Annotated in this window: 53 protein-coding genes (1 of these 53 cut by a window edge); 15 read left to right on the top strand and 38 right to left on the bottom strand. The window is 64.3% G+C overall.

The window, feature by feature from the left end:
- The 7 genes from AC5RTB_RS00570 to AC5RTB_RS00540 all read right to left on the bottom strand — a co-directional run.
- Positions 1–877 carry the 5' portion of an arabinan endo-1,5-alpha-L-arabinosidase gene (locus tag AC5RTB_RS00570; RefSeq protein WP_494059121.1) on the bottom strand. The gene continues 128 nt to the left of window position 1, outside the view, so the window shows 877 of its 1,005 coding nt (coding positions 1–877); its start codon is at positions 875–877; the stop codon falls past the left edge of the window.
- Positions 877–2,379, bottom strand: coding sequence for an arabinosylfuranosidase ArfA (gene arfA, locus AC5RTB_RS00565; RefSeq protein ID WP_494059739.1), 1,503 nt, complete (start codon positions 2,377–2,379; stop codon positions 877–879). Before arfA ends, AC5RTB_RS00570 begins: the two co-directional genes overlap by 1 nt.
- A gap of 127 nt (positions 2,380–2,506) precedes the next feature.
- Positions 2,507–3,196, bottom strand: coding sequence for a DUF624 domain-containing protein (locus tag AC5RTB_RS00560; RefSeq protein WP_494059120.1), 690 nt, complete (start codon positions 3,194–3,196; stop codon positions 2,507–2,509).
- A 1-nt stretch (position 3,197) separates the two neighbouring features.
- Positions 3,198–4,514, bottom strand: coding sequence for an arabinan endo-1,5-alpha-L-arabinosidase (locus AC5RTB_RS00555; protein WP_494059119.1), 1,317 nt, complete (start codon positions 4,512–4,514; stop codon positions 3,198–3,200).
- Between the two features lie 3 nt (positions 4,515–4,517).
- On the bottom strand, positions 4,518–5,471 hold the full coding sequence (locus tag AC5RTB_RS00550) for a carbohydrate ABC transporter permease (RefSeq protein WP_494059118.1): 954 nt from the start codon (positions 5,469–5,471) through the stop codon (positions 4,518–4,520).
- 11 nt (positions 5,472–5,482) lie between these two features.
- On the bottom strand, positions 5,483–6,382 hold the full coding sequence (locus AC5RTB_RS00545) for a carbohydrate ABC transporter permease (protein WP_494059117.1): 900 nt from the start codon (positions 6,380–6,382) through the stop codon (positions 5,483–5,485).
- A 131-nt stretch (positions 6,383–6,513) separates the two neighbouring features.
- Complete coding sequence (locus AC5RTB_RS00540; protein WP_494059116.1) at positions 6,514–7,854, bottom strand: ABC transporter substrate-binding protein; 1,341 nt, start codon at positions 7,852–7,854, stop codon at positions 6,514–6,516.
- Between the two features lie 436 nt (positions 7,855–8,290).
- Between AC5RTB_RS00540 and AC5RTB_RS00535 the strand changes: the two genes are divergently transcribed.
- Positions 8,291–9,772: a family 43 glycosylhydrolase gene (locus tag AC5RTB_RS00535; protein WP_494059115.1), complete on the top strand. Its 1,482-nt coding sequence runs from the start codon at positions 8,291–8,293 to the stop codon at positions 9,770–9,772.
- Positions 9,773–9,874: 102 nt separating this feature from the next.
- Positions 9,875–10,882, top strand: a complete 1,008-nt coding sequence (locus AC5RTB_RS00530) for a LacI family DNA-binding transcriptional regulator (RefSeq protein WP_494059114.1) — start codon at positions 9,875–9,877, stop codon at positions 10,880–10,882.
- Positions 10,883–10,899: 17 nt separating this feature from the next.
- Here the strand turns inward: AC5RTB_RS00530 and AC5RTB_RS00525 are convergent, their stop codons facing one another.
- The 4 genes from AC5RTB_RS00525 to AC5RTB_RS00510 all read right to left on the bottom strand — a co-directional run bounded on the left by AC5RTB_RS00525 (position 10,900) and on the right by AC5RTB_RS00510 (position 15,131).
- Positions 10,900–11,907, bottom strand: a complete 1,008-nt coding sequence (locus AC5RTB_RS00525; RefSeq protein ID WP_494059113.1) for a nitronate monooxygenase — start codon at positions 11,905–11,907, stop codon at positions 10,900–10,902.
- Positions 11,908–11,942: 35 nt separating this feature from the next.
- Positions 11,943–13,625, bottom strand: a complete 1,683-nt coding sequence (locus AC5RTB_RS00520; RefSeq protein ID WP_494059112.1) for a thiamine pyrophosphate-binding protein — start codon at positions 13,623–13,625, stop codon at positions 11,943–11,945.
- Complete coding sequence (gene speB, locus AC5RTB_RS00515) at positions 13,625–14,608, bottom strand: agmatinase (protein ID WP_494059111.1); 984 nt, start codon at positions 14,606–14,608, stop codon at positions 13,625–13,627. Before speB ends, AC5RTB_RS00520 begins: the two co-directional genes overlap by 1 nt.
- Before the next feature lie 115 nt (positions 14,609–14,723).
- Entirely contained in the window at positions 14,724–15,131 is a 408-nt protein-coding gene (locus AC5RTB_RS00510; RefSeq protein WP_494059110.1) for a VOC family protein, read from the bottom strand.
- A 162-nt stretch (positions 15,132–15,293) separates the two neighbouring features.
- Here AC5RTB_RS00510 and AC5RTB_RS00505 point away from each other — a divergent pair, with 162 nt between their 5' ends.
- Together AC5RTB_RS00505 and AC5RTB_RS00500 are read left to right on the top strand one after the other, a co-directional pair.
- Entirely contained in the window at positions 15,294–16,250 is a 957-nt protein-coding gene (locus AC5RTB_RS00505) for a carbohydrate ABC transporter permease (protein WP_494059109.1), read from the top strand.
- Between the two features lie 2 nt (positions 16,251–16,252).
- Complete coding sequence (locus tag AC5RTB_RS00500) at positions 16,253–17,194, top strand: carbohydrate ABC transporter permease (protein ID WP_494059108.1); 942 nt, start codon at positions 16,253–16,255, stop codon at positions 17,192–17,194.
- 87 nt (positions 17,195–17,281) lie between these two features.
- Here the strand turns inward: AC5RTB_RS00500 and AC5RTB_RS00495 are convergent, their stop codons facing one another.
- A complete protein-coding gene (locus tag AC5RTB_RS00495) occupies positions 17,282–18,664 on the bottom strand; it encodes a type 2 periplasmic-binding domain-containing protein (protein WP_494059107.1) in 1,383 nt (460 codons plus the stop codon).
- 212 nt (positions 18,665–18,876) lie between these two features.
- A complete protein-coding gene (locus AC5RTB_RS00490; protein ID WP_494059106.1) occupies positions 18,877–19,455 on the bottom strand; it encodes a helix-turn-helix domain-containing protein in 579 nt (192 codons plus the stop codon).
- Positions 19,456–19,594: 139 nt separating this feature from the next.
- On the opposite strand from AC5RTB_RS00490, the gene AC5RTB_RS00485 reads away from it, so the two are divergent.
- Positions 19,595–21,127, top strand: coding sequence for a sodium:solute symporter family protein (locus AC5RTB_RS00485; protein ID WP_494059105.1), 1,533 nt, complete (start codon positions 19,595–19,597; stop codon positions 21,125–21,127).
- 63 nt (positions 21,128–21,190) lie between these two features.
- Here the strand turns inward: AC5RTB_RS00485 and AC5RTB_RS00480 are convergent, their stop codons facing one another.
- Genes AC5RTB_RS00480 through AC5RTB_RS00470 form a run of 3 tightly spaced genes read right to left on the bottom strand, consistent with a single transcriptional unit; the run spans position 21,191 to position 23,163 of the window.
- Positions 21,191–22,375, bottom strand: coding sequence for an AI-2E family transporter (locus tag AC5RTB_RS00480; RefSeq protein ID WP_494059104.1), 1,185 nt, complete (start codon positions 22,373–22,375; stop codon positions 21,191–21,193).
- 58 nt (positions 22,376–22,433) lie between these two features.
- Complete coding sequence (locus AC5RTB_RS00475) at positions 22,434–22,760, bottom strand: DUF202 domain-containing protein (protein WP_494059103.1); 327 nt, start codon at positions 22,758–22,760, stop codon at positions 22,434–22,436.
- Position 22,761: 1 nt separating this feature from the next.
- A complete protein-coding gene (locus tag AC5RTB_RS00470) occupies positions 22,762–23,163 on the bottom strand; it encodes a YidH family protein (protein ID WP_494059102.1) in 402 nt (133 codons plus the stop codon).
- Positions 23,164–23,391: 228 nt separating this feature from the next.
- On the opposite strand from AC5RTB_RS00470, the gene AC5RTB_RS00465 reads away from it, so the two are divergent.
- Complete coding sequence (locus AC5RTB_RS00465) at positions 23,392–24,486, top strand: VIT1/CCC1 transporter family protein (protein ID WP_494059101.1); 1,095 nt, start codon at positions 23,392–23,394, stop codon at positions 24,484–24,486.
- 7 nt (positions 24,487–24,493) lie between these two features.
- Here the strand turns inward: AC5RTB_RS00465 and rfaE2 are convergent, their stop codons facing one another.
- The 7 genes from rfaE2 to AC5RTB_RS00430 all read right to left on the bottom strand — a co-directional run bounded on the left by rfaE2 (position 24,494) and on the right by AC5RTB_RS00430 (position 30,377).
- Positions 24,494–26,020 carry a D-glycero-beta-D-manno-heptose 1-phosphate adenylyltransferase gene (gene rfaE2 / locus AC5RTB_RS00460; RefSeq protein WP_494059100.1) on the bottom strand — a complete coding sequence of 509 codons (1,527 nt, stop codon included), beginning with the start codon at positions 26,018–26,020 and terminating at the stop codon, positions 24,494–24,496.
- Entirely contained in the window at positions 26,017–27,429 is a 1,413-nt protein-coding gene (locus tag AC5RTB_RS00455; protein WP_494059099.1) for an aldehyde dehydrogenase family protein, read from the bottom strand. Before AC5RTB_RS00455 ends, rfaE2 begins: the two co-directional genes overlap by 4 nt.
- A 104-nt stretch (positions 27,430–27,533) precedes the next feature.
- Positions 27,534–28,469 carry a Rieske (2Fe-2S) protein gene (locus AC5RTB_RS00450; protein ID WP_494059098.1) on the bottom strand — a complete coding sequence of 312 codons (936 nt, stop codon included), beginning with the start codon at positions 28,467–28,469 and terminating at the stop codon, positions 27,534–27,536.
- Positions 28,470–28,568: 99 nt separating this feature from the next.
- Complete coding sequence (locus tag AC5RTB_RS00445) at positions 28,569–29,504, bottom strand: NAD(P)/FAD-dependent oxidoreductase (protein WP_494059097.1); 936 nt, start codon at positions 29,502–29,504, stop codon at positions 28,569–28,571.
- 39 nt (positions 29,505–29,543) lie between these two features.
- Positions 29,544–29,768 (bottom strand): hypothetical protein, encoded by a 225-nt coding sequence (locus AC5RTB_RS00440; RefSeq protein ID WP_494059096.1) that lies wholly within the window; start codon positions 29,766–29,768, stop codon positions 29,544–29,546.
- 18 nt (positions 29,769–29,786) lie between these two features.
- Positions 29,787–30,131 carry a DUF8129 domain-containing protein gene (locus AC5RTB_RS00435; protein ID WP_494059095.1) on the bottom strand — a complete coding sequence of 115 codons (345 nt, stop codon included), beginning with the start codon at positions 30,129–30,131 and terminating at the stop codon, positions 29,787–29,789.
- A gap of 6 nt (positions 30,132–30,137) precedes the next feature.
- Positions 30,138–30,377: a hypothetical protein gene (locus AC5RTB_RS00430; protein ID WP_494059094.1), complete on the bottom strand. Its 240-nt coding sequence runs from the start codon at positions 30,375–30,377 to the stop codon at positions 30,138–30,140.
- 162 nt (positions 30,378–30,539) lie between these two features.
- Here AC5RTB_RS00430 and AC5RTB_RS00425 point away from each other — a divergent pair, with 162 nt between their 5' ends.
- The gene (locus tag AC5RTB_RS00425) at positions 30,540–30,737 is read left to right on the top strand and encodes a YegP family protein (RefSeq protein WP_494059093.1); all 198 of its coding nucleotides are present in this window, start codon (positions 30,540–30,542) and stop codon (positions 30,735–30,737) included.
- Positions 30,738–30,759: 22 nt separating this feature from the next.
- Positions 30,760–31,938 (top strand): glycosyltransferase family 9 protein, encoded by a 1,179-nt coding sequence (locus AC5RTB_RS00420; protein WP_494059092.1) that lies wholly within the window; start codon positions 30,760–30,762, stop codon positions 31,936–31,938.
- Here AC5RTB_RS00420 and AC5RTB_RS00415 read toward each other — a convergent pair.
- Genes AC5RTB_RS00415 through AC5RTB_RS00385 form a run of 7 tightly spaced genes read right to left on the bottom strand, consistent with a single transcriptional unit; the run spans position 31,904 to position 38,623 of the window.
- Positions 31,904–32,617, bottom strand: a complete 714-nt coding sequence (locus tag AC5RTB_RS00415) for an SDR family oxidoreductase (protein ID WP_494059091.1) — start codon at positions 32,615–32,617, stop codon at positions 31,904–31,906. The two genes, AC5RTB_RS00420 and AC5RTB_RS00415, sit on opposite strands and share 35 nt — an antisense overlap.
- A gap of 26 nt (positions 32,618–32,643) precedes the next feature.
- On the bottom strand, positions 32,644–34,044 hold the full coding sequence (locus AC5RTB_RS00410) for a PfkB family carbohydrate kinase (RefSeq protein ID WP_494059090.1): 1,401 nt from the start codon (positions 34,042–34,044) through the stop codon (positions 32,644–32,646).
- The gene (locus AC5RTB_RS00405; protein ID WP_494059089.1) at positions 34,041–34,733 is read right to left on the bottom strand and encodes a D-sedoheptulose-7-phosphate isomerase; all 693 of its coding nucleotides are present in this window, start codon (positions 34,731–34,733) and stop codon (positions 34,041–34,043) included. The genes AC5RTB_RS00410 and AC5RTB_RS00405 overlap by 4 nt, the downstream gene beginning before the upstream one ends.
- On the bottom strand, positions 34,730–36,046 hold the full coding sequence (locus tag AC5RTB_RS00400) for a glycosyltransferase (protein ID WP_494059088.1): 1,317 nt from the start codon (positions 36,044–36,046) through the stop codon (positions 34,730–34,732). The genes AC5RTB_RS00405 and AC5RTB_RS00400 overlap by 4 nt, the downstream gene beginning before the upstream one ends.
- Positions 36,043–37,044: a glycosyltransferase gene (locus AC5RTB_RS00395; RefSeq protein WP_494059087.1), complete on the bottom strand. Its 1,002-nt coding sequence runs from the start codon at positions 37,042–37,044 to the stop codon at positions 36,043–36,045. The genes AC5RTB_RS00400 and AC5RTB_RS00395 overlap by 4 nt, the downstream gene beginning before the upstream one ends.
- Positions 37,041–38,102: a glycosyltransferase family 9 protein gene (locus tag AC5RTB_RS00390; protein ID WP_494059086.1), complete on the bottom strand. Its 1,062-nt coding sequence runs from the start codon at positions 38,100–38,102 to the stop codon at positions 37,041–37,043. The genes AC5RTB_RS00395 and AC5RTB_RS00390 overlap by 4 nt, the downstream gene beginning before the upstream one ends.
- Positions 38,099–38,623 (bottom strand): D-glycero-alpha-D-manno-heptose-1,7-bisphosphate 7-phosphatase, encoded by a 525-nt coding sequence (locus AC5RTB_RS00385; RefSeq protein ID WP_494059085.1) that lies wholly within the window; start codon positions 38,621–38,623, stop codon positions 38,099–38,101. The genes AC5RTB_RS00390 and AC5RTB_RS00385 overlap by 4 nt, the downstream gene beginning before the upstream one ends.
- Before the next feature lie 120 nt (positions 38,624–38,743).
- Between AC5RTB_RS00385 and AC5RTB_RS00380 the strand changes: the two genes are divergently transcribed.
- Positions 38,744–39,709: a glycosyltransferase family 9 protein gene (locus tag AC5RTB_RS00380; RefSeq protein ID WP_494059084.1), complete on the top strand. Its 966-nt coding sequence runs from the start codon at positions 38,744–38,746 to the stop codon at positions 39,707–39,709.
- 5 nt (positions 39,710–39,714) lie between these two features.
- Here AC5RTB_RS00380 and AC5RTB_RS00375 read toward each other — a convergent pair whose 3' ends face one another.
- From AC5RTB_RS00375 to AC5RTB_RS00360, 4 genes are all read right to left on the bottom strand, one after another.
- Positions 39,715–40,536: a sigma-70 family RNA polymerase sigma factor gene (locus tag AC5RTB_RS00375; protein WP_494059083.1), complete on the bottom strand. Its 822-nt coding sequence runs from the start codon at positions 40,534–40,536 to the stop codon at positions 39,715–39,717.
- Positions 40,537–40,683: 147 nt separating this feature from the next.
- Positions 40,684–41,130, bottom strand: a complete 447-nt coding sequence (locus AC5RTB_RS00370; protein ID WP_494059082.1) for an SRPBCC family protein — start codon at positions 41,128–41,130, stop codon at positions 40,684–40,686.
- Between the two features lie 26 nt (positions 41,131–41,156).
- Entirely contained in the window at positions 41,157–42,722 is a 1,566-nt protein-coding gene (locus AC5RTB_RS00365) for an MDR family MFS transporter (RefSeq protein WP_494059081.1), read from the bottom strand.
- The gene (locus tag AC5RTB_RS00360; RefSeq protein WP_494059080.1) at positions 42,719–43,342 is read right to left on the bottom strand and encodes a TetR/AcrR family transcriptional regulator; all 624 of its coding nucleotides are present in this window, start codon (positions 43,340–43,342) and stop codon (positions 42,719–42,721) included. Before AC5RTB_RS00360 ends, AC5RTB_RS00365 begins: the two co-directional genes overlap by 4 nt.
- 156 nt (positions 43,343–43,498) lie before the next feature.
- On the opposite strand from AC5RTB_RS00360, the gene AC5RTB_RS00355 reads away from it, so the two are divergent.
- The 6 genes from AC5RTB_RS00355 to AC5RTB_RS00330 all read left to right on the top strand — a co-directional run bounded on the left by AC5RTB_RS00355 (position 43,499) and on the right by AC5RTB_RS00330 (position 49,941).
- Positions 43,499–44,851, top strand: coding sequence for an MFS transporter (locus AC5RTB_RS00355; protein WP_494059079.1), 1,353 nt, complete (start codon positions 43,499–43,501; stop codon positions 44,849–44,851).
- Between the two features lie 43 nt (positions 44,852–44,894).
- Positions 44,895–46,148, top strand: coding sequence for a M24 family metallopeptidase (locus tag AC5RTB_RS00350; RefSeq protein WP_494059078.1), 1,254 nt, complete (start codon positions 44,895–44,897; stop codon positions 46,146–46,148).
- An 86-nt stretch (positions 46,149–46,234) separates the two neighbouring features.
- Positions 46,235–47,023 carry a creatininase gene (locus AC5RTB_RS00345; RefSeq protein ID WP_494059077.1) on the top strand — a complete coding sequence of 263 codons (789 nt, stop codon included), beginning with the start codon at positions 46,235–46,237 and terminating at the stop codon, positions 47,021–47,023.
- Positions 47,020–48,735, top strand: a complete 1,716-nt coding sequence (locus AC5RTB_RS00340) for a BCCT family transporter (protein ID WP_494059076.1) — start codon at positions 47,020–47,022, stop codon at positions 48,733–48,735. The genes AC5RTB_RS00345 and AC5RTB_RS00340 overlap by 4 nt, the downstream gene beginning before the upstream one ends.
- A 98-nt stretch (positions 48,736–48,833) precedes the next feature.
- Positions 48,834–49,622, top strand: coding sequence for an IclR family transcriptional regulator (locus AC5RTB_RS00335; protein WP_494059075.1), 789 nt, complete (start codon positions 48,834–48,836; stop codon positions 49,620–49,622).
- A gap of 130 nt (positions 49,623–49,752) precedes the next feature.
- Positions 49,753–49,941 carry a DUF1918 domain-containing protein gene (locus AC5RTB_RS00330; protein ID WP_494059074.1) on the top strand — a complete coding sequence of 63 codons (189 nt, stop codon included), beginning with the start codon at positions 49,753–49,755 and terminating at the stop codon, positions 49,939–49,941.
- 140 nt (positions 49,942–50,081) lie between these two features.
- Here the strand turns inward: AC5RTB_RS00330 and sucD are convergent, their stop codons facing one another.
- The 4 genes from sucD to AC5RTB_RS00310 all read right to left on the bottom strand — a co-directional run bounded on the left by sucD (position 50,082) and on the right by AC5RTB_RS00310 (position 56,534).
- Positions 50,082–50,984: a succinate--CoA ligase subunit alpha gene (gene sucD, locus AC5RTB_RS00325; RefSeq protein WP_494059073.1), complete on the bottom strand. Its 903-nt coding sequence runs from the start codon at positions 50,982–50,984 to the stop codon at positions 50,082–50,084.
- A gap of 31 nt (positions 50,985–51,015) precedes the next feature.
- Complete coding sequence (sucC, locus tag AC5RTB_RS00320; RefSeq protein WP_494059072.1) at positions 51,016–52,185, bottom strand: ADP-forming succinate--CoA ligase subunit beta; 1,170 nt, start codon at positions 52,183–52,185, stop codon at positions 51,016–51,018.
- 184 nt (positions 52,186–52,369) lie between these two features.
- Positions 52,370–54,814, bottom strand: a complete 2,445-nt coding sequence (gene pcrA, locus AC5RTB_RS00315; RefSeq protein WP_494059071.1) for a DNA helicase PcrA — start codon at positions 54,812–54,814, stop codon at positions 52,370–52,372.
- A 175-nt stretch (positions 54,815–54,989) separates the two neighbouring features.
- Positions 54,990–56,534, bottom strand: a complete 1,545-nt coding sequence (locus tag AC5RTB_RS00310) for an alanine/glycine:cation symporter family protein (RefSeq protein WP_494059070.1) — start codon at positions 56,532–56,534, stop codon at positions 54,990–54,992.
- Positions 56,535–56,570: the final 36 nt, after the last annotated feature.

Genomic DNA, 56,570 nt, shown 5'->3' with positions numbered 1-56,570 from the left:
CCGGGCCCACGCGCGGTCCGTTGCTTGCCAGCAGCGGAGTGCCGCCGTCGTCAAGCATGGGCACGCCGTCGCGGTCCACGTAGGGGCCTTCGATGTCGGTGGACCGTCCCACCGCCATGTTGTAAGTGCTCTCGAGGCCCTTGCAGCAGAAGTCCTTCGAGACGAAGAGGTAGTAATAGCCGTCCTGCGCAACGAGGTAGGGTGCTTCGATTGCGTTGGGCGGACTCTGCCGGTCGGCAATGGTCACCGGCTCGGCCTCCGGATCAGCGAGGAGTCCCGACGGCCACTCGAGTTCAACCATCTGGAGCCCTCCCCAGAAGGAGCCGAAGCTCATCCAGGGTGTGCCATCCTCGTCCTCGACAATGCCGGGGTCAATCGCGTTGAAGTTCTTCCCCTCCGAGGAAATAACCTCCCCCTGATCCGCCCACTCGTAGGCGGGATCATCGGGATCAAGGGTGGTGTTGGTCGCCAGCGCGATCACCGAGGTGTTGCTTCCGAACGTGGACGCAGAGTAGTAGAGGTACCAGGTGCCGTCATGCTCGTAGAGTTCCGGAGCCCACAGATTGTCGACGCCGGGAACTGCCTCCGTGAGCCATTCCGGCTTTTCCTGCCACACTTCTCCGGCGTACTCCCAGTGCTCGCCGTCCTCGGAGCGGCGGACCTGGATATTGCCGTCCGCGGTCTGTCCGTCGCCGGTCGAGTAGACAAACCAGTCACCATCTCCGTCACCGGCTCCTGACCCGGCAACGAGCGCCGGGTCGTGAGTGAAGTAGTCCCCGGTCAGCTCCTGCTCCCCCGCAGGCGGTGCGGCGCAGCCCGCCATCCCGAGCACCAGGGTGATCAGGATGGCGGGCCATGCCGCTGCGCGAACCTTCACTATGCGAGTGCGATCGCTGACCAGGAAACCGGGGGCAGCGACACGGTGAGAACGCCGCCGTCGAGCACAGCGCCCTGGAGCTGCTTCAGGCCAACCCTGTTCTGGTCCTCAAGGGTGTTCTTGGCGTAGACGTCCTCGTCGTGCAGGGTGAGTGCCTCGGTGATGACTTCGGCGCCGAGATCCTTCACATCGATCGAAACGTCGATGGTGTCGGTCTGGCTGCGGTTGACGAGGAAAAGTGCCGAGTTTCCGGCGTCGACCGTGGCCACGGCGTCGACCAGCGGTGCGTCGCCGTAGACCTTCGTCGAGTAGGTGCCGGCGTCGATCTGCGGACGCAGCACCTCGCCCTTCGCCAACCGCGATGTGACGGAGAAGGGGAAGAACGTGGTCTGGCGCCAGGTGTCACCGCCGGGCTCGGTCATGATCGGAGCAATCACGTTGACCAGCTGCGCGAGCGACGCCGAGGCTACCCGGTCGTGGTTCTTCAGCAGCGTGATCAGCAGGTTCCCGAAGACCACCGCATCCGCAACGGAGTACGTGTCCTCGAGCTGGCGAGGGGCAACGCGCCATTCGTCGTTGACCTCGTCCGATGCCTGGTGCTCGTCGAGGTACCAGATGTTCCACTCGTCGAAGGAGAGCTTGATTGTCTTGTTGCTCTTCAGCTTGTGCTTCACGTGGTCCGCGGTGGCTACCACGGTCTCGATGAAGTACTGCATGTCCAGCGAGGACGCGAGGTAGGAACCGAGGTCCCCGTTGCGCTCCTGATAGTAGGCGTGGCAGGAGATGTAGTCCACGTAGTCGTAGCTCTGCTCGAGGACTACCCGCTCCCATTCGCCGAAGGTCGGCATGGAGGAACCGGAGGAACCGCAGACCACCAGTTCGAGGTCCTTGTCCGCCGTCTTCATGGCGGAGGCGGTCCGGGCGGCGATCTTGCCGTAGTCCTCGGCGGACATGTGACCGATCTGCCAGGGACCGTCCATCTCGTTGCCGAGGCACCACATGCGGATGTTGTACGGTTCCTTGGCGCCGTTGGCGATGCGCTGGTCGCTCAGGGCGGTACCGGAGGGGTGGTTGGCGTATTCGAGCAGGTCGAGCGCCGCTTCGATGCCGCGGGTGCCCAGGTTGACGGCCATCATCAGCTCGGAGTCGGTGAGCTTGCACCAGCGGGCGAACTCCTCCAGTCCCACCTGGTTGGTTTCGAGGGAGTGCCATGCCAAATCGCGGCGGACGGGGCGCTGGTCACGGGGGCCGACGCCGTCTTCCCAGCGGTAGCCGGAGACGAAGTTGCCGCCCGGGTAGCGAATCGTTGTGGAGCCCAGTTCGCGGACGAGTTCGACGACGTCCATACGGAAGCCGTCCTCGTTGGCGGTCGGGTGGCCGGGTTCGTAGATGCCGTCATACACGCAGCGGCCGAGGTGCTCAACGAAGGAGCCGAAGATCCGCCGGCTGATCGGCGCAACAACTGCTGACCGGTCGATGCGGATGGTGGTCGGCGCCTGCACGGGAAGGTCGCTGCCTCCGGCGGGTGTCGTGGCCGCCGTCGAGTCGGGCGTAGTGGTGGTGGTCACGGGTGATTCCTTATCTATGCAGTGGTCTGGGATGTAGGTAGAGCGGTGGCAGGACGGAAAGCTAGATGGCTGGAGTCAGCTGGTGTGACCTCCCCGGGTGGCTTCGGCGCCCGGAGGCGCCGCCGTCGTTCTGGGCAAGAATGTCCAGCCGGTGGCCGATGACGAGGCCGGAAACCAGCAGCGGCAGTGAGGCGCCGACCAGGGGCAGCAGCGCGCCGACGCCGCTGAGCAGAATCGCGACACCGGCGATCGACACCAGCCAGGCCAGCGTCATACCCGGCGATGCCAGCGGAAGCACCAGCGCGTAGCGCCACGTTCGCCGCACCGAATCGCGGTGGCGGGAGCAAACAACGACGGCGGCACCCGCCGACACTGCCACAGCTCCGGAGAGGACGACGGCGAGTGCGCTGAGCGCGACCTGCAGGCCTGCTGTCGCTTCGGGGAGGGTTGCCGCGTTCAGCAGGGCCAGCAGCCCGGCGATCATGAACAGGCTGCCCACCTTGTTGGCGTGGACGAACTGGGCGCGGTAGGCGGTCACGAAGTCGCTGATCAGCTTGTCGCCCGGGTCTCCCGCGCGGAGCCGTGCGAGGAGGACGGTGGTAGCGACGGCACTCGGGAAGATCCCGAAGACCACCAGCCCGGCCAGGGTGCCTGCGAGGAAGAGGAGGTTCAGGAGCACGAGCTGCATGACGAACCGCAGCCAGTCCATCAGGCGGCCTGCCCATCCCGGTGTGTCGGTGCTGCTGCTCATATCAGGCTCCCTGGGTTCCGACATAGACAACGCCGGCCTGGTCGATTCCACTGAAGGACAGGGCCGCCCGGTTCCGGGAGAAGTCCCAGGAGCCGAAGACCACAGCGTCCAACACGGTCCCGCCGACAGTGAGGCGCACCTGGCGGGGTTCGCCGTCGGAGATGGCGCCACGGAGGTCCTTCACGCTCATGGCCTGGGCTTCCACCAGTTCGGTCGATTCCGGGTCGAAGCGCACGACGCGCCACGTGCCGCTGATCTCCGTCGGCTCCGCGAGGGTTTCCCGCTCCGGCCCGGCGTAGGGCTGCGGCGAGACGACCGGCCAGCCGTTCACCGTGGTGAAGACCCGCCGTAACTGCACCATGTGCTGGGTGGGATCCTCGGCAAAGCGGACGTGGTGCACCATGAACTGCTGCTCGCCCCTTCGCTCATCGGCGGGCACGGTGAGGACCGAGTTGTGGCCGGGCGCGAGCCAGGCGGTGTCGCCGTCGAACCGGTAGCTTCCCAGGATCTTGGTGCCCACGCTATGCGGGGCGGCATCGACATCAGTCATTTCGGCGCCGTTCGCATCGCGGTAGGGCCCGGTAATCTCGTCGGCCACGGCAACGCGCACGTTGTAGGTGTCGAACAGGGAATCGTAGGAGACGAAGAGGACGTAGCGGTCGTCCTCCTGGCGGTACTGGACGAAGGCTCCCTCAATGGCCCGATCGACGTCGGTATGCCGGCGGGCAATGCAGGTGCCCAGGTCGCCCTGCGTCAGTGCCAGCCCGGTTTCCGCGTTGAGACGCAGAGTGTGGATACCGGAGAAGAAGGAACCGTAAGTCAGCCAGGGCGCACCGTGCCGGTCGAAGGTGACGGCGGCGTCGATCGCGTTCTGCGTGTCCCGTCCCGACAACGTGCGGACCACGAGGCCGCGGTCTTCCCAGGGCCCCGCAGGGCTTCCTGCGACAGCGAGGCCAATGGCCGAGGTGCTGGAGCCGAAGGTGGACGCCGAGTAGTACATGTGCCACCGGGCCTCCCCCGCCGGCGCCGGCCAGCGTACAACCTCCGGCGCCCAGAGTCCCTTCGCGCCGCTCCACTCGAATGCCGCAGCTGGCACACCGTTCAGGGCGGTGCCGCGGTACGTCCACTCGACCAGGTCCGCGGAGGAGCGCACATGCACTCCTGCCGGGATGTCGTGGAAGTTGGCAATGGCGTCGGTGGAGAACATGTAGTAAGTGCCGTCGTCGTCCCTCACCACTGTGGGGTCATGGGCGTGGCGGGGGCCCCAGGTCTCCGGTCCGGTAGTGGGAGCGGGCTTCAGGTTTTCCAGAAGCGACATCGGTCAGCCCTTCGAACCGGTGAGTGCGATGGATTCGATGATCTGCCGCTGGAACACGATGAACACGATCAGCACGGGAAGCAGCGCAATGAAGGATGCGGCCATGATGAGCGGGTAGTCGGTCTGGACGGCGTACTGGGCATTGAAGTTCGCGATGACCAGCTGCAGGGTCTGCACCTGGGGTGAGTTCAGGTAGATGATGGGCGCCAGGTAGTCGTTCCACACGGCCATGAACCAGAGGATGAACTGCGCGGCGATCGCGGGCTTGATGACCGGAAAGATCAGGCGGAAGAAGATCTGGAGGTAGGAGGCTCCGTCGATCCTTGCCGCTTCGATGATCGAATCCGGCACCGAAGAAAGGTACTGGCGCAGGAAGAAGATCATGATGATGTTGCCGAAGACGAAGGGCACGATCAACGGAAGCAGGGTGTCCACCCAGCCAATGGATGCGAACATCGTGAACTGCGGAATCATCAGGGTGGGGAACGGCACCATGAGCGCTGCAAGCAGACTCAGGAAGACCACATTCTTGAACGGCATGCGCATCTTCGCGAAGGCGAAGGCCGCCAGGGCGGAGAACAGCGTTCCGACGATGGTGACGGTGCACGCCACGATGAGGCTGTTCTGGATACCGCTGAGCAGCGGTCCGGCAGACCAGATCCGGAGGTAGTTCTCCCAGACGAAGGGGTCGGGGATCCATTGCGGCGGCAGTGCGAAGACGGCTTCACGGGTTTTCAGCGACGTCGAGAACGTCCAGAGCAGAGGAGCAACCATCACGACGGCGCCAAGCGAGAGCACGACCGTCACGATGATGTTGATCAGTCGTTGCCGACGCTCTGAAGGAGAGAGATCGCGGGTCTTGGGCGACGCCGGCCGGTTGCGGGCGGACTTGCCGTCCGGGATGCCCTGCTCGGGCTTGAGCGGCGGTGCGGTGGGAAGGACGCGTTGGGAGGACATGGTGACCTGCCTCAGTCAATCGAGAACTGGTTGCGGCGGTTGAGCCGGAACTGGATGAAGGTAATGAGGAACACCATGAGGCCGAGCACGACCGACATGGCTGATGCGTAACCCATCTGCAGGTTGTCGAAGGCCTTTTGCCAGATGTACCAAACGATGGTGGCGGAGGAGAACTCCGGACCACCGGTCGGGGTCATGATGTTGATTTCGACGAAGACCTGGGATCCGGCGATGACACTGGTGACCACCAGGAAGAAGGTGACCGGGCGGACCATGGGAACGGTGATGTGGCGGAACTGCTTCCAGGCGTTGGCGCCGTCCAGGGCCGCTGCTTCATAGAGGTGGCGGGGCACGGATTGCAGCGCGGCCAGATAGAGCAGCATCGAGAAGCCGAGGCCCTTCCAGATGGCCATGATGATCAGGGCGGGCTTCACCGTGGAGGTGTCCTGCAGCCAGTTCGGTCCATCGATGCCGACGAGCGCGAGGATCTGGTTGATCAGGCCGAAGTCACCGTTGAAGGCCCACTGCCACAGGATGGCTACTGCAGCGATGGAGGAGATCACGGGGACGTAGTACACGGTGCGGAAGAACGTGGTGCCATGCATTTTCCGGTTCATGGCCAGCGCCAGGGCCAGTGAGATCACCAGCCCGATCGGGATGCCGATCATCAGGAAGAACGTGTTGTACATGGCTTTCAGGAAGTAGGGGTCCTGAAACATGACGATGTAGTTCTTGAGGCCGCTGAACACCGGGGCCGTAAGCCCGTTCCAGTCGGTGAAGGAAGCGTAGATGGAAAACAGCATCGGGTAGAGGGTGAACAGCAGAAACCCGATGACAGGCAGGGCAACGAACGCCAGCGCAGTCAGGTGTTCCTGCCGGTGGAGCCGGGATCGGCGCGTGGTGGTGGACATCTGAAATCCTCGTTGATTCAAGCACGTGTGGGATTGCCCGGCAGGAGCCTGGCTGGAAGGGGTGCCGCGGCCGGTCTTCGCGCGGCCGCGGCACCCGGTCTGGTCAGCGGTTGGTCCGGTGTGGCCGGAAGCTAGCCGCCGATGCCTGCCTGCTGGTTGGCCTTGTCAAGGAACTGCTGCATTTTGGGCTGCGCTTCCTTCACGTACTCGGCTGCGGTCTTCTTGCCATCCAGGACGGGCTGGATGTTAGTGAAGAATTCGTCGTACCACTCGGCGTTGTAGGTGAGTTCGCTCGGAAGCGGGCGTCCGTACTCACGGACAACCTCGAGGAACTCCTCCTTGTTGGCGGGCTTGGTGCTGTCGTCGCTCGCCCACTCCTCGGCCATGTCCTCAAGGTTCGGGATCTGGACACCGGCGTCGGTGAGGGTCTGCTGCGCTTCCTCATTGGCCGAGAGGTAGGTGGCGAGTTTCGCCGCTTCCTCAGGGTGCTTGCTGGCGTTGGATACCGCGATGCCCAGGGTGCCGGTGTAGGTGGCGGGCTCGCCCGTCGCACCGACCGGGTACGGAATCAGGTCGTACTCAAAGGGAAGTTCCTCATAGGTGGAGAGGTCCCACGGGCCCACCGGGAAGAAACCGATCTCGCCCTTCATCCACCGCTGGTAGGTGTCCAGTGTCTGCGATTCACCGGCAGACGGCGTCACCTCGTGGACGTTCTGCAGGTCTGCGAACCACTGGAGTGCTTCAGTGAATTCCGGGGTGTCGATGGTTACCTTGGTACGGTCCTCGTTCAGCCAGTCGCCGCCGTTGGACCAGACGAACGCCGGGAGGTTCCAGACCACGTTGAGGCCGGTGCCCCACTGGTCCAGCTTGCCGTCGCCGTTGTTGTCCTTGGTGAGCTGCTTGGCTACGTCGACGAACTCCTCCATGGTGTACGGATTGTCCGGATCGGGAAGCGGGATGCCTGCTTCCTCGAACATGGTCTTGTTGTAGCCGAACGAGAACGGTCCAACGTCCTTGGGCAGCGCGTAGATGGCGCCCTCGCCGCTGAGTTCCCCGCTGAAGCGGTAGCTGTCCACACCGTAATCCCAGATGTTGTCGAGGTCGATGTTCTCGGACCCCTCGACATGCTCGGTGATGTCCTTGACGATGCCATTCTGCACGTAGGACTGGACCTCACCCGGGCTGATGTAAAAAACGTCAGGGATCTGCCGGCCGGAGATGGCCGCCTTGAGCTTGGTGCTGTACTGGTCGGCGGTGGTCAGGATCATTTTGACCTCGACGCCGTTGTCCTTCTCGAACTGGGCGACTGCCTGCTCATAGGCCTTCTTGTCATCAGGCCCACCGCGGTACATGAACGTGAGGGTTTTCTCGCCGTCTTCTCCGCCGCCCGCGGCAGCGGCGCATCCGCTGAGCAAGAAGCTTGCGACCGCTGCTGCTGCGATGGTCTTGCTGATGGTACGTGACTTCATCATCACGTGGTCCTTCCGGTTAGGGGTATGGGGGATACCAGTCCAAACTGGTAGCAACGCCGTAGTTACAACGTTGATTACAACGTTGAAAACGAGAATGACACAGATCACATCAGTCCGTCAATAGCGTGTCGAAAGTACGCCGATGCGTCCTCGTTCGGCCTGAAGCCCCGAGCCTGCGTATACGGCGGGTGGCGGTACTCGCCCTGGCTGCAGACCTCGAGCGATAGCGCTTTTTTCCGGGCGATTCCGCTTACGCCAGATGACGCCGTTCAACCGGTGATGCCTGGCAAAAACGCTATCCGGACGCGAGCCTCTCGCCCCTCTTCCGGGCCCGCGGCAGATACACCGGAAGTCAACCCTTGACGCGCACCGAACCACGTGTCATATTTTCAACGTTGTAATTCTGCAGCGCATCCTGACCGAAAGGACCGTGATAATGACGTCACGATCACCACAAAGCCAGCTCCGCCAGCGCATTACCAAAGCAACAGCAGCCCTCGGAGTGAGTGTCGGGCTGATCCTGACCGGGACAGCCACCGCACCGGCGGTCCTGGCCGACACCACCAAGAACGCCCCCCAGACCTGGACCGGGCAGGGCACCCCGTTCACCGAGGACCTGCCCGGCGGGAAATCCGTGGTGGGAGAGACCTCCCCCATCCATGACCCGGCCCTCATCATTGACGACGACGGCACCTGGTATGTGTACTCCACCGGCCGAATCAACCGGGAGAACGGCGGAACCATCCAGATTTGGTCCTCCCATGACGAAGGCACCACCTGGGAGTACACCGGCACGGTCTGGGACCAGATCCCCGGCTGGATCGACGAGCACTTCGCCGGCGGCGTCCTCCCTGACAATCTCTGGGCGCCCGAGATCTACGAGAACGACGGCACGTACTACCTGTACTACTCCGCGTCCCAGTTCGGCACGAGCAACTCGCTCACCGCACTCGCCACGAACACCACGCTCGATCCGGAAGATCCTGATTACGAATGGGTGGACCAGGGGCTCGTGGTCTCCTCTCCGGCAACCGGACTGGACCCCAACAACCCGGGCAAAACCTTCAACGCGATCGACGCGGGCATCGTCGAGGACGAGGACGGCAAGCCCTACATGGCCATCGGCTCCTTCTGGTACGGCATCTTCCTGGTTCCGATCGAGTGGCCCAGCGGAAAGCCCGTGGAGAACTGGCAGGCCCAGACCGTGAACATTGCTGACCGGTTCATGTGGGGCAACCCCATCGAGGCCCCGTACATCACCAAGAGTGGTGACTACTACTACCTCTTCGTGTCCTTCGACTCCTGCTGCCGCGGCGGAGATTCGACGTACAAGATCGCCGTGGGCCGGTCAGAATCGGTCACAGGTCCGTACCTCGACAAGGAAGGCCGGGACATGTTCGGCGGCGGTGGCACGGTAGTGCTGGACGCCCACGGCGCCATTACCGGCCCGGGCGGCCAGTCAGTCTTCGGCGACTACCTCGCCTTCCACTATTACGACGGCGCCAACGAGGAAATCCCGTACTTCCCCACCCTGGGCCTCCAGAAGATCAACTGGGTGGACGGCTGGCCCGAGTTCAACCAGACCGTTGACCTGCCCAAGGTCACGCAGGCTCCCCAGCCGGACGCCGCCGTCGTCGGCGGTAAGGTGACATTCCGCGCGGAGGCAACGGGCACGCCGGCGCCGGTGGCGCAGTGGGAGACTTCCTCGGACGACGGCGCCACCTGGCAGCGCGTCACTGAACAGCCGGCCACTATCAACGCCGGTGACGGCCTGCGGCGATCACAGCTGACGCTGAAGAAACTCACCGCGGAGCAGGATGGTTTGCTGGTGCGGGCAGTGTTCTCCAACGCCCACGGAACCGCAACAACCGAACCCGTGGCGGTCGAAGTGCGGACGCCGGGCCGGAGCGGCCGCTAGCCCGAACACGCTGTCTGCGACTGAAGCACGGCAACGCGGTATTCTGCCGGTGGGACACCTTATCGCGTGTCCCACCGGTTCCGACACGAAAAGGACACTTAAATGGCGGCGACCCTGCATGATGTGGCCCAGGTGGCCGGGGTGTCGTTCAAAACGGTGTCCAACGTCATCAACCACCACCCCAACGTTCGGCCCTCAACGCGCGAACGCGTGGAGAAGGCCATCGCCGAGTTGGGGTACCGCCCCAACCTCACTGCCCGGAGCCTGCGTTCCGGACATACCGGCGCCATCACCCTCGCTGTGCCCCAACTGCGCCTGCCGTATTTCGCCGAACTGGCCGACGCTGTGATCAGAGCTGCGGAGGCGCGCGGACTCGTGGTGCTCATCGAACAGACCAGCGGCGAGCGCGACCGCGAGCTCGAGGTGCTCAAGAGCCCGCGCCTGCGCATGTCGGACGGACTCATCTTCAGCCCGCTCGGCCTCGGTGAAGAGGACGCCTCGCTGGTCACGGCGGAGGTGCCCATCGTGCTCCTCGGCGAGCGGATCTTCTCCGGCAACTGCGACCACGTGACCATGCAGAACATCGAGGGCGCCCGCGCCGCAACGGAACACCTGCTGGATACCGGACGGCGGCGCATCGCCGTTGTCGGTGCCCATGAGGGGGAAGTCATTGGTTCCGCGGGGCTCCGCCTCAAGGGTTACCGCGAAGCCCTGGAAGCTCGCGGAATCGAGTACGACGACAACCTGGTCGCCTATGTCGGCACCTGGCATCGTGCCAACGGCGCCGAAGCGATGCACGACCTGCTGAACCGCGGCGTGGACTTCGACGCCGTCTTCGGCTTCAACGACACACTCGCCCAGGGCGCCATGCGCGTCCTGCAGGAAGCCGGGCGGCGCATCCCCGGCGACGTGGCGGTGATCGGCTTCGATGACCTCGACGAAACCCGGTACTCCATCCCCACATTGAGCAGCGTCAATCCCGGACGCGAAGAGATTGCGGAGACGGCGATCAAGGTGCTCATGGAGCGCATCAAGAACCCGTCCGGCCCCGCCCCGCGCGAAATCCTGACGAAATTCGAAGTAATGGCCCGGGAGTCGACGGCAGCCTGATCGCTGGTTGTACCGACTTACGCCAGTGCTTCGATGATGGCGGCCGTGGGCCCTGTACGCGCCGAGGCGAATCCGGTCCCGGCCCAAAGGTGCGCAACGTCGACATCCCTTTGGGCGACGGCGGCCTTCCGCAGCGGCGCCGTCGTATGGTGCAGGTGCGGGTATCCCGCCGGCGCATCCCGGTGCTCGAGGATGAAGCGGTTGGTGAGCCCACGCGCATACCGTCCCGTATAGGCCCGGGTGAGCGAAGTCGCCGTAAACGAACCCCCGCTCAGCGCCGCCCGGTGCACCGGATTGGTGCCCGCTTCGTCCGCGAGAAGGAGGGCGGTGCCCACCTGAACGGCGCCGGCGCCCGCCTTCCGCAGCCGCACGACGTCGTCGGGACCGGATACTCCCCCGCCCGCTGCGAGCGGCACCGTCGTTGTCGAACGAATGGCGGCCAACGTGTTTTCCAGCGGCTCGTCAGTTGGCGTCTCCTGCTGGTCAAAGGTCCCACGATGCCCGCCGGCGTCCGGCCCCTGGACGGCGAGCGCGCGTGCCCCAGCGGCTGCGGCGAACTCCGCCTCAGCGGGGGTGGTCACGGTAACGATCGGCAGGATCCCGGCAGCGGCCATCCTCGCGAGGACCGGGGCGTCCGGACACCCGAAGGTGAAGGAGACCGCCGCGGGCTTCGCATCCAGAACAATTTCAAGCTTGGCATCCCAGCCGTCGTCGTCGGCTCGGGGTTTGCCCACTTCCACTCCGAGCGAAGCCGCCTCAGCGCGCAGGGAATCAAGGTAGGCCTCAAGCAGTGCCGGTTCGGGCTGGAACGTATCCGGCACAAACAGGTTCACTCCCACGGGCCCGCTGGTCAGCGCGGCCGTACTTCGCAGCTGCGCCTCAAGGTCCTCCGGCGTCCGGTACCCGGCGGCGAGGAAACCGAGCCCTCCCGCGTTGCTCACGGCGGCGGTGAGTTCCGGCGTCGTCGGGCCGCCCGCCATGGGCGCTCCGATGATCGGCCTCTCCAGATCGCGCAGGTCGAACACAGCGGGTCCTCCGGGTCGGGGTTTTGCCTCCAAACCTACAGGTGCGTGGGAGCGAACAACCGCAAGAGGGTCTCGACTACGACGACGTTGGGCCCCTCCGCCGCGAAGCTTGCCTCAAGCGCCGCCCGCACGTTTTCGGGTGCCACGCGGACCGCGGGAACTCCGAAGGATTCAGCGAGCTTCACGAAGTCCGGCCGGGTGAGCTCGGTCGCCGTGGCCTTGCCGAATGCGCCCTCCATATATTCGCGGAGGATGCCGTAACCGCCGTCGTCGACAATCAGCCAGGTGACCGGCAGGTCGTGCTGGCGTGCGGTGGCGAGTTCCGCGATCGAGTACATGGCGGAACCGTCCCCGGACACCGCGAGCACGCGGGCCGGCAGGCCCTTCGACGCCAGACCGACAGCGCCGCCGATCGCTCCGGGGAAGCCGAAGCCGAGTCCGCCGGCTCCCTGCGCGGAGTGGAACTCGCCGTCCCGGGAATCCCAGCAGCTCCAGGCCCAGTACGCGGCGATGGTCATGTCCCAGAAGGTCTGCATGTCATCCGGTGCGGCCGCACGAATGTCGGCCATGAAGGTGCGTTCCTTGCCGAGGTCCTGTGAATCCAGGCGGGCCTGTACCTTGGCGAGGGTCTCAGCCACGAGTCTGCGGGGATCGTAGTCCCCGGTGCGGCGCTCGACGGCTTCCAGGGCTTCGTCCAGCGCTGCGAGCGCCTGCCCGGCGTCAGCCCGTATGCCCAGGGCCGGCCTGTTGGATTCGAGGACCCTAGGTTCGGCGTCGATCTGGATGATGCGTCCGCGTGGGTCCAGGGTGAAGTAGTTGGAGGTTACCTCGCCGAGGGAGGACCCGATGACCAGCAGTACATCCGCGTCCTCAAGGACCTCTGTGACGTAGCGGTCCTCAGCCCACGACTGAAGTGACAGTTCGTGGTTCCAGGGGAATGCGCCGTTGCCGCCGGGTGAGCACAGGACCGGCGCGTCGAGCTTCTCCGCCAGCGAGAGCAGCCACTTCTCGGCCTTTCCGCGGCGGGCACCGCCACCGGCCACGATCGCCGGCCGCTCAGCTTCTGAAAGCCACTTGACCGCCTCGCGGACCAGCTCCACGCGCGGCGGATTGTCGAACGGCTCCGCCAGCGCGTCCTCAACCTGAGGCACGACGACGGGATCCAGCAGGACGTTCTGCGGAACCTCCACCCAGACGGGCCCCTGGGGTGAGGAGACGGCCTCGGTCCACGCATCCTGGATTGCCGACGGGATGCCGGAGGCGTGCTGGATCAGCCGCTGGCTCTTGGTGACGTTGGCGGCGGATGCCTTCTGGTCGTCGAGCTGGTGCAACATCCCCTTACGGCGGGCGCCCAGTCCCTCAAGCGGAATCTGGCTGGCGACGACAACCATCGGCACACCCGTGGCGTAGGCCTCCTGCAGTCCGGCGAGCGAGGTGAGCGCACCGGGACCTGTGGAGAGGAAGAGCACGCCCACTTCACCTGTTGCGCGCGAGAAGCCGTCGGCTGCGAACGCCGAGTTGTTCTCCACCCGGGAGGACACGAACTGGAGGTCCGAGCGCGACAGCGCGTCGAACAGGCCCAGCGCGTGCTGGCCCGGAATGCCGAACACCGTCGTCGCACCGAGCGCACTCAGGGTTTCGACCACCAGGTCACCGCCGTTGCGCTGGCCTGAAAGCGGCTGCGGGGGAACTGTGGCGTCGCTGTCAACGGACTGCATCAGCTGTCCTCTCGAGTGGATATTTTGTCGGCCATGAGACTCACCAGATCGTAGGCCACGTGCGAGGCCGCCACGCCGGTGAGCTCGGCATGATCGTAGGCGGGGGCTACTTCGACGACGTCGGCGCCCACCAGGTTCATCCCGCGCAGACCGCGGAGGATTTCCAGGAGCTCCCTGCTGGTGATGCCTCCGGCCTCGGGGGTGCCGGTGCCCGGCGCGTGTGCCGGGTCCAGCACATCGATGTCGATAGAGACGTAGAGTGGCCGGTTGCCGATCCGGTCGCGGAGCTTGGCGACCGTCTCGTCGACGCCCTGGCGGAAGACGTCGGAGGAAGTGACGATGCCGAATCCGAAGCGCCGGTCATCCTCCAGGTCCTTTACGCCGTACAGCGGCCCGCGCGTCCCGACGTGCGAAATGGCCTCAGTATCCAGAATCCCTTCCTCGACAGCCCGCCGGAACGGCGTGCCGTGGGTGTATTCCGCACCGAAGTAGGTGTCCCAGGTGTCGAGGTGGGCGTCGAAGTGCAGCAGCGCAACCGGCTCCCCCGCGCGCTCCGATGCGGCGCGCAGCAACGGCAGCGCGATCGTGTGGTCCCCGCCGAGCGTGACCAGGCGGGCGCCGTCGCGCGTTAGATCCAGCGCATTCTGCTGGACGGTCTCAATGGCTTCGTTGATATTGAAGGGGTTGACCGCCATGTCGCCGGCGTCGGCGACCTGCACGCGTTCGAAGGGCGAGATGTCCATCGCCGGGTTGTAGGGGCGAAGCAGCCGCGATGCCTCACGGACATGGTTGGCTCCGAACCGTGCGCCCGGCCGGTACGAAACGCCGGAGTCGAACGGCACACCGACGACGGCGATATCCGCCTTCTCCACCTGGTCGATTCGCGGGAGCCGGGCAAACGTGGCGGCACCCGCGTAGCGCGGAATCCGGGCCGAATCGATCGGCCCAAGATGGCCCCCTGCCGTGACGCGCAGCTCTTCCATGTACATCTCCCTCGCTCCACACTCGTGCCGTCGCTTCAGAGCACGAGTTGCCTAATAGGCATCAACTGTTTAGCAAAAGGCTATTTGTGGCGAGCGTCTCAGTCAAGGCAGCACTCTAGGAATGCGGGATCAGAGGCTTATCGGCTCGGGCTTTGATCTGCTGCACAGCCCAGGAATTGCCGTCGGGGTCATCGAAACCGAAGAAGGTGCCGCCGTCGCGCTCGTCGAAAACGGTGATGTCGCTGACCTCGACGCCGCGGCCCAGCAGTTCATCGCGCGCCATATTGATGTCGGAAACCACCAACTGCACGCCTTTGAGCGTGCCCGGCTGCATCGCCCCCATTCCCGGTCCGTTTCCGAACACGATGGAGCAGCCGGACCCGGGCGGCGTGAGCTGCGTGAAGTGCATCCCGCCGGCGTTGGTTTCGAAATCCTGAACGAATCCCAGCTTGTCGCGGTAGAACTCGATCGAGCGGGGGATATCGCCAACCGGCACAATAACGACTTCCAGCGTCCAGTCCATCAGCTGTTCCTGACCGTTGAAGGGGTGGGGATTACGCTATCGCGACCCCTCTGCGGCGTATAGCCCACCACTTCTCGAATTGGAAGATTTTCCCAACATACAAAGCATGCTGATGGCTTACCCTTGTCAGGAGCGACCCCGCCGACCGCAAGGAGGTGCAGCATGACCGCAGTGACTGACTCCCCCCGGAAGAGACGGCTGAGGCGTCCCCGCTGGATCAAGGAACCCTTCAACCGAGAGGCCAGGGCGGGCTATTTGTTCATCCTTCCTTGGGTGGTCGGGTTCATGGTGTTCACGCTCGGGGCCATGATCTACAGCCTGGTGATCTCCTTCACCAATTACGATCTCTCCACCGACACCGCCACCCCCGTGGGGTTCAGCAATTACGAGCTGCTGTTCAAGGATCCGAAGGTCATGACGTCCCTCGGCAACACCCTGTACTACGCCGTGCTGTCGGTGCCGCTTGAGATCTGCTTCGCCCTCCTCCTTGCGTACCTGCTCCACCGCATCCCCGATCGGGGCGCCGGCATCTTCAGGATCATTTACTACCTCCCCAAGATGACGCCGTCAGTGGCTGCCGCCTCCATCTTCCTGCTGCTGCTCAACGGCAACTCCGGGGCGATTAACGGCTTCCTCGGCCTGTTCGGAATAGACGGTCCCCAGTGGCTGATCGACCCCAACTGGATGAAGCCTTCAATCATCATCATCGGCCTCTGGAGCGTCAGCGGCACCATGCTGATCCTCCTCGCCGCACTGAAGAACGTGCCGCAGGACCTGTATGAGGCGGCCGCCCTCGACGGCGCAGGGTCCCTCCGGCAGTTCTTCTCAGTGACGCTGCCCATGATCTCCAACGCCCTGTTCTTCTGCACCATCGTCCTGACGATCGCCGCGCTTCAGGTCTTCGACCAGGCGTTCCTGCTGTTCTACCGGGACACGGCGAGCGGATCACCCGATGCGGCACTCTTCGTCGGCGTCTACCTGTTCCAGCAGGCCTTCCAGCAATTCAATATGGGTTTCGCCGCGGCGATCGCCTGGCTGCTGTTCTTCATCATTCTCCTGATCACCATCTTCCAGGTCCGGTTCGGGAACAAGTTCGTCTACTACGAGGGGGGCAGGTAGTCATGGCTTCAGTAGTCAATTCCCAACCGCAGGCGGTCGTCGAGTCGGACCCGCGGGCCAAGTCCGCCGCCGCTCCCAAGCAGACATTTCCCTGGTACAAGCCGCGGAGCATCGTCGGCCGGATCATTCTCTGGGCTCTGCTGCTGGGGTTTTCGGTTCTCTTCCTGTACCCCTTTGTGTGGCTGCTGGCGGCAACCTTCAAGCCCCGCCAGGATGTGTTCGACAACCGGCTCATCCCGGAAACCTGGGTCTTCAGCAACTACGTCGAGGTGTGGGAGCAGCTTCCGCTCCTCGCCTGGATCTCAAACAGTCTCATCATTGCGCTGCTGGCTGCCGCCCTGGTCACCTTTTCAAGTTCGCTGGTGGCTTTCGGGTTTGCCTACTTCCGGTTTCCCTTCCGGAATCTGCTCTTCGGGCTGGTGCTCGGCACCATGATGCTGCCCGGAGCCGTGACGATGATTCCGGTGTACCTGATCTGGAAGGAGTTGGGCTTTCTCGGCACCACAGTCCCGCTCTGGGGGGCTAATCTCTTCGGATCGGCGTTCTATATCTTCCTGCAGCGCCAGTTCTTCCTGGGCCTTCCCCGGGATATCTTCGAAGCCGCACGGATCGACGGGTGCAGTTACTTCGGCTTGTTCTGGAGGATAGCCATGCCGCTGTCCATTCCGTCCTTCATCATCGTCTTCATCTTCGAATTCCAGGCGAGCTGGAACAACCTGCAGGCACCGCTGATCTACCTGAATTTCGGAAGCCCGGAGCAGTTCACCGTACCCCTGGGCATCTCCTACGCAATGACCCTGTTCAGTCCAACTTCAGGCGGACAGGCCGATTACCAGTACGTCATGACGGCGGCCCTGTTGGTCACCCTGCCCATGCTGATTCTGTTCGCTTTCGGACAGCGCTACTTCATCGAGGGCCTCGCCGGTCAGGGACGGAAGGGCTAACCCAGGCGTTGAGTTAGCAGGACACACGGGAAGAGGGTGGGAGCCGGCTCCCACCCTCTTCGCGCGCCTGGAGAACGACGCCGGTGCCTACTGCGCGCCGGCAGTCGCCTGCTCGTACACCAGCATCGCGGCCGCCTGGGCGTCGCCGAGTGCTTCCTCGATGGTCTTGTCACCGGACATCGCAGGAGCCATGGCGTTCTGCAGCTCCGTCTGGATTTCGAGGCCTGCAGGAGAGGACCCGAGGGGTACCCCGTTCTCGAGTGCCTGGTAGTAGGAATCAATCAGCTGGTCGAAGCCCTCGTTGCCGGTCGGTTCCAGGTACTCGTCCTTGATCATCTGATCCGCCGTCTGGGAACCGGTGAAGATGCCTGTGAAATTGCCGCCTTCCTCCAAGCCCGAGACCCGAGCCTCGGCCGCTGCCATCCAGGCCTCGTCCGAGGTGTTGGTGACGGCCCACTTGCAGGCGGCCGGCTTGTTCTTGGCGCCCGTGGGAATCACGTAGGACTGCCCGCCCGCAACTGCAATGGCGTCGCCGTCCTGATTCCGCAGCGGGACCCCGGAGATCTCCAGCTTGTCCTCATAGTCCGAGAGGACGTTCGGGTACCACTGGGCATAGAGGCCTGCGCCCACCTGATCCGCCACGAACTGGTTGTTCTCGCCGAAGAAGTCCCAGGTCTGGCCGAAGCTGTAGGCAGTCTCGTAACCGCCCTGTGCATCGTAGATCTCCTTCAGCCAGGTAAGAGCCTCGATGTTCGCGGGATCGTCTAGCGTGGGCTTGCCGGTCTCGTCCATGATTCGGCCGCCGAAGGCTGCGAACCAGACTGGAGCCTGGGACGGCATCTGCGGGTCGAATCCAAGACGCGTTGGTGTGTCCCCTTCGGACTCGTACATCTTTTCGGCAGCGGCGAGAACGGCTTCGGGGTTCGAGGTGTCCAGATCCTCGGCGGTGACACCCGCTTCCCCCATGACGCGGGTGTTGGTGATGATTGACCACGGCTGCCAGAACTGGGGAATTCCGTAGACCTCATCGTTGTAGGTGACATCCTGCAGCACGGCCGGGTAGTAGTGTTCCTCGGCGTTGACGTCGTGCGTGGAGAAACACTCGTCCACCGGTTCGATGAGACCCTTCGCCGCGTAGGTTGCCACGTATTGCCGGTCCATCACCACAAGGTCCGGGAGGGTTCCACTCGCGGCCTGCGCGGCGAACCGCTGGGGATCGAAGTTGCTCTCATTGATTTCAACCGTAACGCCGTCTTCCTCAAGCGCGGCCGTGGCAAGGTCCGCACGGGCCGTGGCCACCTCATCTCCCAGGGTGAAGCCGCCCGTAGTCAGGGTGCCGGAGAGGTCGGCCCCATAGTCCACGGCTTCGCCCGTATCGGCGGTCCCGCCGCCTCCGCCGCCACATGCGGTGGCAGTCAATGCGATGGCCGTAGCCACCGCGAACCCTGCAGCTGTCTGAGAACTCTTCATTGCTCCGGTCCCTTCACAAACAAGCGCGCCAGCCCTGGCGCGGGCGGATCGTCGAGGCATCGAGGCATTCAGCAGGCACTGACCGGCTGACCGCGATTCATCGCTACAACAGCCACCGGTCCTATGTAGACCGGCGTCGTTCGCTCAGTATTCCATAAGCAGGCTTGGTATCCCGGTAATGATTGGGGGCAGCCTGAGACAGGGATTTGGCGTCAGCTCCGGGAAGCCGCCGGAACCAGCGTCCACAGGACTACGGCTTCCTCACCGGACGGGTTCAGCCAGGTGTGCGGTTCCCGTCCGGGGAAGGTGATCGTATCCCCCGCCTCCATCTCGTACCGGTCGTTGGAGAAGATGAGTTCGAACCGGCCGGCCACGATGTGCAGGGTTTCCACTTCGCAGTCCACGGAGTACAGGTCCGTTTCCCCCTTGCCATACGGCTCGATCACGGCACGGATCATCTGGAGGCGCCGCTCCGAGCGCGCGGTCATGAGCCGTTCGTTGATTCCTTCGCCGCCGAGGCTGATCTTCGGAGCTTCATTGAGCCTGGTGAGGTGTGTTTCGGGGACGGTGAAGAGGTCACCGATGGAGATGGACAATACCTGGCACAGCGTGACCAGTGACGCGACCGACGGTGACGTCAGGTCCCGTTCAACCCTGCTGAGGAACCCTTTGGTGAGGCCCGTTGAGTCGGCCACCTGCTCGATCGTCATCCGCTGCGCCTGACGGGCTGATCGGATCCTCGAGCCAATAGCCACAGGCGCGTTGCTTGGTTCTACTGGCAGAGCCTTCATGGGGAGTCCTTCCGGGGGCTGTATCTGAGCATACCGACGCCATCAACATCGTCACACTTGACCTGTTACTTCCGTCACAGCTAGCCTAGCGGAAAACATCTGTTGCCTATAGGTGAAACTTTTCGTCCTCAGGAGATCCATGGAATTCGTCAATATCGCAATCGTGGTGCTTTATCTGGCCTCGATGCTCGCGTTCGGCTGGTGGGGCAAGTCGCGCACCAAAAATACCAGTGACTATCTGGTGGCCGGCCGGCGGTTGGGTCCGGTCCTCTATACCGGCACGATGGCGGCAGTCGTCCTCGGTGGCGCCTCCACCGTGGGCGGTGTCGGGTTGGGATACCGGTTCGGGATCTCCGGCATGTGGCTCGTTGTAGCTATCGGCACCGGAGTCCTGGTGCTCAGCCTCTTCTTCGCGCCTACCATTCAGAAGCTGAAAATCTACACGGTCTCGCAGATGCTGACGCTGCGGTACGGGCATGAGGCAACCAAGATCGCCGGCTTCGTCATGCTCGCCTACACGGTGGTGCTGTGCGCAACCTCGACCGGCGCCTACGCGACCATCTTTGTCGTACTGTTCGGCCTGGAGCGTTGGCTCGCCATCGCACTCGGCGGAATCATTGTGCTGGTTTACTCGACTGTCGGCGGCATGTGGTCCATCACCCTGGCTGACATGGCGCAGTTTGTCATCAAGACCATCGGCGTCTTCGCACTCATGCTCCCCTTCTCGCTCTCCGCCGCGGGTGGATTCGAGGGCATCCGTGAGCGCGCCGGAGAAGAGTTCTTCAGCATCACCGGCATCGGTGCGCAGTCCATCATCACCTACTTCGTGGTCTACACCCTCGGGCTGTTGATCGGACAGGACATCTGGCAGCGCGTCTTCACGTCCAGGACACCGGGCGTAGCCCGTTGGGGCGGCACCACCGCGGGAATCTACTGCATCCTCTACGGCATCGCGGGTGCCATGATCGGCATGGCCGCCAGTGTGCTGCTGCCGGTCCTCGAAAACACCGACGATGTTTACGCCCAGGTCGCCCTTGACGTGCTTCCGATCGGCGCCGGCGGTCTGGTCCTCGCCGCCGCGGTCGCAGCGATGATGTCCACTGCTTCCGGCGCGCTGATCGCCGCGGCCACAGTAGCGAGTTCCGACGTCGTCCCCTTTATCCGCGGGTGGCGGCACCACGGTCTGCGCGGCGGCGAGACGGTCGCGGCAGAAGGCCGCAAGGAGTCTGACCCCGAGCACGATGTCGCGGGCAACCGCCTGTGGGTGCTCGGTCTTGGCATCCTGGCGGTAGGCATCGCGATTGTACTCAACGATGTCGTCATCGCGCTCACCATCGCGTATGACATCCTGGTCGGCGGTCTCCTCGTTGCTATCCTCGGCGGTCTCGTGTGGAAGCGCGGAACCGGCCCGGGCGCTGCGGTGTCCATGGTCGTGGGCTCAGTGGTCACCCTCGGCACACTGGCCGTTTATGCAGGCTTCGGCATCGGTGATGGGGTCTACGCGAACGAGCCGATTTACTTCGGTCTGATCAGCTCCGCTCTGTGCTTCGTCGTGGTGTCGCTTGCCACCAGGCCGACGGACCCCGCGGTCATGACTGCGTGGAACAAGCGCGTGGCAGGCGAGTTCCAGGAAGAGGTTCCCCTCGAGGGACCTGCCACCCCGGTGCGCTGAGACAAGCATCAGGTGCGCAGATAACCGCCTTGTGGCGACGCCATTCCGTGGTTATCTGCGCACTCAGCGGGTTTCGGGAGACTCCTCCGTCGCAATCGGCGATGCGGTGTCGGCCCTGGTTGCAGCCTCGACGGGTTCAGGCTCCGACTCCGCTTCAACCGGTTCGGGCTCGTCCTCGTCGTCCTCTCCCGTCCACACCTTGATCGCGGCCCAGACCACCGCGGCCACCGGTACGGACAGAATGGCGCCGACGATTCCCGCGAGGATGGTGCCTGCAGTCAGGGCAATCAGGATCACGAGGGGATGGATACTCAGCGAACGTCCCATGACCACCGGCTGCAGGAAGTTCCCTTCGAGCTGGTTGATCACGACGACGGCGAGGATCACCATCAGCGCCACGAACGGCCCGTTGGCCACCAGTGCAACCAGCGCTGCGAGCGCACCGGCGACGGTGGCGCCGACCAGCGGTACAAAGGCGCCGACGAATACGATGACGGCGAGCGGCAAGGCCAGGGGCACTCCGAGGATGAACAGGGCAAGGCCGATAAAGACTGAATCGACCAGCGCGATGATGGCCGTGCCGCGTACATAGCCACCCAGAACCTCAAGGCTCCGGGAACCTACCCGCTTTGCTTTATGGAGGCGCTCACCGCGGAATGGCCGCAGCATGAATGCCCAGATTTTGCCGCCGTCCTTGAGGAAGAAGAACAGAATGACCGCCATGAGCAGCGCTCCGGTCAGGAACTCCCCCGCCGCGGTGATACCGGAGATTGCAGTAGACCCCGCCGTCGCGCTGGTGGCGAAGTCCACCACCGCCTCGCGGGCCTCCTGGATCTGAGCTTCGTCGATGGGCAGCGGCCCGGTCCGGATGAAGTCGTAGATCTGGTCGAATCCTTCGTTGGCGCTCGCTACCAGCTCATCGAACTGGCTGCGAACCGCGAAGACGATTCCGGTGATCACGCCACCGAGCACGCCAAGCAGCAGCAGGAAGGCAAAAGCGGTTGCGAGTGCGCCGGGCCAGCCTCTGCGTCGCAGCATATTGACCAGCGGACTGATCGCGGCCGCCAGGATGAGCGCCAGCAGCAGCGGGATGACCACGAGGCGAATCTGGATCAACCCGTAGATTGATATCACCAACGCTGTGAGGAGCAGCAGCAGTTGAGCGCTGCGGAGGCTGGCCCTGCCGAGGCTGTCTTTCCATGGGCTCGCCTGGTTCTGTGTTGCACTGGTGTCGCGACGGTACTCCACGGGCGCTTCTTCCTTGCTGTCATTCGGTGGGTTTCGCTTCTACCCTACGTCTACGCTCCTACAGCGGCAGGAACAGCACGGTGTAGATTCCCATGGCGCCCATCGCGAGCACCGCCGACGACGTGCAGATCACCGCGACGACGTCCGCATCCACCCGGCCCCGGGAAACCCCGGCGACTCCCCGTGCGTACCGCCGTCGCTGGCTGAGGTAGATTCCCAGCGCCGCTCCCAATGCCGCGAGGACCAGGACTACGGCAAACAGGCCGTGACCGGGCACCCAGCGCAGGAACAGCAGGCTGGAACCTACCAGCGCGGTCATGGTTCTGCCCCAGGCGAGCGCTGTGCGCTCCGGCTGTAGCCCGGGATCCCGGTCCAGGGCGGTCACCCTAGGCTCCCCGCATCAGCACAAACACAACGACGACGGCGGCAACCACCGACCCGCCGAGGGCCAGCAGAGGCGCCAGGAACGGAAGCGGCAGAGGGGTGCCGTGGCGCATCGCACGTTCGACGTTGATCCACCGGAAGCACGCCACCGACGAGATGATCATGGCGAGCAACAGCAGAAGGACCGCCAGGGTGGTGCGCACCTGTGGGATGAAGATGTCGGTGGTGAACGCCTCTACGGCGATACCTCCGGCCATGAGCGCAAGCGACGTGCGGACCCAGGCCAGGAAGGTGCGCTCATTGGCGAGCGTGAACCTCGGGTCCGGCTCGCTGCCACCGCGCAGGACGCGCCGGGCTATGCCGCGCCGGCCGCCGTCGTTGTTGTCATTCCGGGCTTGATCCACCGCTTCATCCTAGCCAGTACGACTCGGAGCGCAGGTGCGGGTAGCATGGATGATTGCGAAGGGGAGTAGTTCCGGAGTGCCTTGCGCTCCGCGGCCTGTCGACATACTGGCTATCAGCGATGATGCCCGGCAATCCACCGCACTGGCGGCGAACGAGACCTTCGGCCATGCATTAGTTAATGGCCGGAGCTCTCAATTAGCCCTGGCCATGTGAAATCAGGAGCCGGTTTGACCCCCGAAGGACCCCGAACACCCGCCGATATCAAGCGTTGGCGGCAGTATCTGGCCGATGAGCGGGCGGAGGCCGCAACCTACCGCTATTTGGCACGCAAGCGCGGCGGTGAAGAGAAAGAAATCCTGCTCGCGCTCGCGCAGGCGGAAGGCCGGCACGAACAGCACTGGCTCGCCCTCCTCGGGGACGACGTCGGCAAACCCCAGCGCCCATCGCTGCGGAACCAGATACTGGGCTTCCTCGCCCGACGTTTCGGGTCGGTCTTCGTACTTGCCCTGGCCCAGCGCGCCGAGGGCCGCTCCCCCTATGCGGCCGATCCGTCCGCGACCAATGCGATGGCGGCCGATGAACAGATCCACGAAGAGGTCGTGCGGGGCCTCGCGACGCGCGGGCGCAACCGGCTCTCCGGCAATTTCCGGGCAGCGGTGTTCGGCGCCAATGACGGCCTGGTCAGTAACCTCGCACTCGTCATGGGCATTGGCGCAACGGGCGTTTCCAGCGCGTTCGTGCTGTTCAGCGGAATCGCCGGACTCCTCGCGGGCGCTCTATCGATGGGCGCCGGCGAGTACGTGTCCGTGCGTTCCCAACGGGAACTGCTGACGGCGTCGCGCCCCACGCAGGTCACCCTGACGGCAGCCAAAGAGCTCGATATCAACGCCAACGAACTGGTCCTGGTCTACCGTGCGCGGGGCATGTCCCCGGAGGCGGCCGAGCACCGGGCCGCTGAACGCATGGGGCAATTCAGCTGCGACTGCGACCCGAGTCTGTCCCTGCAACCGGAGCGCAAGGAAACGCGGGAGGATTACGAGAGCATCGGCACCGCCATGGGCGCCGCGGCCGCCAGCTTCTGCTTCTTCGCGTCCGGTGCGGTAATTCCTGTCCTGCCGTATCTCTTCGGTCTCACGGGGATGGTCGCGGTTGTGACCGCCTGCACCCTGGTGGGGCTGGCGCTGCTGGCGACCGGCGCCGTCGTCGGCTTGCTCTCCGGCGCATCGCCGCTCAAGCGCGCACTGCGCCAGCTTGCGATCGGCCTTGGGGCCGCTGCGGCGACCTACATGCTGGGGTTGGTGTTCGGCGTCTCGGTGGCCTAACGGCCGGTCACGGCACAGCCGTCGGGGCAGCCGGATGCTCAGTCGTCGACTCCGGCGGAGCGCTCCGGATCTTCTCGACCATCGCCGTCGTCGACCGCTCGGGAACGTAGTCGAGGATGCGCACAACTCCTCCACAGCGCTCCACTACCGGGGCTTCCTCGAGCATCTGGGAAGAATAGTCACCGCCCTTCGCGTAGATATCCGGTCGGAGTGCCTCAATCAGCGGCACAGGGGTGTCAGTGTCGAAGGCGGTCACGTAGTCGACGCAGCTCAGTGCCGCAATCACGCCGGCGCGGTCGGACAGGGCATTGATCGGCCGGTCCGGCCCCTTGAGGCGCCGCACCGACTCGTCACCGTTAAGGGCAACAATGAGCACATCGCCCAACTGTTTGGCCTGCGTCAGGTAGCGGGTATGTCCGCGGTGCAGCACGTCAAAGCACCCGTTCGTCAGCACGACCCGCCGGCCGTGCTCACGCTCCCCCGCCACCTGCTGCAGCAGCTCGTCAAGCGGCAGGATCGCCGAGGAAAGGCCGCCGAGGTACTGCGCCAGGTCCGCAGTGGAACACACGGAGGTCCCCGGCCGGCCGACCACGACATCCGCCGCAGCCTGCGCCAGGTCCAATGACGCCGTCATGGGCATACCCGCTGCCCGCGCCGCCGTCAGGCACGCCACGAAGGTGTCCCCCGCCCCTGATGCCTGCTTTTCCGACGCCGGTCGCGCCCAGGTCCGGTGCGCCTGTCCCTTTGCCGAGAGCAGCACCGTGCCGTCCCGATCAAGAGTGACGACGACGGCACTCGCTCCCGTCGCTGCGAAGAGTTCTTGGCGGCGTTCGGTTACGAGCGCCGCGCGGTCTTCGGCAGCCGCGGACGGGAAGTCCGGGCCCAGCAGGCGCGCTGCCTCCTGCGCGTTCGGCGTGACAATGGCGGGCTTGAGCTCTGCCCACGGCCGAGGGTTGTGAGCATCGACCACGGTCAGCATGCCACCGGTGTTGTCCCGCAGCGCCTGGCGCACGGAAGGACCCAGCGCTCCTGTGCCGTAGTCACAGACAACGACGGCGCTGCTACCCTGCAGTGCGACCGGAACCGCCGCCGCCAGTGCGGCGACCGACTCCTCCGGTGGTGCCCCGTCCTGGTCATCAAGCCGCAGCATCACCTGATCACCACCGATGATCCGGTTCTTCGTGGTTGTCCTGAATCCGTCCGCGGCTATGAGGCCGGCAGTATCCACGCCGGCGTCGTCAAGCAGTGCACGCAGGCGGGCTCCGGCGTCGTCGGTCCCCACGAGGCCCATCAGACGCACCCGTGCGCCGAGAGCAGCGAGGTTCATGGCCGTGTTTGCCGCGCCGCCCGGGGCGTACTCGCGGCGGTACACGTCCACCACGGGTGCGGGGGCCTCTCGGCAGAACCGCTCAATGCTGCCGGTCCACCAACCGTCCAGGATCACATCTCCGACCACTGTGACGACCGGTGCGACGCGAGCCAGTTCGATGGGCACCCACTCGGTCAGACCGCGGGTCTCGTGTAACGCGGTCATGACCGGGTTGCCTTTCCCGGTGCCTCGATGTGCACCACCTTCACCGTGCAGAACTCGTCCAGCAGTTCCGGTCCGTAGCCGAAGCCTTCACCGCTCTCACCGCGCGGCTGCGCTGATCCGCCGGGAGCGCCTCCGAAGACGGCGTTGACCTTGACCGTTCCCACTTTGAGCGCTGCGACAGCCTTCTGCGCGCTGGTGATGCTGCCGGTGAGGACATTCGCGGCGAGGCCGTACCGACCGGCAGCGGCGAGCTTCAGCCCTTCGTCGAAGCTGCGCACGCGCGTCACAGGCGCCACGGGGCCGAAGGTCTCCTCCGCCATGATGTCCATCTTCTCGGTGCAGTTCACCAGGACGGTCGCCGGGTAGTGCGCTCCCGGCCCCGGCGGCACTGCGCCGCCTTCAACGGCTTCAGCTCCCATTGCGACAGCGGCCTGAACCTGAGAATTTACGACGTCGCGCATGCGGCGATCAACAAGCGGTGCGAGAGTGCCGGACTCGTTCCGGCGGCGGGCTTCCGCCACAAGGGCGTCGCAGAACCCATCAGCTAGTGCCCCGTGTACGTAGATGCGTTCGACGGCTGTGCAGATCTGGCCGCTGTTGCTGAAGGCTCCTATAGCAGCTTGCTCTGCTGCCCACACCGGGTCGACGTCGCGGTCTATCAGCAGCGGATCATTGCCGCCGTTCTCCCGGATCACGTGGGCACCGGTGAGTACGGCTGCGCGGGCGATGCGGGCTCCGCTAGCGCTTGACCCCACGTGCGCGTAGACGTCGATTCCTTCTTCCGCGGTGAGCATGGCTCCGACGTCGGGTCCTCCGGTAAGGGTGATCAGGACTCCAGCGGGGAAACACGGCGAGAGTAGGTCGCCCAGCAGCTGGCCGAGGTGCGGACACCGTTCACTCGGCTTGTGCAGGACGGTATTGCCGGTAACCAGCGCAGCCCCCAGCAGACCGGAAGCGACTGCCACGGGATCATTCCATGGTGTGAGGAGTGCCGCCACCCCTCGCGGCTCAGTAACGGTGTAGTCAGAGGCAAGCGCAGACCCACGAAGACTATGCCTGCGATGGAGCGGGCCGAGCTCCGCGTATTGTTCGAGCGTCGCAGCGCCGGCTTCAATCCCGGCCAGCGCCTCTTCACGGGGACGCCCGGTTTCTCTGCTGTTCAGCTCTGCAAGGGAATCGGCACCCTCGCGCAGGGCATTTGCGGCGGCACGGACCATGCCTGCCCGCTCAGCGGGAAACAGTTCGGCCCACTCAGACTGCACCGACTTGGCCAGTTGGACGGCGAGCGCAACCTGTTCCCGTCCAGCCGACTCCACGGTACCCACCTCGCTGCCATCCCGCGGGTCGCAAATGGTCAGGGCTGACTCGGCGTCACTGCCGCGGGTTATGGTCTGTGGCTCGCTTGTCATTGCGCTCCTTTTGGCTGGCGAATCGCTTCGTGCCAGAGGAGTACCCACCCGGGCGGCGGTTCACACAGCTTCCGTGGAACCTATTTGGGGGGATTCGCCTTCGATCAGGAGTTGCCCGCGCTGATGCCCGCGCTCCCAGTCACGGGTTCCGTCCGGAGGCTGCCGGGGTCGGACGCGGGCCGGACCTGAACCCGCCCGTCGACGGTGCGAACCTCAAAGGTACGCTGGGGCCTGGTCGCAGGACCCCTGTCAATCTGACCGTCCGTCAGGCGGAAACGGCTGCCGTGCCAGGGGCACTCCACGCAACCGTCCTCGATGGTTCCCTCGTGCAGGGGTCCCCCGCGGTGTGTGCAACGGTCGGAGATGGCCCGCAGTTCACCCGCATGGCGGATGACGAGCACGGCCACTCCACCGGCGTCGACGCACACGGGTTCGTCCCTGATGTCCTCGACAGCAGCCACATCGGTCCAGTCCGACGGCGGCACCTCGAAGGCTGTGGTGTCGGTTCCTACGCCGCGGGCATAGGCAAGGTGTCCGCCGAGCCATCCGGACGCTGACACCAGCCCCATCCCGACTGCTGCCGTCAGGACCCCCAGGCCTCTGGCGTTCGAGGCGCGCGCTGCCGCACTGACCGTGAAGGCGCCCAGGGCGGTCACGTTGAGGGCTGCATGGACGAGCCCCACCCTGCGCTCTGCGCCCTGGGTGTCGGCCCAGTCACTGAGGCCCGTCAAGGCTGTAGGGAATGCACTCAGGTTTCCAAGAATGATCAGGCGGCGCGCCGCCGTCGCAGTGCCGGCGTCCTTCCCGCCGATGAAGTCGAGGACGAAGGCGGACGCCCAGCACCCGAGTGGGACCACGATCAGGATGGGGTGGGCGGGATGTCCGGTCCCGGTGCCGCTCAGAAGGTTCTTGATGGGCCCGGGCTTCAACCATTTACCCACGAGGCCTGCAGCTTTGTTGGCCGGGGCATCGAGAAACTCAGCACGTTCCACGCGCCCTATGACGTTATCAAGCGAAGCATTAATGGTGGCTATGTCCATGACAACCACTCCTTTCGGCCGGTGGGTCAGTAAGACGGTGGGTCAGTGACTAGTCCGACGCTAGCCCAGCCCACCTGGAAGGGGAAGGAGCAGGCATCCCTATTCTGCCGAGCTGCCTGCGAGTTCGCGCCGGGCCTCGTCGACGTCAGCCTCAATCAGTTCGGCGTTCACAGCTACCGCCAGCCGGTACGCGTCGCCGGCAGCAACGATCACCTGCGCTGCCGGATCGGCCGCATTCCCTACAGCCCACACGCCCTCTACACTGGTCCGGCCGAACCCGTCTGTGGTGACGCAGCCGTCCTCCGAGGTCTGGCAGTCTGGCACCCGCACAATCGACGTATCGACGGTTGCGCCCGGTTCATAGAACAGGGCGTCGCAGGGATGCATCTGACCGTCCTCCAACCGCAGTCCGGTCAACGATTCAGGCCCGGCGACCAACGCCTGCACCTGACCCTCGACAACCTTGACCCCCCGGCATTCCAACGAAGCGGCGGCGGCGGCGTCGAGGCTGCCCATGGTGTGAGTGAAGAGGGTCACGTCGCTTGAGAACAGCCGCACCAGCAGGGTCTGCTGGACTGAGGACTCGCCGGTTCCCATCACAGCAAGTGCCTGGTCCTGGTGCTCCCAGCCATGGCAGTACGGGCACTGAAACAAGCCCCTGCCCCACTGTGCGTCCGCGCCCTCGACGTCCGGCAGAACGTCTCTCAGGCCGGAAGCCAGGATGACCTGTCTGGCCGTCAGGACGCGACCGTCCTCAAGGTGCACCCGGCGATCCGGGTAGACATCCTCCGCTGTGGCGTCGATCAGTTCCACGCCGTAGCTTTGAACCTCCTCGCGCGCCAACTCGAGAAACTTCGCAGGCGGAACGCCGTCACGGGTGAGATACCCGTGGACGTGTTCAGCCCGGATATTGCGCGGTTCTCCGGCGTCGACGACGGCAACCCGCCGTCGGGCACGCCCCAAAAGGAGGGCGGCACTCAGGCCGGCCGCACCGCCGCCGATAATAACGACGTCGTAATCTGCTGCTGTGTTCACGTGGGGCGCCTCTCCGGCACAATAGGGAGGCGCAGGCGCCTAGGTCGAGACGTCGTTCTCAATATCTTCTGCAAGTTCGTCCACCTTCTCCGGGCGCAGGTGCACACCGGCCTCATCAAGCCGCTCCTCGAGCACATGGGTGACGTCATCCTCCACGTGGCCAAGCCGGATCTCGGATCTTACGTCTTCAGCGATCTCCGCGACGGTTTCTTCCTGCGTCTCGGCAGGGTCAGATCCGAGGGGTTCCTGGTTCTCGGCAGTCATGGCGCTTTCCTCCCTGGATCAGCGTGGCTGAGCCGGGTTGCTCGGGTCGCCCTGGGAAGGCGGATTTACCGGCGGTCCCGAGGTTGCCGGGCTTACGGGCGATCCACCCCGGTTACTGGTTCTTTCCGGGGTGTCCGGGTTTTCGGGTCCACTTGGCTCTGCGCCGTTGCGCAAAGCTTCCAGCCGGTGCTCGAGAACCTGCACAACTGGAAGCCGGGCCCCGTGCGCACGCTCATACTCGAGCAGTTGTGCTACCGCTGACTCGCCCAGTCCATTGATGCGGGTGGGCAGGGTTCCCAGCGGGAGGTGGTCATAGTCCGGCAGGGGAAGATCCTCGTGCCGTGGTGAGTCGCTCTGTGTCATGGGTTATCACTCCGAAGGTTCAGTAGCTACGTCGTTGGGCTGGCCCTCTTCGCCCGTGTCATCCTCGAGTTCGTCTTCCCCGACCGAGTTGTCCTCGAGGTCGGTGTCGATTCCGACATTGTTGTCGAACTCGGTTTCCTGGTTCTCTTCCGGTGAGCCGCCCCCGCCCGGATCATCACACCCGGTCAGCAGCACGGCGCTGATACCTGCCGCTGCTGCCATTGCCCACAGCTGGTGCTTTGCCATGATCGGTCTCCTTTCGCTCGAACCTTGCGGTGAGTCATCCCACTAATAAACAGTATGCTTACTATCTTCATCTTGTCGATGATTCCCGCTCGCCCGTTTTGGTAAGCGTGCTGATAATCTACGGATAGCACAAACCACACAGTCCGACGAAGGAGTCCTGACATGGCGGGCAAGTTCGAGCTCTATCTGGATGATGCGAGCCGTTACCGGTTTCGGCTGACCGGAGATGACGGCGCAACCCTGGTGACCAGCGAGTCTTACGACGACAAACGGACAGCTGTGTCCGGTATCCATGGCATCCGGGACTGCGCATCAACTGCACTGATCAAAGACCTGACCGACCGCGACGACAGCGAGTGACAACTCCCATCTCGAGGTGACAATGGCCAAGAGCCTGGCGGTGAGCCGGCAGTCTGCAGCAATGGGCACAGGCGTCGGTCCACTCATGGAGAGGTTCCAGGACGTCGAGCGCATCGCTGTCCTCCGCGGCGGCGGTCTGGGCGATCTGCTCTTCGCCTACCCCGCGTTGAGCGCCCTGGCTGCCGCGTATCCGGAAGCATCGATCACCCTGCTGGGAGTCCCGCTGCACGCCGAACTCCTCCGAAACAGACCCGGGCCGGTGTCAGCGGTGGAGGTGCTCCCCTACGCCTCGGGCGTGCGTCCCGGACCCGAGGACGGCAAAGCAACTGCCCACTTCTTCGCAAGCATGCGCTCCCGTGAGTTCGACCTCGCCGTCCAGGTTCACGGCGGCGGCCGCAACTCCAATCCGTTCCTCCTCAAGCTGGGCGCGAGGCATACTGTCGGCACCAGCACGCCGGACGCCGTCGAACTGGAACGCACCCTGACCTACGTCTACTACCAGAACGAGTTCCTGCGAGCGCTCGAAGTGGTCGGCCTCGCCGGTGCCGCCCCGGTCACCCTCGAACCGCGGTTCACAGTCACGGAAGAAGAAGCGGCTGTCGGGCGTTCGGTGGGCGGCGCCGGAACCCGCCCCCTGCTGGTGATACATCCGGGGGCCACAGATCCGCGCAGGCGCTGGCCGGCGTCGTCCTTTGCCGCAGTCGCCGCGCGGGCAGCGCGGGACGGTAGCGATGTGGTGCTCGTCGGCGACGACGGTGACGCGCCGCTGGCGGCGGACATCGTCCGGCGTGCACAGGCGCAGGCGGGGGCGGACCGGACCGCACTATACGAAGCACGGATCCGCTCGCTGGCGGGGCAGCTGTCCCTCAGTCAGCTGACGGGCGTACTGTCATCGGCGACCGTCGTCCTCGGCAATGACAGCGGGCCACGGCATCTTGCGCAGGCGTTGGGTACGCCCACGGTGGGCGTCTATTGGGCGGGCAACGTGATCAACGCTGGGGCTATGGGACGCACGCTGCACCGCGTGCACCTGGCATGGACAACTGAGTGCGCCGTCTGCGGCGTCGACGTAACGCAGGTGGGCTGGACCGCTGAGCGTTGCGAGCATGATTACTCGCACGTCCAGCAGGTCCAGCCCGATGCGGTGTACGACGACGTCAGGGACCTTACGGCCACGACCCCTCTTCTTCGTGGCAGATAAGCATCTGCCGAACCTCGCAGCCCTGAGGTTGTGACAGCGCGAAGAGAATCGCGTCAGCTACCCGGGTGGGGTCATTGAGCCTTGAGTTGTCCTGCGGCTTGTACTTCTCGTCGCGGTCGTCGAAGAACCTGGTCTCCATGCCACCGGGGATCATGGTGGTCACTCCGACCTCGCCTGCCATCTCCGCCGCCAGCGCATGGCTGAAACCAACCACGCCGAACTTCGAAGCGCAGTAGGCTGTGGCATCGGCGACCGCGCGGATGCCCAGCGTCGAGGCGATGGTGACCACGCGTCCGTGGCTGGTCTTCAGGTACGGCAGGGCGGCGCGCACCGTCGACACCGTTCCCGTGAGATTGACCGCCAGCACCTTCTCCCACTCCGCTGCCGCTACATCCTCGAGCCGTCCGCACCGGTCGATACCGGCGGCCGTGACCACGGCGTCCAGGCCGCCGAGCATATCGGCCGCCTGCTGCACGGCCTCGGTCACTGCCTCCCGGTCTGCGACGTTGACCTCCAGCGCTTTCACACCGGATACGCTGCTGATGTCCCGGTCCAGCACTACGGGCGTGCCACCGGCGTCGAGCACGCGGGCCACGACCGCGGCGCCGAGCCCGGACGCTCCGCCCGTGACCAGTACGCGGCCGGGGTTGAAGGTGAAGGTGTTGCTGGAAGTTGTCATGTGGTCCTCTCGGTGTCCTTTGCTGGTTACCCGACCTCGGCGAGCGCCGCGGCCAGTGACGTGGTTGAACGTGCAGGAATATAAGGGACGGTGACGGTCTGTCCGCCCCAGGACCGCAGGAGAGCGGATTCGGGGAGCTGGGTGGCGGAGTAGTCGCCGCCCTTGACCCAGATGTCGGGACGCAGGGTCGCGAGCGCTTCTTCCGGTGTGTCCTCGCCGAAGACGAACACGGCGTCAACGCATTCGAGGGCGGAGAGCAGTTCTGCCCGGTCGTCTTCACTCATGATGGGTCGCTGCGGGCCTTTCAGCCGGCGGACCGAGTCATCCGAGTTCAGGCAGACGATCAGGCAGTCCCCCAGCCGCCGTGCCGCAGACAGCGTACGCGCATGCCCGGCGTGCAGCAGGTCGAAGCATCCCCCGGTCGCCACCACCGTGCCGCCGGCCTCCCGGGTCTGACGGACAACGCGGAGCGCGTCGACGGCGCGGCCGTGCAGCTGCGTCGGCTCCGGATGCTCCCCGAGGGCTGATACGCCACCCCGGCTGAGAAACTCGGCGGCTCGCTGGACTGCCGACTGCGTTGCCTCTGCCAGGGCGGCGCCCGCGCCGAGTGCGAGTGCGAGCGCCGAACAGAAACGGTCACCGGCACCGCACGGGTCCGTCGCACCGATCGCGGGAGCCGGAACCAGGTGCGGCAACTCTGCGCCTTCGCCCTGGCGGTGGACCAGCGCGCCCCGCTCCCCCAGGGTCACAATGACCGCCTTGCTTCTCCACCGCCGCTCCAGCAGGGTGGCGGCGTCGGCTGCCGCGCGCACGACGTCGGCCCTGCCGCCCGACGCGGCACCGGCCGCCTTCAGTGCCTCGCTGAGGTTAGGGGTCACGGCGGTTACTCCCGGCACCGGGTCCGGACCGGACGGATGGGGATCCCAGACAACCGGTATGCGCCGTGCGATCCGTTCCAGCAGTTCCCGCAGCTGGTCGTTGGCGGCAAGCCCCCTGCCGTAGTCGGAGACGAGCACGACGTCGGCCGTCTCCACCGCGTGCAGCATCTCCGCTGTCACCGGTGGCACCGGCGCGTCCCCGCATCCTTCGTCGAACCGCACGACCGGGTGGCTCCCGGCCCGGATCCGTGTCTTGACCGGAGTCGGCGCACCGGAGGGGCCGGTCACGAGTGATATGCCGGCGAGCTCTTCGCGGAGGGTGGAAGCGGGGGCGTCGTCGGACAGCACAGTGACGAGTTCAAGCGCTGTTCCCAGCCCACGCTCCTGCACATCCTGCTGCAGCATCCGCGCGACCAGGCCTGCGCCCCCGGCCCGGCGCTGCGCGGCAGCCACGTCGACCACGGGGACGGGCGCGTCGGGGGTCAGTCGGCTGGCTTCCCCGGAGAGATCGACGTCGAGGAGCACGTCACCCACAACGACGATCTTCATGATCGCGCCTCCATTGCCCGGCAGCGCGCTACTTCAGCGTCGAAGGCCCTGCAGATCGCGTGGAGTGCAATGAGGTGGCACTCTTGCGCGTTCGCCGATCGGGCGTTCACGGCCACATGGTCATCGCACAGCGCGGTCAGCGGGTTCGGGCCCGGACCGGTCAGGGCCCAGCTCGTGACACCGATCCTGCGTGCGGCTTCGGCGGCACGCAGAAGGTTGGGACTGCTGCCGCTTGTGCTCAGCAGGAGCAGGATGTCTCCCTCCCGGCCGTGGCCCTGCACCTGGCGGGCAAACATGTTCTCGTACCCATAGTCATTGGCGATCGCCGTCACCGACGAGGACTCAGCGTGCAGGGAGATCGCGGAGAACGCTTCACGGTCGCCGTCGAACCTGCCCACCAGCTCCGCGGTGAGGTGCTGGGCTTCGGCGGCCGAACCTCCATTGCCCGCGGCGAGCAGGCGGTGGCCCGCCATGAGACGTTCGGCGAGATCCACGCCCCATTCGGCGAGATGGGCGGCGGAAGCCATGAGGGACTCCACTGCGGGAAGTACCTGCTGCAGGTGTCCCACTACTGCGTCGAGAGCCCCGGATCCGGGTGTGTCGGGCGGCGCCGGAAGGGGATGCGGCGGAACTGCGATCAGCGGCTGCCTGCGCCCGGGCCGGACGGTGGCAAGGTGTTCAGCGCTCATCGTGCGCTCCTTCCTGTGCTTTGGAGGTGTGAACTGGATGTCAGCGTTGCAGGCGGGGTCAATCGCGAAGTCCTGCGGCCGGATCGCGTGTGTCCGCTGGCCTGGTTGAGGGTGAGCTGGTAGGCCTTTTCGGTGTCAGCGGCGATGCGGTCCCAGGAGTAGCGGGCGTGGACCCGAGCCAGTCCCGCCCTGCCGAGCTCCGTCGCAGCCTCGGGGTTCTCAATGACCTGGCGGATGGCATCGGCGAGCGCACCGGCATCGCGCGGCGGAACGTTGAGTCCCGTCTGGCCGTCGACGACTGTGTCGATGAGGCCCCCCACGGCAGCGGCGATCACCGGAACGCCGCAGGCCATCGCTTCAAGCGGAACAATCCCGAACGGCTCGTACCAGGGTGCGCAGACCACGGCGTCGGCGCTGCGGAGCAGCTCCGGCATCCGCTCGCGGGGCACCTGTCCCACGAGAACCACCCGGTCCGCGATGCCGAGTTCCGTTGCCAGCGCCATCAGCCGCCTGGCTTCCGGGTCTTCTTCGAGGCGCTTGGCGTCTCCTCCGCCGCCGGCGATGACCAGTTCGACGTCGTCCACTCCGCTGTCCGCGAGCATCCGTAGTGCACGGATCACCAGGTCCACGCCCTTGCGTGGAACCAGCCGTCCGACAGTCATGATCCGATGCCCACGGTGACGTGGGGCCGCAGGACCGTCTGCGCCGAACAGCGTGAGGTCTACCCCGCATGGCACCACCGATACGCGGGTGCCGTCGACGCCCATCGCCTTCAGTTCGAACACCTCATCCGAGCAGGTCGCAATCACGCGGTCCACTCGCCGGCCCACGGAAGGTTCCAGCCAGGCGCGCTCCCGCGGACTGGTGTCCTCCTTGCCCTGGTGCCGCCGCTTGACGGTCCCGAGTGCGTGGAAGGTCTGAACCACCGGGACGGCGTAGCCCGGGTCTTCACGCCGGGCCACATCAAGTGCCGCAAGTCCCGACATCCAGAAGTGCCCGTGCACGAGGTCCGGCGGGCGGGGCCCCCAGTCGGCCGCGATGCCTTCGGCGAGGGGTCCCATGTAAGGCAGCAGTTCATCCTTGGAGATGGCGGCAGGCGGGCCGGCGTCGATGTGGACCACCTCGACCCCGGGCGCCGCCTGCACCCGTTCGGGCAAATCCGTGCTGTCCCGCCGGGTGTAGACGGTGATGCTGTGTCCGCGCCGTGCGAGCGCCAGGGACAGCGCAGCGACGTGCACGTTCTGGCCTCCAGCGTCCACTCCGCCGAGCGCGGCGAGCGGGCTCGCGTGCTCCGACACCATGGAAATCCTCATTGTGGTCTCCTCTCAGAAACTGCAAGGACGCGCATGCGCTCCGTCGTCCGGCCCAAAACCTCGTCCCACGCCTGAAGGAACGCCGGCAGTCCGTAACGCTCCAGCGCCACCTGCCGCGCCACCTCACCACGCGCTCGGGCCTCCTCCGGATCTTCAACCAGTAACCGGACCGCAGCGCAGAGCTCGTCGACGTCGGTGGAAATGGCGCCGGCCTCCGGCGGCACCGCGCGGGATGCTTCCGTGGTGGCCAGCACGACGACGGGCATAGCCAGGTGCATGGCTTCCAGCAGCGCCAGTCCCAGCGAGGTCCACCTCAGCGGGTGGATGTACAGCCGGCGGCGGGCGAGCTCCGCGTGAAGTGTCGGGGTCGGGATGTCACCGCAGACGGTGAGCTCGTCGGCACCCATGCCGAGTGTGTTGGGTAGTTCCCCGGTTCCCATGCCGAAGACGTCGAGGGGAGCAACGCGCCCAAACTGTGGGAGGAGATCGGTTCCGGTCACCCGCCCGCGCCGCACCGGCTCATTGACCACAACCGCGGCGTGTGCGATCTCGCCGGTGTAGAGCGGACCCGGGTCCACGATGCCGTGTTCGGCGACCATGGTGGGGGCCATGCCGTTGTCCCAGAAGAGCCTGTTGAAGTGGGTGACATGTACAATCGGGATTTCGCTCTGCCCAGCCAGCGGATGCAGCGTCGTCGGGATGTCGCCCTTGGGCGTGTTGTGCTCAAGGAAGACCGCGGGAATATCGCGGCCGGGCCTGCGTCCGAGCAGCCGCTCCACTTCCTCAAGCTCTTCAAGCCGCTGCAGGACGACGACGTCGGGGTTCCACTGGCGCAGATCCTCCGGCGCCACTTCGCGGACGGAGTCGGGCCAGTCCCGGCCTGCCCGGCCCAGTCCCCAGGGTCCGCCCTCGGGCATGGTGGGCAACAGGTACTCGTGCGGTCCGCGGACAAAGGCATCCGTCCACCCGCCATGCACGTGCCAGAGCAGTATCCTCATGCGTTCCTCGTTTCTCTTCTGCTGACCAGGGACGGGACGCCCGAGATCAGCCGCATCACGGCGCCGAACGCCTCCTCGGGGCTTACGTTGGCGAGGCAGGGGTGCCCGGGGACCGGACATTCGCGGGCCCTGGTCAACTTGCAGGGCGCGTTCTGCTCCCCCAGGAGCTCCACCGGCACGCGGTACGGCGCCCACCGGACCGCCGGCACCACGGGCGAGAACAGGCTGACCACCGGCGTGCCCACCGCAGCAGCCAGATGCGCCGGGCCCGTATTTCCGACGACGACGGCGTCCGCTCCAGCAAGCACACCGGCCATGGTGCGCAGGTCAGTCTGCCCCCCGAGATCGATTCCGTCCGGTCCGGCTACGGTGGCCGTCAACTCACACTCGCCGTTTCCTCCGGTCACCACCACGCGATACCCGCCGCCCCTGAGCAACTCGGCGAGCGCAGCATGGTGCAGGGGCGGCCATGCACGGGCGGGGACGGCGGCACCCGGGTGCAGCACTATGTACGGCTCGCCGCCCACCAGGTCTGTCACATCGGGGACATCGCGTACGCGGAGCCGGCCGTCGTCGTCATAGGGCAGGTGATGGCCGGCGGCAGCGGCGATCTGCAGCGCGCGTTCAGCCTCTGGCTGGTCCTCAGGGAAATCCTCGCCGGGTTTCAGCCGGACGTCGAGCAGGCTGCCCGCGTAGTCGACGGAGGCGCCGGTGATGTGCCGGACGCCGGCCAACCGGAGCAGCAGCGCCAGCGGCAGCGGCGACTGATGGAACGAGGTCAGAATGACGGCCTCGGTGACTCCCGCGGTTCTTACGGCGTCCTTCAGGGTCGAGAGATGCTGTTCGGTGACGTCCGGCGCCGGCGCGGTGATCCAGGGACAATCCCAGACGATCACATCGGACACGCCCGGAAGCAGCCTGACCCCGGGTGCTCCCTGCGGGCCGCACAGCATGACGACGCCGGCGGGGTCACTTGCCGCGACCGCCCGGACAGCGGGACCGGACAGGAGCACATCGCCCACGCTGTCCAGCCGGACCACAAGGCTGCGGCCCGTCATGCGGCGCCCCGGAGCAGTGCGACTGCCTCAGCAAGACTGTGCGCAACGAGCGGTGCGGCGTCGATCTCTTCCTGCCGGGTGACCGGCGTGGGAACCAGGACACCGGTTGCCCCGGCAGCGGCCGCTGCCTCAACGTCGGAGCCGATGTCCCCGATGAAGGCGACCTCCGACGGGTGTAGACCAAGCTTCTCGCACGCGCGCAGGATCATGCCGGGTGCGGGCTTGCGGCAGATGCAGCCGTCATCGGGCCCGTGCGGGCAGATTTCCCACAGGTCGAACGGCCCGAGGACGTTTTCGACTTGCTGATTCACCGCCTCCACCTGGGCGGCGGTGAGCAGCCCCCGCGCGATTCCCGACTGGTTGGTGAGCACGCCCAGCGACACTCCAGCAGCACGAAGGGCGTTCAGCACTTCTTCCGCGCCGGGCATGGCCACGACCCGGTCCGGGTCGCCGTTATAGGGTACGTCCACCACGATGGTGCCGTCCCTGTCGAGGAGAACGGCTTTGGGCTCGCTTCTCATACAGGCACTGTTCCCTGCGAAGGGGGAACCTAAACACTTCTCAGCGGAGAAGTTCTCTCGTGGTTCTCGGGTAAACGTTTCCGCCCCGCGCGGCCAGAGCTTTCTGGCAGGATAATTCCCATGTTGCCTGACATCGCCGTGGAAGCGCTCGAGCCGGACGGACGCCCTGAGGTACTGGCGCTTCGCGCACTGAAACTGGGCGACCTGCTGGTTGCAGTCCCTGCGCTGCGCGGGTTGCGCCGCGCGTTCCCGGAGCACCGCATCCTGTACGCCGCGCAGTCCTGGCTGGAGCCGATTGTCCGGTTGACCGGTGCTGTGGACGCCCTGCTGCCCACCCACGGACTCGACGAGCCGCTGGCCCTGCGCCCGGGCAGGGTCGACGTCGCTGTGAACCTGCACGGGAACGGTCCGGAAAGCCGCGGCAGGCTCGAAGCGCTGGATGCTGCCCGTCGGATCGGACACCGCGCCCCTGGCTGGTCCGGGCCGGACTGGGAAGACGGGGTGCATGAAAGATACCGGTGGGCGCGTCTGGTCACGGAGCACGGCATCCAGGCAGACCCACTGGACTACCACCTGCTACAGCCGCCGGTCGAGAGCCCGGCGCCCGGCGCCGTCGTGATCCATGTGGGGGCTGCCTACGGAAGCCGCCTCTGGCCGGTCAAGCGCTTCGCCGAGGTCGCCCGTGCACTTTCGGCCGCGGGGCATCAGGTGCTGCTGACCGGTAGTGCCGGCGAGCGCCCCCGCGCTGAAGCCGTGGCTCAGGCAGCCGGGCTTCCGGACGAAAAGGTTGTGGCCGGGATGCTCGGGCTGCTCGAGTTTGCGGCCCTCATTTCCTCTGCTGCGCTGGTTATCTCGGCCGATACGGGCGCCGCGCACCTTGCGTCGGCGTACGCCCGACCGTCCGTGGTGCTGTTCGGGCCTGCTCCTGTCTCTGAATGGGGACCGCCTCCCGGCCCGCACCTGGTCCTCACGGACGAGTCCGTGCGCCGCGGTGAAACCTTCGCGAGCGACCCTGACCCGGCGATCCTCGCGGTGACGCCCGAGGACGTTCTGCGTGCCGCGGCGGAGCTGGGGATTCCTCGGTAGGGCATTCAGGCGATGCGGGCCGTCCTGTCCGTTCCCGCCATCCGGATCACACTCGCCGCGTCCGGACCTTGAGCACCGGCATCATCAAGAATTCGCTTCTGCAGTTTCACGAGTGTGCGGGCGAGCAGCCGTGAGACCTGCATCTGGGTCATCCCCAGCCGGCGGGCAATCCGGTCCTGGGTCTCCTCGTGGAAATACCGCCGGTACAGCAGTTCCTTCTCCCTCGTCGAGAGCTCACGGACAGCGGCGCGCAGGGTGAGTACGTCATCGCTGCGGGCGTACTCGTCATTCTCGACGGGCAGGGTCTCCGCCCACCTCTGTCCCTCCGCGGATGAGTCAAGCGACTCGGGGCGCTGGCTTCCGCCACAGCTCAGAGCTTCGCCGACCGTCACTGCATCCTTCTCGAGGTACCCCGATAATTCCCTCAGGGACGGCTCACGTCCCAGACGTTGGGCAAGCTCCGCGCCCGCCTTCATGGCCGCTGACTTCAGGTCCTGGAGTTCGCGCGGGGGCCTGACCATCCAGCAGCAATCCCGCAGATAACGCTTCACTTCGCCCCGAATCGTGGGAACGGCGTAGGCGGCGAAGTCAATACCGAGGTCAGGATCGAAGCGTCTCGCCGCCTTCATCAGGCCTTCGTAGGCAACCTGGCGTACATCGGCGGCGTCCTTGGCGAACGGCGAGTACCCCCGCGCGATCCCCTCAGCGATATGGAGGTGTTCCAGCGCAATTTCCTCCTGCATCGCCGCCTGCAGCCTGCTCTGGCACAGCGGCTGTGACGGGACATCGCGGGTATTGACACTCCGTGTGCGGGCGGCAACGCGCATACTTTCACCTCTTGAAGAAGACGTGGGGCGGTTCTCCTTCAGAAGAACATAAGCATGCTGATCGAGGCAACGTGTTTATCGGATCGTTATCCGATAAATCTTCTAATCGTTTCTCGATTAGGGTATTGACTACTTCTCCTTGAGCCTCTAGGGGTGCCGCTCCGCGACGAACTTCTCAAGGTTTTCGAGGGTGCGCTCAATGGACGCCGGATGCTTCCTCGTGAAGCCCAGGAGCTTTAGCACCAGCTTGCCGGGCACGCCGCGGGCGTCCCACTCCTCCGTGACCAGCGTGCCGCCGTCGCGCTCACGCAAGGTGTAACGCCAGATATGGCGGGCGAAGTGGCGCCACGCTATCCGCTTGTTCTCTTCGAACTCGACGACCGTGTTGAGAATCTTGTAGGGCGCCCCGATTCGCATGTCCATCCCGAAGCGGGAACCGGCGGAGAGCCGCTGCGGCCCGTTCGGCTGCTCACCAGTGACCGTTCCTGAACCGTCGATGACGCTGTGCAGCGCCGGCGTGGCAAGCACGTCGAATATTGCGGAGGGAGGGGCGGCGATGAACCGGTCCCGGCGAATCAGGTATGGAGTAGCCATGCCATCATTGTCCCTGCTGCGCCAGCTCAGCGCTTCGTCTCGACGGGCTTTGGGGGAACGCCCGCCTCGCGCTCTACCCGTGTGTCCCGTTCGATGACGGTGGAGAGCGCCTTTTCGTGGACGAACGCGAGCAGGATGGCGGCAATCACACCGAGCGGAGCCATGTAGAGGAACAGCGGCGTGAGGGCGTCGTTGTAGGACTGAATGATGGGTGACTGCAGAGCTTGCGGCAACGCGCTGACCAGCTCCGGGGTGAGCGAATTCGCGCCTCCCTCAAGTGCCGACCCGCCCGCAGGCAGCCGCTCCCTCAGCAACTCCGCCACCCGCGCGGTGAAGAGGCTGCCGACAACTGCCGACCCAAGCGTTGCGCCGATCTGCCGGAAATAGCTATTGGAGGACGTCGCCGTGCCAACCACGCGGTTCGGGAAAGTGTTCTGGACGATCAGCACCAGGATCTGCATGCTCAGGCCCAGCCCGGCGCCCATGATGGCGATGAAGACGCAGATCTGCCATACCGGCGTCGTCGGCGAAATGGTAGAAAGCAGCAACAGCGCCACGGAGACGCCGACGGAGCCCACGATCGGCATCCACTTATACCGGCCGGTTCTGCTGACCAGAAACCCCGAGCCGGTGGAGGTCAGAATCAGCGCGCCCATCATGGGAACCATGAGCAGACCGGCATTGGTGGCGCTCGCACCCGTCACCATCTGCAGGTAGGTAGGCAGGTATCCGATGGCGCCGAACATGGTCACGCCGATCAGCAGGCCGCCCGCGGTGGTGAGCACAAAGTTGCGTTCCCGGAACAGGTGCATCGGCAGGATAGGCTCCTTTGCGCGCCGTTCCACCGCGACGAACAGCCCTGCTGTCACGGCGGCGAGGGCGATCAGCCCGAGAATCGGTACGGACAACCAGGGATACTCCGTGCCGCCCCACGTGCTAACGAGGACCAGCGACGTCGTCGCAATGGCAAGCAGCACCATGCCTGCGGCGTCGACGTGCGGGTGTACCCGCTCACGGGCCGGAAGGTGGAGGAAGAAGAAGACCACCAGCATCGCTGCAAGGCCCAGAGGCATGTTGATCCAGAACATCCAGCGCCAACCCGGACCCTCCGTGAACCAGCCGCCCAGCAACGGACCCGCCACCGAGGCAAAGGCAAACACACCGCCCATGGCACCCATGTACTTGCCGCGCTCCCGGGCAGGAACGACGTCGGCAATGATGGCCTGGGAGAGAATCATCAGTCCGCCGCCGCCCAGCCCCTGAACCGCGCGTCCTGCGATGAGCCACTCCATGTTCGGAGCCAGGCCGCCGACAATCGATCCCGCCATGAAGATGGCAATGGCGAGCAGCAGCAGGTTCTTGCGGCCGATCAGGTCGCCGAGCTTGCCGTAAATGGGCATGACAATTGTCGCGGCGAGAATGTAGGCCGTAATGACCCAGAGCATCTGATCGACACCGTTGAGCTCACCGACGATCGTGGGCAGGGCCGTGCTGAGGATCATCTGGTTCAGGGCTGCCAGAAGCATCGACAGCATCAGGCCGACAAACAGGAGGAGCAGACCTGTTTCCTTACGTGGAACGGTGCTGATCATCGGATCTCCTCAAGGACCTCTCGGAGCAGCGCGGTGGCGCCGTCGAGTGCATGGAACTGGTTCTCAATCGTGGGTGTATCCGCTGCCTGCTGGAACGCGTACCTGGTCGGCGCTCCCGCCACCAGCACGATCATGCGCGCAACATCTTCGGCGGAATTGCGGCTGAGCGCGGCCTGCCACCGTCCAGAGTCAGTCAGCGCGGCGGCTACCACCTCGCGCACCCGCTGCTCCACGCGGAGGAAATATGCGTAACGGCGCTGGCGCAGGACCGGGTAGGCGGTGAGCACTTCGATGCGCCGGCTGGCCTCCCGCTCGCCCCCCTCTGCGGAATGCACGACCGCGATCAGCAACCGCGAGACCTGCTCGATGAGGTCGTGTTCCGGAGAGAAATGCTCAAGCAGTCCCTCGTCCATGCTCGGTTCCTGCAGCCCGAGAATGGCGTCTTCCTTGGTGCTGAAGTAGTTGAAGAACGTTCGGGGCGAGACATTCGCCTCGGCGGCGATCTGCTCGACCGTGACAGCCTCCGGACCCTTCTCCAGCGTGAGGCGGGTGGCGGCGTCGTGGAGGGCTGCCCAGGTCTCGGTGCGCTTACGTTCCCGCAGCGAAATTAGTTGACTCACCGAACTATTGTGCCAGCGTCGCTGATTTTGCACAACTGCAAGGTTGCAGTCATGCAAGCACTCCCCTAAGGCAACCCTTGACCGTGACCCAAAACACATCTACTCTGATGCAACAAGGTTGCAGTGAATGCAACGAACAACAATTTGGTGGTTTTTATGACTGGTAAGACGGGCAATGACGCCCCCCTTCTCAAACCGACCCTCAGCGGCCAGGACCACGTCCGTCCGACCGGTGTAAGCAGTGACACCCGGCGACGGGTAGTCGCCGCCAGTTTCATCGGCAATTTCGTTGAATGGTTCGATTACGCCGTCTATGGGTACCTGGCCACAACGATTGCCGCGGTCTTCTTCCCTCAATCGGATCCGCAGGCCGCCCTCCTGCAGACATTCGCCCTCTTCGCCGTGTCTTTCCTGGTGAGGCCATTGGGCGGCTTCATCTGGGGCCACATCGGGGACCGGGTGGGGAGACGGAACGCGCTTTCACTTTCGATCCTCATCATGTCCGCCGCAACATTCTGCATCGCGCTGATTCCCAGTTATGCCAGCATCGGAGCCTGGGCGCCGCTGCTGCTCCTGTTCATCCGGATCATCCAGGGCTTCTCGGCCTCCGGGGAATATGCCGGCGCCTCCGCCTTCCTCGTGGAGTATGCACCAGCCAACAAGCGCGGGCTCTACGCTGCGGTCGTCCCTGCAAGCACCGCTGCCGGGCTCCTGCTCGGCTCCCTGCTTGTCACCCTCATGACAAGTCTGCTCAGCTCGGATCAAATGGAAAGCTGGGGCTGGCGGCTCCCATTCCTTCTCGCTGCTCCCATGGGGCTGATCGGGCGCTACATCCGCACCAAGCTGGAAGACACGCCGGTCTTTCGCGAGCTCGCCGCCGAAGACAACGCCGTCAAGGCGCCGGTCAGTAACCTGTTCAAGAATCATTGGCGACAGCTGCTCCAGGCCGTGGGAGCTGTGCTGCTCAACGCTGTCGGCTTCTACGTGATCCTCAGCTACATGCCCACTTACCTCTCGGCAGAACTGGGCGTGGGTGCCGCGGAGTCCTACTTCGCCACCACCATCGCACTCGTGACTTACATCGGCTTCATTTTTCTCACTGGCATGCTCTCGGACCGCTTCGGCCGCAAGAAAGTACTCATCTCCGCATCGGTGCTGTTCATAGTGCTCACAGTTCCGGCGTTCGCGCTGCTGGGTACCGGCAATTTCCTCGTGATCGTCCTGGTCCAGATCCTGCTCGGCGCCATGCTCACGCTGAACGACGGGACACTTCCCAGCTTCCTGGCTGAAATGTTCCCCACCAGGGTCCGGTACAGCGGCTTTGCGGTCAGCTTCAACCTCTCCAACGCACTTTTCGGCGGAACCGCCCCCTACGTCGCCACGCTCCTCATTGCGCTGACCGCCAATGATTTGGCACCGGCCTGGTACCTAGTCGGTGCGGCCTTCATCTCACTCATCGCGGTGTCCCTATCGCGAGAAACCAGCCGCGAGCCCCTGCGGCACCAATAGACCTACTTCCCACCGTAAACACAACCCCTATATAGGAGATCAAATGACCATCACGGATACCCCGGCAACCCGCGTTTCCGACCTCGAGCGCCTGAAGGTCCTGCACAACGGAACCAAGCAGCAGCTGACCTTCTCGGATAACGAATTCGAACGCCGCCTCACTGGGCTCCGCCGAATCATGGCCGCGAAAGAGCTCGACGCCGTGATTCTCACCAGCTATCACAGCATCAAGTACTACTCGGACTTCCTGTACACGACGTTCGGCCGTAACTACGCCCTCGTTGTCACCGCCGATGATTCGGTCACGGTGACCGCCAACATTGATGCCGGCATGCCGTGGCGTACCAGCTACGGAGAGAACATCGTCTATACCGACTGGAAGCGCGACAACTTTTACTTCGGTTTGCAGGAGGCGCTACGCCAGCGTGGCATCACGGCCCGTCGCCTCGGCGTCGAGGATGACGCCCTGCCCCTGATGACCCGTGAACGCATCCAGGCCGCATTTGACGGCGCAGAACTGCTCGACGTGTCCCAGGACGCCATGCGCCAGCGCATGATCAAGTCCGCCGAAGAAATCGAAGTGATCAAGCACGGAGCCCGGATTGGCGACCTCGGCGGCGAAGCTATCAAGGCAGCGATTCGCGAGGGCATCTCCGAGTACGAGGTTGCGCTCATCGGAACCGAGGCCATGGTGCGCGAGATCGCCCGCACCTTCCCCCACCGGGAAGTTCGCGACACCTGGGTATGGTTCCAGTCCGGCATCAACACGGACGGCGCCCACAACTGGGCGACCACCCGGAAGCTGCAGCGCGGCGACATCCTCTCGCTCAACTGCTTCCCAATGACCAGCGGCTACTACACCGCCCTGGAGCGCACACTGTTCCTCGGGCAGCCGGACGAGCGCAGCCTGGAGCTGTGGAACATCAACGTCGAGGTACACCGGCGGGGACTGGAGCTCATCAAGCCCGGAGCTGTCTGCAAGGACATTGCCGCCGAGCTCAATGAGATCTACATCGAAAACGACCTGCTCGCCAACCGCACCTTCGGCTACGGCCACTCCTTCGGCGTCCTTTCCCACTACTACGGACGCGAGGCGGGCCTCGAACTACGCGAGGACATCGACACCGTCCTTGAACCCGGCATGGTTGTCTCCATGGAGCCAATGATCACCGTGGCTGATGGTCAGCCCGGCGCCGGGGGCTACCGCGAGCACGACATCCTCGTCGTTGGCGCGGACGGTGCCGAGAACATCACGAAGTTCGGCTTCGGGCCCGAGCACAACATCATCGAGGCCTAGCCAGCAAGTACTACGGCGGCGCCCGCTTCCGGCGCAAGCGCCGCCGTCGTTCTTTTCAGATTTCACCCACCAGCAGGAGACCGCACATGGCGCGCACCACCGTGTATATGGAAGAACTCGACGCTTTCACCTACGCCGAGAAGATCAGCGCCGAGGACGGAATCATTCTCATCCCCGCTGGCGCGGTCGAACAACACGGACCGCATATGCCATTGAACGTCGACGTCCTGTTGTCGCGGGCGATGGCCGGTGCGGTCGCCGAACAGATCGGTGCGCTCGTCGCAGCGCCCATCATGTATGGCTACAAGTCCCAGCAGCGCTCGGGCGGCGGGAACCATCTTTCAGGGACAACTAGCCTCGACGGCGCCACTGTTGCCGCCATCGCGAAGTCGCTCACCCTGGAACTGGCACGCCACGGAGCGCGCAGGATCGTGTTCGTCAACGGGCATTTTGAAAACTACCAGTTCCTGTACGAGGGAGTGGACCTGGCTGTCCGCGAACTGCAGCTCGCCGGCATGGATGACCGCCGGGTCATGCTGCTGTCGTACTGGGACTTCGTCGACGAGGCAACGATCGGCGAGCTGTATCCGCGAGGCTTCAGCGGATGGGATGTAGAGCACGGCGGTGTGCTTGAAACATCCCTGATGCTGCACCTTTACCCGGAACGGGTCGACATGGGCAGGGTCGAGGATTTCCCTCCAGCCGTCCTGCCGAATTACGACCTCCTTCCGGTACGTCCAGAGCTTACTCCCGGCTCCGGATGCCTATCCTCTGCCGCCGACGCCTCAGCGGAAAAGGGAGAAATCCTACTAAAAAGGGCGACGAACAGCATGGCTGGCGCGATTTCCCATGAGTTCAGGAGCGATCAAAGATGATCTGGAACAGGCAAGCTGCGGCCACCACGGCGCCAAAGGAGGACGCCCAAATCGATAGCGAAGAGGAGGTGGAGACACCCGTACAGAAGAAGCGAAGGGCCGTCGATGACACTGTCATCAAGTGGCTGGCAGCGGTTCTCGTCGTCGTGATCCTCGTTGGGACCATCGCCGCACCCGACGCCGCGGCGGCAGCAATCGGCACAGCCCGCACCTTCGTCACCGAATACTTCACCTGGTTCTTCGTGCTCTTCTCGGTCCTAGCGCTGGGGATCTGCGGCTGGCTTGCCTTCGGTCGTTTCGGCCGGGTCCGGCTGGGTGGACCCGGCGCCAAGCCGGATTACAGCAAGTTCGCCTGGTACTCAATGCTCTTCGCCTGCGGACAGGGCATTGGGCTGATTTTCTGGTCCGTTGCTGAGCCGATCATGCTGAAGGAGGAAAGCCCCCTCTTCAGCGGGGAGAACGCCGCCGTCGCCCAGGACGGGGCCATTGCCTGGTCCTACTTTCACTGGGGGCTCACCGCGTGGGCGATGTACTGCATCGTCGCAATCTGTCTGGCCTACTCTCACTACAACCTTGGCAAGAAACTCACCTTTCGTGACACTGTCGTCGACTTCTTCCCCGTGAAGTCACGCAGGAGCATCGGCGTGGTGGTCGAGGTACTAGCCATCCTGGCCTGTGTGCTCGGCCTGGCCACCTCGTTCGGCTTCGCCACTCTCCAATTCACGTTCGGGCTCACGTCCTTCACCAAAATCGAAGGTGGTATGTCCGTCTGGATCGCGGTGGTCGCGGTCTTCGCGGTCCTCACCGCGATTTCGGTCTACTTCGGCATCAGCAAGGGCATGAAGCGCATCAGCGAAGTGAACTCCGTACTGAGCCTCGTGCTCGTTGGTTCGGTCCTGCTCTTCGGTCCTGCCGTCTACCTGCTGTCCTCCGTGCTGCAGACCTTCGGCGTGTACTTCCAGAATTTTCTCGCTATGAGCCTCTGGGCAGAGTCCGGCGTTGCGAGTGCGGGCATCGGCAGCTGGCAGGACAGCTGGAACGGGTGGTGGACTGTCTTCATCTGGTGCTGGGTGATCGCGTTCTCCGCCTTCGTTGGCCCGTTCATCGCCCGGATCTCCAAGGGCAGGACCATCCGCGAATTCGTCCTCGGTGTCACCGTCATCCCCTCCGTGATCGTGATGGTGTGGATCGGTGTGCTGGGCGGTGCGGCCCACTTCTACGACAACGCCAACGATGGCGCCATCTTGGGTCAGATCGCGGAAAGTACCGAAAGCGGCCTGTTCGCGATGCTCGATTTTGTGCCGGTTGTCGGAACGATTCTGATGGTCGTCTCCACAATCCTGGTGGCCACCTACTACATCACGTCACTGGACTCCGGAGTGCACGCCCTCTCAGGGTTCGTCGCCTCCTCGAAGAGCCCCAACAAGTGGTTCCGGGTGCTGCTCGTGGCAGCTATTGCATCAGTCACCATAGCCTTGCTGGTTTTGGGCGGGGTCTCGGTCATTGGGACGGTACAGACCGGAACCATCATCGGTGCCTTCCCTCTGGCCTTCATCCTGATCATCATGGTCATCAACTTCGTCAAGCGGCTTCGCCGCAATGAAACGACGACGGTTCCGCCAGTTCGGCCTTCCTTTGAGGAGTCCAAGGGCGAAGAGCCGCCGAAGACACCTGCACTCGTAGCATCCGACAACAATGCGCATCTGAACTAGATGATTCATCAGTCCGTTGCCGACGGCGTCACCCGGATGGGTGACGCCATTGGCGTTTCCGCCCAGGAAGTAGCTGATAGGGGATGATGAAAGACATCATGACAGCACAAGCAGAATCCAGGGACACCAAGGGCGCCTCCGTCATTTCCAATGTGATCGACGTGTTGCGGTGCTTCAGCATAGAAGAGCCCTTACAGGGCGTAACCGAGATTGCGGTGCAGGTGGGCCTGCACAAAAGCACCGTTTCACGGATCCTCGCGACCCTTGAGAATGAAAATATTGTCGAACGTGACCCGCTCTCGCGCCGGTTCCGCTTGGGATTGGGAATCATCACGCTCGCTGGTCCCCTTCTGGCGGATCTCGACGTCCGGAAGGTCGCCCACCCTGTCCTCAGCGACTTGGCCGGGCAAACCGGTGAAACCTCAGCCCTGGTGTTATGGAACGGAACTGAGTCGATCACGGTCGAGCAGGTTGTCAGCAAGAACAACGTCAAGCACACCTCGCCACTCGGCACCAGTTACGGCACCGGCTACAGCGCCAGTGTGCAGGTATTCCTTGCGCTCGAGGATGAGGACCGCGTTCGGCAGTTGCTGCAGTCCCACACAATCACCTACCCCTCCCTGGACAATGCCAGCCTCGACGCGTACCTCGCACGGCTGCGGGACGTGCACCGTCAAGGCTTCGCCGTGAACTACGGTGAAACCTCCAACGAGGAGGTCGGAATCGCTGTCCCGGTTCACGACCACCGTGGGAACGTCGCCGCTGCAGTCCTGATTTCAGCTCCCCGCTTCCGGGTGGACCAGGATCAACTCGACGCTCTTGTGGCCGCTTGCGTTCTGGCCGCAAAGGACGTGACGCGCAGGCTCGGGGGCCGGGCCTCCCAATAATCCGGCGTGCCCGCTTTCCGTCGGTGAGTGCGAGCGCAGGGCAACAACTCATAACTTGTCCACAAGCCGCAGACAGCGCCCGACCGGAAGCGGATACTAGGGGTATCCGCACACGTCAGGAGGTTGGCAAATGAAGGCATCAATTGGCGACCGCATCCTTGTCCACGGCGTCCACGTGGATGACGCTGAACGAGAGGGTGAGGTACTGGAGACCCGTGGTGAGGGCGGAGCCCCGCCGTATCTGGTCCGCTGGTCCAACGGATCCCAGGGACTGGTCTTTCCCGGTCCCGGCACAGAGATTCGCTCCACCGGCCCATAACCGATCCTGGCGGCTGTCACCGTTGGAGCGACGGTGATGGAAGCGGGACAGAGGCACCCACTCAGACAACGACGGCGGCCGCCACCTTTCGAAGGGAAAGGTGACGGCCGCCGTCGTGAGAGTTGTCTACGGGCGAAACCCTAGAGGGTCTCGTAAACCTCGCGCAGCAGGCGGGCGGTCTCGGACGGGGTCTTCCCCACCTTGACGCCGGCAGCCTCGAGGGCCTCTTTCTTCGCTTGGGCAGTGCCGGCGGAACCGGACACAATCGCGCCTGCGTGGCCCATCGTCTTGCCCTCGGGGGCGGTGAAGCCTGCAACGTAGCCGACAACCGGCTTCGTTACGTTCGCCTTGATGAAGTCGGCCGCACGCTCTTCAGCGTCGCCGCCGATTTCGCCGATCATCACGATCGCCTTGGTCTCCGGATCCGCTTCGAACGCCTCAAGCGCGTCGATGTGGGTGGTGCCGATGACCGGGTCACCGCCGATGCCGATCGCCGTGGAGAAACCGAGGTCGCGCAGTTCGTACATCATCTGGTAGGTGAGGGTGCCGGACTTGGAGACGAGGCCTACGCCGCCCTTGCCCGTGATGTTGGCCGGAGTGATACCGACCAGCGATTCACCGGGGGTGATGATACCGGGGCAGTTGGGCCCGATGATGCGGGTGACCTGCTTGCCGTCGGCGTCCACGCGGGACTTCGCCAGCGCCCAGAATTCCGCGGAGTCCTGTACGGGTACGCCCTCGGTGATGATGACGACGAGGCCGATTCCGGCGTCGATCGCTTCAATAACGGCGTCCTTGGTGAACGCCGGCGGGACGAAAACGATGGAAACGTCAGCGCCGGTTTCGGCGATCGCTTCCTTCACGGTGCCGTAGACGGGCAGCGTCACGTCACCGTGGGTGACGGTGGTGCCGGCTTTGCGGGCGTTGACGCCACCGACAACCTGAGTGCCTGCCTTCAGCATCAGTGCGGTGTGCTTGGTGCCTTCGCCGCCGGTGATGCCCTGGACGATCACCTTGGAGTCTTTGTTCAGAAAGATAGACATGTCTGTTCCTTAGTCCTGGAGTCGCGACCGGTCAGCGAGCGGCGTGAGCCAGCTCGGCAGCTTTGTCGGCGCCTTCGTCCATGGTGTCGGCGAGGGTGACCATCGGGTGGTTGGCCTCGGCGAGGATACGGCGGCCCTCTTCGACGTTGTTGCCGTCGAGACGCACCACGAGTGGCTTGTTCTCCTTGGCACCGAGGATCTCCAGCGCCTTCACGATGCCGTTGGCCACCGCGTCACAGGCGGTGATGCCACCGAAAACGTTCACGAAAACGCTCTTGACCTGCGTGTCGTTCAGGATCACGTCCAGGCCGGCAGCCATAACCTCGGCAGAAGCTCCGCCGCCGATGTCAAGGAAGTTCGCAGGCTTCACGTTGCCGTGCTTTTCGCCTGCGTAGGCAACGACGTCGAGAGTGGACATGACGAGCCCGGCACCGTTGCCGATGATGCCTACTTCGCCGTCGAGCTTGACGTAGTTGAGGTCGTTTTCCTTGGCCTTGGCCTCCAGCGGGTCGGTGGAGTCCTTGTCCTCGAGCTCTGCGTGGCCCTTCTGGCGGAATTCAGCGTTCTCGTCCAGCGTGACCTTGCCGTCGAGAGCCAGTATCTCGCCCGAACCGGTCTTGACCAGCGGGTTCACCTCAACCAGGGTGGCGTCTTCCTTCGTGAATACGTCCCACAGTTTCAGGATGGTGTTGGCGACACCTTCGCGGAGTTCCGGGGCAAAGCCGGCCGCATCGATGACTTCGTCAGCCTTAGCGCGGTCAATACCAACCGCGGGATCAATCGCAATCCGTGCCAGCGCTTCGGGGCGCTCGACCGCGAGCTGTTCGATCTCCACGCCGCCCTCGACGGAACACATGGCAAGGTAGTTGCGGTTTGACCGGTCCAACAGCACCGAGAAGTAGTACTCCTCAGCAATGTCCGCGCCCTGGGCAATCATCACCTTGTGGACTGTGTGGCCCTTGATATCCATGCCGAGGATCGCGGATGCGTGCTCGTAAGCCTCATCCGGGGTCTTGGCTACCTTTACGCCGCCGGCCTTGCCGCGGCCGCCAACCTTGACCTGCGCCTTGACGACGACAACGCCGCCAATCTTCTCGGCTGCTGCTTTTGCTTCTTCCGGGGTCTGCGCCACGATGCCGGCAAGCACGGGAACGCCGTGAGCCTCAAATAGATCGCGCGCCTGATATTCAAACAGGTCCACTTATCTAGTGTCCTTCTACGTCGAAGTAGGTTTACACAGGGAACTCTAGTCCCTTGGCTCGGAACGCCTTTCACAGACTACCGGTTTCGTGAGTAAGCACACAGTTCTATGAGTTGTAGAAAAGTAACCTTTTCGGTTACCGTCCGCGCGCTGTTAACGGCCTAAGCTCTGGGTGTGCCCCTTGCTATCCCACTTTGGTCAGGGGGGCGTAACGGAGCAGGAGCCTCTTCTCCCCGATGTCGAACCGCACCTTGGCGACCATCTTGTCCCCGCCGCCTTCGACCGCAAGGACCGTGCCGTTGCCGAACGTGGTGTGGTTGACCTTGTCTCCCGCGGCGACAGCAACGACCTCTTTCTGGGGCTGCACCCTACCGGCGGCTTTCCCCGGAAGCCCGCGCCCGGACTCGTTGCCGGAAGCCGCGCCCGCACCCCAGTAGGAGCCGCTGAACCGGGGGCCGCTGATGCTTTGGCCGCTCGTCCATGCCGGTTTTGCTGCGCCCTCACGTTTCCAGTGGATCAGGTCCTCAGGAACCTCTCCGACAAACTGGCTGGCCGGGTTGTACTGGCTCTGACCCCACAGGCTCCTGACCTCGGAGCGCGTGATGTACAGCCGCTTCCGCGCGCGGGTCAGACCGACGTAGGCGAGCCGGCGTTCCTCCGCGAGTTCCTTCGGGTCCGTAGCGGAACGCTGGTGCGGGAAGATTCCCTGCTCCATGCCGGTCAGGAAGACCACCGGAAACTCGAGACCCTTGGCGGTGTGCAGGGTCATGAGGGTGACAACGCCCTGCCTCCGCGCTTCCTCCACGGCTTTCTCCACGTCCTCGCCCGCACCGGCCGGGGCATCCGGGATCTGGTCTGCGTCAGCTACAAGTGATACCTGTTCCAGGAAGTCGCCCAGCGTGCCTTCGGGGTTGTCGATCTCGTATTCGCGGACCACCGCAACGAGCTCCGCAAGGTTCTCGACGCGCGACTCATCCTGCGGGTCGGTGCTGGTTCGCAGCTGCGCGAGGTATCCGGTCTGCTCGAGGACTGCCTCCAGTGCCGCGGACGCGCCCGACCCTGCCGCGACCTCCGCGAGGTCATCGATGAGCTTCACGAACGAGGCGACCGCATTGACGGAGCGTGTCGCCATGCCTGGTGCTATATCCGCCCTGCGAAGTGCTTCCATGAAACTCACGCGATCGCGTTCAGCGAGCGCCGCAATGGCGTACTCCGCGCGGTCGCCGATTCCCCGCTTAGGTTCGTTGAGGATACGGCGGAGGTTGACGACGTCGTCCTGGTTCACCAGCACGCGCAGGTACGCCAGCGCGTCCTTGATCTCCTTGCGCTCGTAGAACCGGGTGCCGCCGACCACCTTGTACGGCAGGCCGACGCGCATCAGGATTTCCTCAATGGAGCGCGACTGGGCGTTGGTCCGGTAGAACACTGCGACATCTCCGGGCCGCAGGTTCTCTTCGTCCTGCAATCGGTCGATCTCGTCGGCGATGAACCGTGCTTCCTCATGTTCATTTTCGCCGACGTAGCCGATGATCTTCTCACCGTTGCCCTCAGCCGTCCACAGCCGTTTCTCCGGACGGTTGGGGTTGCGGGAAATGACTGCGTTGGCCGCGTTAAGGATGTTCTGGGTGGAGCGGTAGTTTTGCTCCAGCAGAATGGTGCGCGCGTTGGGGTAGTCCTTCTCGAACTCCACGATGTTCCGCACGTCCGCTCCACGGAACGCGTAGATGGACTGATCTGAATCACCCACGACCGTCAGCTCTGCGGGCTCCTCCACGTTCTCTCCCGCGGTGCCCACGATCTCCCGAACCAGCGCGTACTGGGCATGGTTGGTGTCCTGGTACTCGTCCACGAGGACGTGGCGGAAGCGCCGCCGGTAGTAATCAGCCACACCGGGGAAGGCCCGGAACATGAAGACCGTCTGTGCGATCAGGTCATCGAAGTCCATCGCGTTGGCCTGGCGGAGACGCTGTGCGTACCCCTTGTAGACCTCTGCGACCGCCTGCTCGAACGGATCGGAGTAATTGGCTGTGGAGGCGTACTCTTCCTCGTCAATCAGCTCATTCTTCAGCGCCGAGATCTTGTGCTGGATGGCCTTGGGCGCAAAACGCTTCGGATCCAGGTCCAGGCCCTTGGCTACAAGCGTGATGAGCCGAAGGGTGTCCGCTGAATCGTAGATGGAGAAGTTGGAGTTCAGGCCGATGGATGTTGCCTCACGGCGCAGGATGCGCACGCACGAGGAGTGGAAGGTGGAGATCCACATTCGCTTCGCGACATCGCCCACCAGCCCCTCGATCCGCTCGCGCATTTCCGCAGCAGCCTTGTTGGTGAACGTGATCGCGAGGATCTGGCCGGGATGTGAGCGCCCGGTGGCCATCAGATACGCGATCCGGTGGCTGAGCACGCGAGTCTTTCCCGAGCCCGCTCCAGCCACGATCAGCAGGGGCGAGCCACTGTGCTTGACTGCTTCCTCCTGCTGCGGATTCAATCCCGCGAGCAGCTCCCGGGCGCGGCCTTCATCGACGTGGCCGCCACGGCGTGGGTGCTCCGTGACGTCAGGAGAGGACGACGACGGCGCGCCGCGCCTGCCTGCGGAAGGTGTGCTGAGGTGCGGATCGAAAAGCAAGTCCATGGTGCTTTAAGTCTAGGTGCTGGCACGGACAGAACCTGTCCGCCGTCGTCGTGCTGGTCTTTTTCCTGCCAATGCCCGATGGGATATCCCGTTGGAACGCGTGGGGAGGGTGTGGACATGGGAGTGCCCGCCGGGTCAAAGGATCCGGCGGGCACTGGTGGGATTGAGGAGCCGCTTACTTCGTGGTGGACTTCCGGTCCTCGGGCTCGATGCCCAGGTCCAGGAGCTTCCCGCTCTTGCGGTCAGCCAGGTAGTCCTTCATCTCACGCTTGATCACAGGCAGGAGCATGTACACACCGAGCAGGTTCACGAAGGCGCAGACAAACAGTGCGGAGTCTGCGAAGTTGAGGACCTGCCCGAAGGTCAGCACAGTTCCGGTAACGGTGAAGAACAGGAAGATGACCTTGTAGAGAACCTCAGAAGCCTTGCCGCGTCCGAAGAGGTACTCCCAGGCCTTCAGCCCGTAGTAGGACCACGTGATCAGGGTCGAGAACGCGAAGAGCGCGACGGCTATGGCAAGGACGATCGGGAACCAGCTAATGACGGTCGCGAAAGCATCCGAGGTCAGGATCACGCCGTCCGGGGCGTCCTCACCGGCCTGCACCTGGTCGATCCCGGCCTGGAGGCTGGGAGCGTTCGCGATGATGATGGTCAGTGCGGTCATGGTGCAGATAATCACCGTGTCCACTAGTGGCTCGAACATCGCCACGAAGCCCTCGCTCACGGGACGGCGGGTCTTCACCGCGGAGTGAGCGATAGCAGCGGAACCGAGGCCCGCCTCGTTCGAGAAAGCAGCGCGCTGGAAACCTACGATCATGACGCCGACGATGCCGCCAGCCATTCCCGCGGGTGCGAAGGCGCCTGCAATGATCGATCCGAACGCCGCCGGAACCTGATCGATATTGACGATGATGACGAAAAGGCAGGCCGTGACGTAAACGATACCCATGGCCGGAACAAGCTTGCTGGTGGTGGCACCGATGGACTTGATACCGCCCAGGATGACGAGACCGACAAGGCCAGCGAGGACGAGGCCGAAGATCAGGGCTGCACCTGCACTTCCGAGGAAACCATCCTCACCGCCGGTCACCTCCTGTACCTGTGCGAAGGTCTGGTTGGCCTGGAACATGTTGCCGCCGGCTACACCGAAGAAGAGGATGGCGACGGCGAAGATTCCCGTCAGGATCTTTGCGGGCCACTTGCCGAACTTCGTGAATGCCACCGGCAGGTACTTGAAGGGGCCACCGGATACGGTGCCGTCCTCGTGGACCTCGCGGTATTTGACGCCCAGGGTGCACTCCGCAAACTTGGTGCACATTCCGAGAAGACCCGCGAGGATCATCCAGAAGGTTGCACCGGGCCCGCCCAGCGCCATTGCTGCGCCGACACCGGCGATATTTCCAAGCCCGACCGTACCGGACAGCGCCGAGGTCAATGCCTGGAAGTGTGGGACCTCGCCTGGATCATCCTTGGACGAGTACCGCCCGCGGACCACCTCGTAGGAAACCTTCAATCCACGAAACTGGATGAAGCCGAAGTAGATGGTGAAGATGACGGCCGCGGCGATAAGCCACGCAACCACCACAGGGAAACTTACCTCGCCGATTGTGATCGGGAAGAAGACGATGGCGGCGAACCAGGTAGCGATCGGTTCGAAAACCGCATCGATAGAGTCCTCGATGGCTGCGAGCCATCCCACCTCATCCGCCACGGAAGTCATGGGTAGTATTTGGTTTATTGCCATCCGTTAAAGAAA

This window comes from Arthrobacter sp. M71 S08, from assembly GCF_059089725.1.
This window is presented reverse-complemented; position numbering and strand designations above follow the sequence as displayed.

Bases quoted from the DNA above. Each gene is read 5' to 3' on its own strand.
- AC5RTB_RS00560 (WP_494059120.1), bottom strand. From the start codon at position 3,196: ATGAGCAGCAGCACCGACACACCGGGATGGGCAGGCCGCCTGATGGAC.
- AC5RTB_RS00555 (WP_494059119.1), bottom strand. From the start codon at position 4,514: ATGTCGCTTCTGGAAAACCTGAAGCCCGCTCCCACTACCGGACCGGAG.
- AC5RTB_RS00550 (WP_494059118.1), bottom strand. From the start codon at position 5,471: ATGTCCTCCCAACGCGTCCTTCCCACCGCACCGCCGCTCAAGCCCGAG.
- AC5RTB_RS00545 (WP_494059117.1), bottom strand. From the start codon at position 6,382: ATGTCCACCACCACGCGCCGATCCCGGCTCCACCGGCAGGAACACCTG.
- AC5RTB_RS00540 (WP_494059116.1), bottom strand. From the start codon at position 7,854: ATGATGAAGTCACGTACCATCAGCAAGACCATCGCAGCAGCAGCGGTC.
- AC5RTB_RS00535 (WP_494059115.1), top strand. From the start codon at position 8,291: ATGACGTCACGATCACCACAAAGCCAGCTCCGCCAGCGCATTACCAAA.
- AC5RTB_RS00530 (WP_494059114.1), top strand. From the start codon at position 9,875: ATGGCGGCGACCCTGCATGATGTGGCCCAGGTGGCCGGGGTGTCGTTC.
- AC5RTB_RS00520 (WP_494059112.1), bottom strand. From the start codon at position 13,625: ATGCAGTCCGTTGACAGCGACGCCACAGTTCCCCCGCAGCCGCTTTCA.
- speB (WP_494059111.1), bottom strand. From the start codon at position 14,608: ATGGAAGAGCTGCGCGTCACGGCAGGGGGCCATCTTGGGCCGATCGAT.
- AC5RTB_RS00510 (WP_494059110.1), bottom strand. From the start codon at position 15,131: ATGGACTGGACGCTGGAAGTCGTTATTGTGCCGGTTGGCGATATCCCC.
- AC5RTB_RS00505 (WP_494059109.1), top strand. From the start codon at position 15,294: ATGACCGCAGTGACTGACTCCCCCCGGAAGAGACGGCTGAGGCGTCCC.
- AC5RTB_RS00500 (WP_494059108.1), top strand. From the start codon at position 16,253: ATGGCTTCAGTAGTCAATTCCCAACCGCAGGCGGTCGTCGAGTCGGAC.
- AC5RTB_RS00495 (WP_494059107.1), bottom strand. From the start codon at position 18,664: ATGAAGAGTTCTCAGACAGCTGCAGGGTTCGCGGTGGCTACGGCCATC.
- AC5RTB_RS00490 (WP_494059106.1), bottom strand. From the start codon at position 19,455: ATGAAGGCTCTGCCAGTAGAACCAAGCAACGCGCCTGTGGCTATTGGC.
- AC5RTB_RS00485 (WP_494059105.1), top strand. From the start codon at position 19,595: ATGGAATTCGTCAATATCGCAATCGTGGTGCTTTATCTGGCCTCGATG.
- rfaE2 (WP_494059100.1), bottom strand. From the start codon at position 26,020: ATGACCGCGTTACACGAGACCCGCGGTCTGACCGAGTGGGTGCCCATC.
- AC5RTB_RS00455 (WP_494059099.1), bottom strand. From the start codon at position 27,429: ATGACAAGCGAGCCACAGACCATAACCCGCGGCAGTGACGCCGAGTCA.
- AC5RTB_RS00450 (WP_494059098.1), bottom strand. From the start codon at position 28,469: ATGGACATAGCCACCATTAATGCTTCGCTTGATAACGTCATAGGGCGC.
- AC5RTB_RS00440 (WP_494059096.1), bottom strand. From the start codon at position 29,768: ATGACTGCCGAGAACCAGGAACCCCTCGGATCTGACCCTGCCGAGACG.
- AC5RTB_RS00435 (WP_494059095.1), bottom strand. From the start codon at position 30,131: ATGACACAGAGCGACTCACCACGGCACGAGGATCTTCCCCTGCCGGAC.
- AC5RTB_RS00430 (WP_494059094.1), bottom strand. From the start codon at position 30,377: ATGGCAAAGCACCAGCTGTGGGCAATGGCAGCAGCGGCAGGTATCAGC.
- AC5RTB_RS00425 (WP_494059093.1), top strand. From the start codon at position 30,540: ATGGCGGGCAAGTTCGAGCTCTATCTGGATGATGCGAGCCGTTACCGG.
- AC5RTB_RS00420 (WP_494059092.1), top strand. From the start codon at position 30,760: ATGGCCAAGAGCCTGGCGGTGAGCCGGCAGTCTGCAGCAATGGGCACA.
- AC5RTB_RS00415 (WP_494059091.1), bottom strand. From the start codon at position 32,617: ATGACAACTTCCAGCAACACCTTCACCTTCAACCCCGGCCGCGTACTG.
- AC5RTB_RS00410 (WP_494059090.1), bottom strand. From the start codon at position 34,044: ATGAAGATCGTCGTTGTGGGTGACGTGCTCCTCGACGTCGATCTCTCC.
- AC5RTB_RS00405 (WP_494059089.1), bottom strand. From the start codon at position 34,733: ATGAGCGCTGAACACCTTGCCACCGTCCGGCCCGGGCGCAGGCAGCCG.
- AC5RTB_RS00400 (WP_494059088.1), bottom strand. From the start codon at position 36,046: ATGAGGATTTCCATGGTGTCGGAGCACGCGAGCCCGCTCGCCGCGCTC.
- AC5RTB_RS00395 (WP_494059087.1), bottom strand. From the start codon at position 37,044: ATGAGGATACTGCTCTGGCACGTGCATGGCGGGTGGACGGATGCCTTT.
- AC5RTB_RS00390 (WP_494059086.1), bottom strand. From the start codon at position 38,102: ATGACGGGCCGCAGCCTTGTGGTCCGGCTGGACAGCGTGGGCGATGTG.
- AC5RTB_RS00385 (WP_494059085.1), bottom strand. From the start codon at position 38,623: ATGAGAAGCGAGCCCAAAGCCGTTCTCCTCGACAGGGACGGCACCATC.
- AC5RTB_RS00380 (WP_494059084.1), top strand. From the start codon at position 38,744: ATGTTGCCTGACATCGCCGTGGAAGCGCTCGAGCCGGACGGACGCCCT.
- AC5RTB_RS00375 (WP_494059083.1), bottom strand. From the start codon at position 40,536: ATGCGCGTTGCCGCCCGCACACGGAGTGTCAATACCCGCGATGTCCCG.
- AC5RTB_RS00370 (WP_494059082.1), bottom strand. From the start codon at position 41,130: ATGGCTACTCCATACCTGATTCGCCGGGACCGGTTCATCGCCGCCCCT.
- AC5RTB_RS00365 (WP_494059081.1), bottom strand. From the start codon at position 42,722: ATGATCAGCACCGTTCCACGTAAGGAAACAGGTCTGCTCCTCCTGTTT.
- AC5RTB_RS00355 (WP_494059079.1), top strand. From the start codon at position 43,499: ATGACTGGTAAGACGGGCAATGACGCCCCCCTTCTCAAACCGACCCTC.
- AC5RTB_RS00350 (WP_494059078.1), top strand. From the start codon at position 44,895: ATGACCATCACGGATACCCCGGCAACCCGCGTTTCCGACCTCGAGCGC.
- AC5RTB_RS00345 (WP_494059077.1), top strand. From the start codon at position 46,235: ATGGCGCGCACCACCGTGTATATGGAAGAACTCGACGCTTTCACCTAC.
- AC5RTB_RS00340 (WP_494059076.1), top strand. From the start codon at position 47,020: ATGATCTGGAACAGGCAAGCTGCGGCCACCACGGCGCCAAAGGAGGAC.
- AC5RTB_RS00335 (WP_494059075.1), top strand. From the start codon at position 48,834: ATGACAGCACAAGCAGAATCCAGGGACACCAAGGGCGCCTCCGTCATT.
- AC5RTB_RS00330 (WP_494059074.1), top strand. From the start codon at position 49,753: ATGAAGGCATCAATTGGCGACCGCATCCTTGTCCACGGCGTCCACGTG.
- sucD (WP_494059073.1), bottom strand. From the start codon at position 50,984: ATGTCTATCTTTCTGAACAAAGACTCCAAGGTGATCGTCCAGGGCATC.
- pcrA (WP_494059071.1), bottom strand. From the start codon at position 54,814: ATGGACTTGCTTTTCGATCCGCACCTCAGCACACCTTCCGCAGGCAGG.
- AC5RTB_RS00310 (WP_494059070.1), bottom strand. From the start codon at position 56,534: ATGACTTCCGTGGCGGATGAGGTGGGATGGCTCGCAGCCATCGAGGAC.